The organism is Rhizobium anhuiense, from assembly GCF_003985145.1.
In the GTDB taxonomy this organism is placed as follows: domain Bacteria; phylum Pseudomonadota; class Alphaproteobacteria; order Rhizobiales; family Rhizobiaceae; genus Rhizobium; species Rhizobium anhuiense.
Genome location: NZ_ML133525.1, coordinates 285695 through 343365, shown reverse-complemented (window position 1 = coordinate 343365; position 57671 = coordinate 285695). Strand labels below are relative to the sequence as shown.

The window sequence follows — 57671 nt, the reverse complement described above, 5'->3', positions numbered from 1 at the left end:
GCTGACGGAGTTACAGCAGGCCGGCGTCAACGTTCCCGCCGATGTCAGCGTCACCGGCTTCGACGACCTCATCTGGTCGCCTGTTGTCACGCCGTCGCTGACGACGGTGCGGATGGACATGGATAGGATTGCCGGGATTGCCGTGTCGGCGCTGGTCGCTACGATAAGAGCAAACCGCATCCGGGAGGGCATGCTCGTTACCGCGGAGATCGAACGCGTTGCCATGCAGTTGATCGTCCGCCAATCATCCGGGCCTGCGAAGCCGGCACCAGAAACCTCAGAGCCGAAAACCTGAGAGATGGGGAACGTGTAAGATGAAAAAAGCTCCCATTGCCTCGGCAGTACTCCTGCTTGATACCATGCCCGGCCCAATCGAGACCGAGATCGATGTAGGCCTGCCGCCACACGGCGCGCTCGCCTGCGATCTACCAGTTGCCGACACGGCAAGTCTCAAACGGTTCGGATGAAATCATGGGCGTCTGGATCGACACGGACATGGGCTTCGACGACATCGCCGCCATTCTGGTGGTGGGACAGTCGGAATTCGAGATCGACGGCCTATCGCTGGTCTTCGGCAATACGCCGCTGCCGCAGGTAAGAATGAATGCCGCCGGCGCCGCCAGCGCCTTCGGCTGGAACTTCCCCATCCACACCGGTCGCGCCATGCCCGTTCTCGGCAAGCTTGAGACCGCTCAGGCGATCCTTGGGGAAACCGGCATCCCGACATCAGGCAAGAGCCTGCCGCAGGCACCCGCCCTTGCCGAAAGCGATGCCTTCACAGGGCTCTGCCGCTGGCTGGAACGCCAGGGCCAGCACCGCATCCTGGCGCTCGGCCCGCTCACCAACATCGCTGCCGTGGCGCTCGCCCGGCCTGATCTTGCCGCCCGCATCACCGAACTCGTCTGGATGGGCGGCGGCGTCACATCAGGCAACCATACGGCCTCCGCCGAGTTCAACGCACTTGCCGACCCGGAAGCGCTTTCGATCGTCATTGCCCACGGCCTGCCGCTGCGCATGGTCGATCTCGATCTCTGCCGCAAGGTGCTGGCAAGGCCCGAGGATGCCGAGCCGGTGCGCAATGCCGGCGGCGCCAATGCCGAGCTGATCGCGGATATGTTCTCAGGCTATATCCGCATCGCCACCAGCCGCGGCCGCCCCGCCATGGCGATCTACGATCCCTCCGCCGCCGTCGCCTTTGTCGCCCCCGATATCGTCAGCTTCCGTCCCGCGCGCATCGACGTCGAGCTGCAGGGCGCCCTCACCCGTGGCCGCACCGTTGTCGAGACCCGCGCCACACATGCGAGTTTCAATGCCCAATTCGCCGCCGACATCGATGCTGACATGGCCCGTGTCATCATTCTCGCTGCCCTGGTCAACGAGGCCCGCAAATGAACGCCAGCCCTCGCCAGGAACCCGCCGACCTCAATGATCCCGCTTTGCGCGCCCGCGCCGTTACTGCTGCGCGCGGCGATGCCCCCTTCGACGTGCTGATCACCGGCGGCCGGTTGCTCGATGCGGTGACGGGCCTGATCCGCGAGGCCGATATCGGCCTTGTCGGTGCGCTGATCGCCAGTGTCCATGCGCCGGCAAACCGAACGGATGCCGCCGAGATCATCGATGCGACGGGCAGCATCCTGACGCCCGGCCTGATCGACACGCACATGCATGTCGAAAGTTCGATGGTGACACCGGCCGAATATGCTAGCGCCGTTTTGGCGCGCGGCGTCACATCAATCGTCTGGGATCCGCATGAATTCGGCAACGTCCATGGTCTCGACGGCGTGCGCTGGGCGATCGAGGCCGCGCGTTCCCTGCCGCTGCGCATGATCCTGCTCGCCCCCTCCTGCGTGCCGTCTGCGCCGGGCCTGGAACTTGCCGGCGCCGATTTCGATGCCACCGTCGTCGCCGAAATGCTGCGCTCCTCGACAGTCGGCGGCGTCGCCGAGGTCATGAATATGCGCGGCGTCATCGACGGCGATCCACGCATGACTGATATCGTCAATGCCGGCCTTGCCGCCGGCAAGCTCATCTGCGGCCACGCACGCGGCCTCGAAGGCGCCGATCTCAATGCCTTCATGGCATCAGGTATCACCTCCGACCATGAACTCACCTCCGGTGCCGATTTCCTCGCCAAGCTTTCCGCCGGCCTGACAATCGAGCTGCGCGGCTCTCACGATCATCTGTTGCGGGAATTCGTCGAGGTTCTGAACGGTCTCGGCCACCTGCCCCCGACCGTGACGCTCTGCACCGACGACGTTTTTCCCGATGAGCTTCAGGAAGGCGGCGGCCTCGACGACGTCGTCAGGCGCCTGGTGCGCTACGGCATGAAGCCGGACTGGGCGATCCGGGCCGCGACCTTCAACGCCGCACAGCGTCTGAAGCGTCCCGATCTCGGCCTTGTCGCCGCGGGCCGCCGGGCCGACATCGTGCTCTTCGAGGACCTTACGGATTTCCGGGCGCGGCTGGTCGTATCAGGCGGCCGCGTCGTCGCTCACAACGGCCGCATGCAGCGTGCCGTCCAGCAGATTGATACGGCGCCGCTCGTCAATTCGGTGAAGCTGCCGCCGCTGACCGAGGATGATTTCCGCATTCCGGCGACGGGCGAGCGTGTCCGTGTCGCCACCATCGACCGGCCACGCTTCACGCAATGGGGCGAGGTCGAAACCGAGGTGCGGGATGGTTTCGTCGTGCCGCCGGCCGGCAGCGCCATGATCGCCGTCGCCCATCGTCACGGCAAGGCCGACGGCACCCCACGCGTCGGTTTCCTCACCGGCTGGGGCGAATGGCGCGGCGCCTTCTGCACCACCGTCTCGCATGACAGCCACAACCTCACCGTCTTCGGCGGCAATGCGCGCGACATGATGCTCGCCGCCAACGCCGTCATATCAGCCGGCGGCGGCATGGCGGTCGCCAAAGACGGCCGGATCGAAGCGCTCCTGCCGCTGCCACTCTCCGGCCTGGTGACGGATGCAGCGCTTGAGGACACAGCCCTGGCCTTTACCGATATCCGCAAGGCCATGGACAAGATCGTCGACTGGAAACCGCCCTATCGGGTCTTCAAGGCCTGCTTCGGCGCCACTCTCGCCTGCAATGCCGGCCCGCACCAGACGGACCGCGGGATTGCCGATGTGGTGACGGGGAAAGTGATGGAGAGTCCGGTGCTGGAAGATTGGTAAGTCAAGACGCACAGATCATAATGTGAAGGAGTGCTGCTGTAGCCCAAACACCAGTTATGCCTTCAACTCCCGCTCCACCAGCGCCACCCAATAAGCCGCCCCGTATCCAAGCGCCCCATCGTTGAAATCATAAGCCGTATTGTGATGCAACGCCCCGTCCACCGCCGGCCCATTGCCGAGCCAGACGTAACAACCCGGCGCATTCTGCGCGAAGAAAGCGAAATCGTCGCCCGCCGTCGACGGCGGAAAGCTTGTCAGCACCTTTCCGCCGAACGCCGATCGGGCCGCTGCGAGCGCCCGCGCGGTCGCATCCGGATCATTGATGACAGGCGGAATCCGCCGCTCGAATGCATAGTCGACTGATATGCCGTACATAGAAGCAGTGCCATGCGCCAATCGGCCGATCTCGGTCTCCAATTGATCGCGCACCTCGGGCGAATAAGCTCGCGCCGTTCCACCGATCTCGACCATATCCGGAATGACGTTCAGCGCCTTCGGGTCACCTGCCTGCAAGGAGCAGGCGCTGACGACGGCCGGCTGCAGCGGATCGACCACCCGTCCGACGATCGTCTGCAGCGACGACAGGAAAGTGCCGGCGGCCGTGATCGAATCGCGGCCGAGATGTGGCTTGGCGCCGTGTGTGCCGGTCCCACGAAAGGTCGTGCGCCAGCTATCGGAGGAGGCAAGCTGCGGCCCCTCGACCACGGCGATCTCATCGACCGCAAGTCCTGGCATATTGTGCAATCCATAAACGGCATCGCAAGGAAAAAGCCGAAACAGCCCCTCCTCGACCATGCGCCTGGCTCCGCCCCGCCCCTCTTCGGCGGGTTGGAAGATGAAATGCACCGTGCCGGAAAAATTCCGAGTCACCGCCAGATGCCGCGCGGCGCCAAGAAGCATCGCCGTATGTCCATCGTGCCCACAGGCGTGCATCTTGCCGGGTATGGTCGATTTATAAGGCCGCTCCACCAGCTCGGGCATGGCGAGCGCATCCATATCGGCGCGTAGCCCGATCCTGCGCGCGCCCCTCCCGACCTGCAACGTACCGACCACGCCGGTGCCGCCGAGGCCGCGATGCACGGTGATACCGGCATCATCGAGAAGCCTCGCGACGATGCCGGCGGTGCGCTCTTCCTCGAAACCAAGTTCGGGATGGGCGTGCAGGTCGCGGCGCAAGGCCATGAGAAACGGCAGATCGTCCTCGATCCGGGCGGGAATGCTCATCGGGCGATGCTCCTGGGGCCTGGATATCCTGTCATGCGAAACGGGCGCCCAACCGGCGCCCGCCTCAGATCATCCGTTGTTCATCAAACAAGGCGCGAGTTCAACCCTTACGCCTCTTCGACGAACACCTCCTCGCGCTTCTTCTTGACGCTCGGCAGGAAGACGACGATGAGGACGGCAACCGCAATGGCCAGAAGAATGGCGCTGATCGGCCGCGTGACGAAAGTCGTCGGATCGCCGCGCGAGAGGATCATGGCCCGCCGCAGGTTCTCCTCGAGCAGCGGCCCGAGCACGAAGCCGAGCAGAAGCGGCGCCGGCTCGCAGCGAAGCTTGGCCAGCACATAGCCGATGAGCCCGAAGAAGGCGACGGCATAGAGGTCGTAGACGTTGGCATTAACGCTGTAGACCCCGATCGAGCAGAAAGCCATGATGACCGGGAAGAGCACGTAGTAAGGCACGGTCAACAATTTCACCCAGAGCCCGATCAGCGGCAGGTTGAGGATGACCAGCATCAGGTTGCCGATCCACATCGAGGCGATGATGCCCCAGAACAGCGCCGGCTGCTCGGTGGCGACATTCGGACCCGGCACGATGCCCTGAATGATCATCGCGCCGATCATCAGCGCCATGACGGGATTGGCAGGAATGCCGAGCGTGAGCAGCGGAATGAACGAGGTCTGCGCACCGGCATTGTTTGCCGATTCCGGCCCTGCGACGCCGGCAACCGCACCCTTGCCGAATTCCTCCGGCGTCTTCGACATCCGCTTTTCCACCGTATAGGAGGCGAAGGAGGCAAGGATGGCGCCACCGCCCGGCAGGATGCCGAGCGCCGAACCGATCGCCGTGCCGCGAATGACCGGTGCGATCATCTCCTTGAATTCCTGGCGCGACGGCAGCAGGCCGGACACCTTGGCCATCAGCACCGTGCGTGTCGATTCGCCCTCGAGGTTGCGCAGGATTTCCGCCACCCCGAAAACGCCGACGGCGAGCGCCACGAAATTCAGCCCGTCTGCATATTCACGGATGCCGAGCGTGAAGCGCGGCGTGCCGGTATAGATGTCGGTGCCGACAAGGCCGAGCAGCAGCCCGAGCGCCACCATCGCTAAGGCCTTGACAACGGAACCATGCGCCAGTGCGATCGAGGAGACGAGGCCGACGATCATCAGCGAGAAATATTCCGCCGAGCCGAATTGCAGCGCGATTGCGGTGAGCGGCGGCGCGAAGATCGCGACGAGAAAGGTCGACACGGTGCCAGCGAAGAACGAGCCGAGCGCGGCGATCGCAAGCGCTGCGCCGGCCCGGCCTTTGCGCGCCATCTGGTAACCGTCGATCGCGGTGACGGCCGAGGAAGATTCGCCCGGCATGTTGATGAGGATCGCCGTCGTCGAGCCACCATACTGCGCGCCGTAATAGATGCCGGCGAGCATGATGAGCGACGAAACCGGCTCGAGCTGGAAGGTGATCGGCAAGAGCATGGCGATCGTCGCCGTGGCGCCGATGCCGGGCAGCACGCCGATCAGCGTGCCGAGCAGCACGCCGATCAGGCAGAAGAACAGGTTTTCCGGAGTGCCGGCTGTCGCAAAGCCGAGCGCGAGATTGCTGAAAAGATCCATCATCGCCTCCTAGAACCGGACCCAGGGGCCGAAACGCTCGAACGGCAAGCCGAGCCCGTAGCTGAACACCGCGACCGAAAAGATCGTCAGCAGCAACGACAGCACGATCGCAAAGAACAGGTTCATCTTTTGCGATGCGAAACAGGCGATGAAGGCGGTGAGGAACAAGGACGGTGCGAAGCCGAGCCCGCGCACGGTCAGCCCGAAAAAGACTGGCGCCGGCAGGATGAAGAGCATGCCGCGCCAGGCAAACGGGTCGATCGGCTCGCCCTCGACCCGAAGGGCCTGAATGAAGATGATCGCACCGAGAAGCACGAGCACACCGGCAAGCAGCAACGGAAAATAGCCTGGCCCCATACGCACCGTCGTGCCGAGGTCGAGCCCCAGCGACTGGATGGCGAAGAAAGCCCCGGAGGCGACGAAAAGCGCGCCGCAGATCGCATTGGTGGTATCGAAACTGATGGATTTCATGGTGTCTCCTGGGGTTGGAGATGGTTCACGTCACGCCGCGGCAAAGGAGCTAGCCCCTCATCCGCCTGCCGCCACCCTCTCCCCGTAAACGGGGGTCCGGAGGACGGGTCCAGACAAGTGGCTCGACCCCAGTAGGTTAGGATGAGGGGCTCGTCCGGCATGCCCGGACGAGGACAAGCCTTAGTCGGCATATTCGCCAGCGGCCTCGATCACCGTTTTCCAACGGGCGATCTCGCTTTCGAGCTTGGCTTTCAGTGCGGCCGGCGTCGCATCGGCGTCTGAGGATGGTGCGGTGCCGAGCTCGGCAAAGCGGGCGCCGACATTCGGATCCTTCAGCGCCACCTGCAGCGATTTCGACAGACGCTCGTTGATCTCGGCCGGCGTGCCCTTCGGCGTATAGATGCCATGCCAGATGCCGACTTCAAAACCCGGCAGGCCGGCTTCGACGGCCGTCGGAATGTCCTTCATCACGTCGAGGCGCTTGGGCGAGGTTACGGCATAAGCCTTGATCGTGCCGCCCTGGATCTGCTTGGTCGTGTTGGTCGTCTGGTCGCACATGACGTCGACCTGGCCGCCGAGCAGGTCGGTCATGGCAGGGCCGGTACCCTTGTAGGGCACGGTCGTCAGCGGTGTCTGGATGGCGCTCATGAACATCATGCCGCAGAGATGCGAAGCCGCACCGATGCCGGCATTGGCGACCGTCACCTTGTCCTTGTTGGCCTTGATATAGTCGATCAGCCCCTTGAGGTCGGTCGGCTCCATGTCCTTGCGTGCAACGATCGTCATCGGCACTTCGGTGACGAGGCCGACATAATCGAAAGCGCCGAGCGTGTCGTAGGCGAGCTTGCGGTAGAGCGTGGCGCTGGTCGCCATGCCGATATGGTGCAGCAGAATGGTGTAACCGTCGGGATCGGCATTTGCCACGCGGCCGGCGCCGAGCGTGCCGCCGGCGCCGCCGACATTTTCGACGACGATCTGCTGGCCGAGATCCTTCGACATGGATTCTGCGACCAGGCGCGCCACGGTGTCGGTCGGGCCGCCGGCCGCAAACGGCACGACCATGGTAATGGTGCGCTCGGGATAGGTCTGCGCCGAAGCGACGCCGGCGAGAAGAGAGACCGCGGCAGCCGCGGTCAGGCCGAGCATGGCCTTCAGTATTTTCATCGTTTCCTCCCTGATGAAACAAGCAAGCCCGCCGACACATCCTCCGCGCCGGTTGGGATGGCCTATTTGCCGCCGGGAAAAATCGACCTGCAATCATTGCAGCCGCTTTCGAAAGGCGATTTTGCAAAAGTGCAATGCAGCATGGGTCGATTCGGAAACAAACGGCCGGTGCGATGGGTGGAAATCCACCCATCGCACCGGAGGACAATCGACTTGAGATTGGAAAGAGTGCGCGGCCACAGCCGGAATCGTCACTCGGAAAACAGGCATTTTCCGAAAGCAGTCAGCTTTCGATAATCATCATCCGCTTGTCGAGACCGTATTTCTGCATCTTTTCATAGAGGGTCTTGCGGGAAATGCCGAGTGACTCATAGACCGCCTTGAGGCTGCCGCCATGCGCCACCAGCGCGGTTGCAATCACCCCTCGCTCGAATTCAGCGACGCGTTCCGCAAGCCCCGTCGCCTCCTCGGCCTGCCGCCCGCCATTGTCGAGACCGAGGACCAGCCGGTCGGCGGCGTTCCTCAATTCACGCACATTGCCGGGCCAGTCGCGTTGGGCAATGTCGGAGATCACCTCCGGCGGCACGGGCATCTCGTCGCGGCCGTAGCGGGCCGCCGCCTCCCGCACCAGTTGCAGGAAAAGCAGCGGAACGTCCGCCCGCCGCTGCGACAGCGACGGCACGTGCAGCGTCGCAACGTTCAGCCGATAGAAGAGGTCGGCGCGGAAGCGCCCGGCTGCCACCTCCGCCTCCAGATCGACCTTGCTTGTGGCGATGAACCGCACGTCGAGCGCCACCACTTCGTTCGATCCGAGCCGCGAGATCACCCGCTCCTGCAGTACCCGCAGGAACTTGGCCTGCAGGTCGAAGGGCATGGAGCCGATCTCGTCGAGCAGGATCGTGCCGCCGCGCCCGTGTTCGAATTTTCCGTAGCGCGGCCTCACCGCGCCCGGAAAGGCCCCCACCTCATGGCCGAAGAGTTCGCTCTCGATCAGGTTTGCCGGCAGTGCGGCGCAATTGATCGCGATGAACGGCCGGCTTGCCCGGGCGCTGATATCGTGGAGCGCCCGGGCCACCACTTCCTTGCCGGCTCCCGTTTCGCCGACGATAAGCGTATCGGCATCGCTCGCCCCGATCGCCCGGATACGGTAGCGCAAATCCACCATCACCTGCGTGCGCCCCGGCAGCCGCGCCTCGATATCGTCGCGTTTGCCGGCGACCGCTTTCAGCAGCCGGTTTTCGAGCACGAGGCCGCGCCGCTCCATCGCCCGGCGGATGACGCCGGCAAGCATTTCGGGCGTGAACGGCTTCTCGATGAAATCATAGGCGCCTTCGCGCATCGCCTTCACCGCGAGCTGCACGTCGCCGTGGCCGGTGACAAGAATGACCGGTACCTCTGGATCGAGCTCGCGGATCTTCTGCATCAGCGTCATGCCGTCCATGCCGGGCATGCGGATGTCGCTGACGACGACACCGGGAAAGCTGTAGCCGATCAGCTCCAGCACGTGGTCGCCGTTCGAAAAGGTCTCGACGCTGAAGCCGGAGAGCTCCAACGCCTGCGCCGTCGAGCGGCGCAATTCCTCCTCGTCGTCAACCAGCAGGATCTTCGCATCGTTCATTCCGCCGCCTCCGGCATCAGCCCTGCCGCCGACTGCAGCTCGATGCGGAACACCGCGCCCCCTTCGGGATGATTGGCCGCCTCAAGGCTGCCGCCAAAATCCTTGATGATGTTGTAGGAGATCGAAAGCCCGAGGCCGAGCCCCTTGCCGACGCCCTTCGTCGTGAAGAAGGGATCGAAGATACGCTGGGCAATCGCCGCCGGCACGCCCGGCCCGTGATCCCGCACCGTCAGCACCACTTTGCCGGCCTCCTCGAAGGCCGAAACCTCGATACGCCTGTCGTCCAGCCCTTCCACCGCATCGGCCGCATTCGAGATCACGTTCACCAGCACCTGTTGCAGACGCACCGAACCGGCGCGCACGACGGGCGGACGTGGGCCTAGATCGAGCAGGAGTTCGGCATCCGCCGCCTTTAGCCGCCAGGCGATGATCTCGAGCGTGTCATGCATCGCTTCGTCGAGAGAAACCGAGCCGAGCTTCTCGTTCGGTTTGCGGGCGAAGTTGCGCAGGTGCCGGCTGATCGCCGCCATGCGGTCGATGAGCCCGCCGATACGCCGGATATTGTCCCGCGCCTCCTCCGTCCGGCCCCGATCGATGAGCACGGAGGCGCTGTCCGTATAGGTCTTCGCCGCGGCGAGCGGCTGGTTGAACTCGTGCGAAAGAGCGGCCGACATCTGTCCGAGGCCGGCGAGCTTTCCGGCCTGGATCAGATCGGCCTGTGTCTGGCGGAGCTGTTGCTCGGTCAGGCGCCGCTCGGCGATCTCTTCTTCAATGCGGCTGTTGACGCGGGCAAGATCGGCTGTGCGTTCCTCGACGCGCCGCTCCAGCTCGTTGCGGGCGTCGGCCTGCATCTGCATGCGCTCGGCAAGCCGCGCCCGCCGCTGGCGAATGACCGCGACTGCGAGCCCGGCAATGCAGAGGATGAGAAAGACCGCCGCAAGCGCGGTGCGCGCCTGGGCGCGGATGGAACTCGTCTCCATCAGCACGTTCACGGTCCAGTCCTCGGCCGGCATGTAATGCGAGAGCACCAGATATTCGCTCGAGCCGCGCTCGCCGGCGAGCGTCATCAACTCATGCGGCTCTAAGCGCTGACGCGTCACCGGCAACGCCGTCAGCCTGGCATTGGCATACCGCCGCGACGCTTCGGTGCGTGCGATGCGATCGGCCGTCAGCGGCAGGATGGCGCCATAGAGCCATTCGGGGCTGCCGGACATGAAGATGATGCCCTCCGGATCGGAGACGAAGATCTTGTATTCGCCGCCGCCCCAGGAGGATTCGATCATGTCGATATCGACTTTGAAAACGATGACGCCCCGAATATCCGCGCCGGTCCGGATCGGCGCGGCAAAATAATAGCCGCGCTTCAGCGAGGTGGTGCCGAGCGCGTAGAACCTTGCCTGCCGGCCTGCGATCGCATCCTGAAAATAGGGCCGGTAGCTGAAATTCTGTCCGACGAAGCTTCCCGGTCCGTCGTAATTGCTCGCCGCGATCGTCTCGCCATCCGGTTTGACCACATAGATGTCGGAGGATTTCAGCAGCCCGTTGATCTCCTTGAGATAGAGATTGGCGGCATCGCGTAGCGCCGCATCCTCAGGCGCGCTCACCAGTTCCTTGATGTCGTCGTGATCGGCAATCAGCGCCGGCAGCGCCTCGTAGCGGTTGAGGTGGCCGCTGAGCGCCGACACGGCAAGGCGCAGCGCCGTTCCTGCCTGCGCCGAGGCTTCCCCCATATAAGCGCGTGTCGCAATCGCGCTTCCATAGGTGAAGAAGGCGAAGATGATCAGCGGCACCATGAGCAACGCCGCTATCGCACGATATCTCGAAGACAGATCCGGCTCCTCCCCTTTCTGCCTCCACTCCCCAGCAAGGCATACCCAACAACGCCAAGTCTAGCGCATCGGCCCGAAAATCGGAATCGATTTTCAGAAAGCACGACGCGTAGATTCAAAATGCTAGAGCGTCCTTTGTGCGTCCGAAAGGACGTACAAAGGACGCTCTAATAACCCCGGCAAGGTTTTCCAAGGGCCTGCCGAAACTTGACACTTAACGAGCGCGGATATCCTATTGCTGCATCGCAAGGAAGCCCATCATGAGCGACGATCAGACCCCCGCCGACAGCAAGCTCACCACATCCAAGCGTCGCTGGGCGGCCGAGGGCAAGTTCCTGACCGGCCGCATCAGCCGACCTGAAACCGAGCGTTTGCCGCCCGGCCAGCACCTCGTCAAAAACTGGCCGGTGCTCGATCTCGGCCAGCAGCCTGTTGTCTCCACAGAGACTTGGCGGCTCGACGTGCGCGGCCTCGTCGAAACACCGCTCACCCTCACCTGGGCCGCCTTCCAGGCGATCGAGCAGAGCACCAGGATGAGCGATATTCACTGCGTCACCACATGGTCGCGCTACGACAACAAATGGAAGGGCGTTTCGACGCGCGATCTTCTCGACCTCGCCATGCCGAAACCCGAAGCTGGTTACGTCATGCTGACGAGTTATGACGGCTATACCACCAACCTGCCGCTCGCCGATTTCGCCGCCGAGGATGCGATCCTTGCCACCGCCTGGGAAGGCCTGCCGCTGACGCCGGAACACGGCGGCCCGATGCGCCTGGTCGTGCCGCATCTCTATTTCTGGAAGAGCGCCAAATGGCTGCGCCGCATCGAGCTGATGCCCGACGACGAAGCCGGCTTCTGGGAAAAGAACGGCTACCATATCTACGGCGATCCATGGCGCGAGCAGCGCTATTCCGACGATTGAGCCTTCGGCCGCAGGAAGTGGCGAAGCCCAAAAAAACCAAGGCCGAACAATGCAGCGAGCCCGGTCAGCGACGCCATGCTGGCTGGATGAAGTGGCATCTTGCCCCAGTGTGGCTTGATGACATCGGCGGTGTTGAAGGCCTCGCCGCTGAACCGGCAGGTGACGAGCGCAAGGCCGCGCCGCGTCATGTCGGCGTCGACGGCGGAAATGATTTCATTCGCGGCAGCCCTCTCTTGCGGCATCTCGCGCATCGACAGCAAGACCGCCTTGGCCGCCGCGAGATAGGCATGGGCGCATTCGTTGAACGGGCTTTCCTCGTCCGTCACGCTGCCCGGCACCCGGCCCCAGAGACAATAGGAATACTGGATCTCGGCATAGTTCAGGACGCGGCGGAACGGCTCGTTGGTATCGACTGCACGGGAAGCAAGATCGATGATCCCACTGCGATAGTCTGCAATCACCGCCATCTCGCCATGGGAAATTTCCGGAATATCCAGTCCGGTATGGCTGCCGCCGCCGCTAGGGCTATGGGCAAGAGCGCTTCCAGCAACCACACAAAAAAAGACGGCGGTGGCTAACGCCGTCGACACGAGTGGTATGGTTCTGCTGCTTGTCATGGCCGCCCGAAAAGTTCAGGGCGCCGGCAAGCGGCGCCCTTCGATGCGTTCAGTGAAATGCCGTTGCCGGCCGGCCGCGTTGACCGTCCTTAACGGCAAGCCGCTTTTCCGCCAGCACTCCGAAGGTAAGGCCCAAGGTTGTCCAGAGGATCACATGCATGCCGAGCGAAGTCGTGCGGAACCGCCAGAGGACCATCGCCGAGAAGTTCTCCGGCAGCTCGTTGATCGGCGGCAGCAGATAGAGCACGACGCCGATGAAGACGAGATAAGCGATGCCGGCGATGATCGCGCCATTCCAGAGACCGAAACGCTCCGCGAGGCGGCGCGACAGCGCCACCGCGGCAATCAGCGCGGCGAGCGAGACGACGATCATCAGGAAGAACAGTTCGGTCCTGACGCCGATCGTATCGGGATTGCCGACCGCCGGCGGGTTGGCCGGATACTTGATACCGGGAACGAGGACGATCGCCACGAAGGCGGCAATGGCGATGACGGCCGAGGTGCCGCGCGCCGAAAGGCTGCTGAAACGGCCGTGCACGAAAGCGAAGGCGAGAGCGAAGAGCCCGCCAACGGCAACGCTGTAGGCCATGACGCCGGTGAAAAGGCCGAGACCGGCCTGCGTGGCGCGGCTGACGATTTCAGGTTCGGCAGCTTCACCGGCCGCCTGGGCACTCGCCTCCTCGAAGGCGATCGCCGCATCGACCAGCGGCTCGCCGAAGATATGCGCAAAAGCGAAAACGAGGATGCCAGCAATCAGGCCCGCGAGCATGCCGCGAAGCAGAAGATTTCCAACCATGTCAGGAACTCCCCTAAAGCATGTCGCGCAAAAGTGTGCAGCGATTTTGCGATAACGACATGCGAAAACAAAGACCTAAAGTGAGGCGCGAATCTGAAAGATCGCGACGCGCTTTAGTGGCAGGGAAAGCCGAGGAGATGACGGCCGTCATGCACGAATTCGTGCACATACATCCCGTTGAACAGCGCCATCGCGCCTTCCTCGGTGCCGACAAAATAGAGAACGATGAGCATCAGCAGGCCACCGAAGATCGCCCATGGCAGGATCTCTCCCAGGGGGATCGGCGCCGGTGCCGCGACGGGCGCAAAAGTGGTGTCAGACATGTATTCCTCCGGGAATGACGCGTTCAGTCGAAAGAGTGCTTGTGCAGTAGGGTCTGACTTCCAGCGCGAAGAGCTTTCGACACGCTGGTCACAGTGGCGCGACCGCGCCGGATTTCCACCGGCTTCCAAACCCGCAACAGCACGGTTATATCTGCACGCCGAAGAGACTGTCAACGAAACTTCACAAGCCGGCCAAGGGCCGTCCTGCGCCGCTACAGCCGCACTCCGGGAGATCAGAACGACCGTGAATACGCGCCTCACCTGGATCTGCCACGGCGCGACGATGGCGAGCCGCAAGGCCCTGTTCCCGCTCGACGAACCGCTGGAAGGCAAGGCGGCGGAAGAAGCCGACAGGATGGCCGCCCTGCCCCGCGCCGATCGCGTTGCCACGAGCCCCGCTTTGCGCGCCCGCCAGACTGTTGACGCGCTCCGCCTCCAAGCCCGGATCGATCCGGCGCTTCGCGACTGCGACCATGGCCGCTGGGCCGGCAGATCGATCGCCGCGATAGAGGCGGAAGAGCCTGAGAACCTCATGGCCTGGATGAGCGATCCGGAAGCGGCCCCGCATGGCGGCGAGAGCCTTCTTGATTTGAGAACACGCGTCGCCGACTGGATGGAGAGCGAATCCGCCCTCGGCGGCCATGTGATCGCCGTCAGTCACGCAGCCGTCATCCGGGCGGCGGTCGCCCATGTGCTTCAGGCGCCGCTCTCCTCTTTCTGGCTGAGCGACATCGAGCCGCTCGCCGTCATTCGCATGACCAGCAAGGGACGACGCTGGTCTCTGCGCTTCCAGCATTAGAGCGCCGTGCGTCCTTTCGGACGCACAAGGACGCTCGGACACTTTCAATCCTCGCATCGCGCTGTCCGAAAATCGATTCCGATTTTCGGACCGATGCTTTAGCGAGTCCTGATCATATCCAGCCTTACACAAGCAAATCGCGTCATCTCTGTTGAACCCGGTTTCGCGGGGACTACTTCCTTATCCCAAGGAGATGGAAGAATGACATATGATTGGAGTGGGGAGCGCACGCGGCGCCTGCGTTTGATGCGTGTCGCCACAGTCACAGTTCTGGTCGGTCTCATCGTCAGCGTCCCGCTGCTGATCGTCACCGCCTGAAGCACGAAAAAGGGCGAGCGATGCCATGGCACGCTCGCCTTCGTTTTTTCCGCACCTGCCATTCTGCCAACCACGAAGAGGGCTCGCTCGGCGTTTTCCTCTGGCGCCAACGGTCTCTCGACGGCACATCAGGAGGCTGCCGCCTCCGATAATTCGCCTTCTGGTTTCAACGAACATTTCAGACTTTCGTGCTACTTCCGCGAAGGGTGGAGATGGAGAAGGCGCAGTGCCGGTATTTTTCCAGAGCAGGGCCGGAAGGCAATGTGTTTCGATCGTCGGGTTCGGGATTACTCTCTGGCTCCTCTGCACCCTGTTGCAGCTTGACGACAGCCTTGTCTACTTCATGACCGGTTTCGGCGAGTACGGCGCCGACAAGCTCGTTCTGGCGCTCGGCATCGCCGGCGCCATGAGCTTCATCTATTCGGTGCTGCGCATAGCCGACCTGCGCAAGGAAACGGAACTGCGCGCCACCGCCCAGGCAAAGGCCGATTGGACCGCAACCCACGACCATCTCACCAAACTGCCGAACCGCTACGCCTTCGAGCGCAAGATCCTCTCGCGGCCGATCAAGGACGATGAGGCCGAGATCGAGGAGTGGGATCGCAACGTCACTCTCTTCTCCGTCGACCTCGACGGTTTCAAGAAAGTCAACGATCTCGTGGGCCACAAGGGCGGCGACGTCCTGTTGATCGAGGTTGCCAGACGCATCTGTGCACTCGGCAATGCCGATTGCGTCTATCGCTTCGGCGGCGACGAATTCATCGTCGTCGCCTTCGCCCTGACGGCGCAGCGCGAGGAGCGTTTTGCCAAGCTGCTGATCCAGGCGGTCACCCGGCCGATCCATATCGATGGCTTTGCCGTCGAGGTCGGCGCCAGCGTCGGCTACGACCGCTGGGCCGAGGGAGCCGAACCACTGGAAGACGCCGCCCACCGTGCCGACCTCGCCATGTATGAGGCGAAATCACGCGGACCGAACCACTATTTCGTCTTCGAACCTTCGATGCAGGACAAGGTGACCGAACGCGCCGCACTGGAAACCAGGCTGCGCGCCGCGATCTCCAACAAGGCGATCAAACCCTTCTACCAGCCGCTGATCGATCTGAAGACCGGCCAGCTCTGCGGCTTCGAGGCGCTGGCGCGCTGGATCGGCGACGATGGCGTCAACATCCCGCCGCCTGTTTTCATCGGCATCGCCGAGGAAACCGGCATGATCACTGCATTGTTCGAGGATCTTCTCGCCCAGGCCTGCAGCGACGCACTCACCTGGCCGGAGCATGTGATGTTGTCTTTCAACGTCTCGCCGGTGCAGATGGAAGACAGGCTGCTGACCTCCCGCATCCTCAAGGTGCTTTCGGCAAGCCGGTTGCCGCCGCAGCGCCTGGAAGTGGAGATCACCGAAAACGCGCTGATCCAGGATCCCGCCATCGCCGCCGTCATTCTCGACGAACTGCATGCGGCCGGCATCCAGATCGCGCTCGACGATTTCGGCACCGGCTATTCGAGCCTCGCCCAGCTCGCCCGCTATCGTTTCGACAAGATCAAGATCGACAAAAGCTTCATCGCCACCTATCGCGACGACGAACGCCAGGAAAAGATCGTCCGCGCCATGCTCGGCCTCGGCCGGAGCCTCAACATCAAGACGACCGCGGAAGGCGTCGAGGAGCATGGGCAGCTCGCCTTCCTGCTGCAGCTCGGCTGCGACATCGGCCAGGGCTATCTCTTCGGCAAGGCGATGCCCGCCGCCGAGGCGGGCATCTTCATCAGCGATCGCAATGCCAGTCTGGCCTCGACGGCCTGACGGGACGTCTTAAAACACCTGGCGCAGGATCACGAAGGGCACGAAGGGCACGAAGGCGATCGCAATCGAGGCCGGCAGCGTCAGCACCCAGGCCATCAGCATGTCGCGCACGGTCGACCATTGCAGGCCGGAACCGTTCGCCGCCATGGTGCCGGCGACGCCTGACGACAGCACACGCGTGGTCGAGACCGGCAGGCCGAGATGATCGGCCGAAGCGATGGTGACCATCGCACGACTTCGGCTGCCGCGCGGCGGCAAAAACACGTGGAGGCCCGAATATTCCCTTTCCGTCAGGAGGCCCGACGCTAAGTTCAGCTATCGTCACGCCCGCGCGGAGTCTGAGAATGTCATCGACCGACCTCCTCCTGACCTTCAATGCCGGTTCCTCGACCGTCAAGATCGGCATTTTTACGATGGAGGGTGATGCGGCGCGACGCCTCGGCAAGGGCGTGATCGATTTCCGCGCCGAACCGCTCTCGCTCGGCCTGACCAGGGGATCGCAGACATTCGAGATGCCATTGAAGGCCGAAATGACGGAAGACCTGCACGGCGTTATCGACGAGACCTTGGCGCATCTCGCCGACCATTTCGACACGACCGCCACACGCGCCGCCGGCCACCGCGTCGTCCATGGCGGCGATCGCTTCACGAAGGTGATCGCCCTCGACGACGCAGCAATCGATGCGATCGATGCGCTGACCCCGCTTGCGCCCCTGCACCAGCCGCAGGCGCTGCGTTTCATCCGCGCGCTCCGGCATCTGAAGCCGCATCTCACCCAGACGGCCTCCTTCGACACCGCCTTCCATGCCACGCAGGACGATCTCGTTCGCCGCTTCGCCATTCCCCGTGCGCTGCATGACGAGGGCGTCAAGCGCTACGGCTTCCACGGCCTCTCCTATAAATTCATCGCCGGCGAGCTTGCCCGCAAGGCGCCACGCGCGGCAAAGACCGTCGTCGCCCATCTCGGCAGCGGCGCCAGCCTCTGCGCGCTGGACGGCGGCGTCAGCCGCGATTGCAGCATGGGCTTTTCGACGCTCGACGGCATCCCGATGGCGACACGCCCAGGCCCGCTCGATCCCGGCGTTATCCTGCATCTGGCCGGAGAGAGAAAACAGTCCTTCGAGGCGATCGAAGACCTGCTCTATCACCGCTCCGGCCTGCTCGGCGTCTCCGGCATCAGCGCCGATACGCGCGATCTGCTGAAGGATGGACGGCCGGAGGCGCGTCAGGCGATCGACCTCTTTACGTTGCGCATCGCCGGCGAGATCGGCCGCATGGCGGCGACACTCGGCGGCCTTGACGCCATCGTCTTCACCGCCGGTATCGGCGAACATCAACCGGCGATCCGCGCCGGCGTTGCCAAGCGGCTGTCCTGGCTTGGCCTTGCGATCGACGAAAAGGCCAATGCCGCCAATGATTTCACGATCAGCACTGGGGAAAGCCGCATCGCCGCTCATGTCATCGCCACCGATGAGGAGCAGGTCATCGCCGACGAGGCGCTGACCCTTCTTCGTGGTGGATGATCCAGATCAATAACAGGCTGACGCCGGCCGATAGAATTGACGTTGAACACGTTTTCGAACGGGAGAAATCCATGGAAAAGCATGTCTCGACCGCCCTGGCCGATGCCGAACTCACCCTGATCGACCGCTATTGGCGCGCCGCCAACTATCTCTCGGTCGGTCAGATTTATCTGCTCGCCAATCCGCTGCTGCGCGAGCCGCTGAAACCGGAGCACATCAAACCCCGCTTGCTCGGCCATTGGGGCACGACACCCGGCCTCAACTTCATCTATGCGCATCTGAACCGTCTCATCCGCGCTCGCGACCTCGATATCATCTACATGTGTGGCCCCGGCCATGGCGGACCGGGCATGGTCGCCAACACCTATCTCGAAGGCATCTACAGCGAAATCTATCCCGATATTTCCGAGGATACGGAGGGCATGCGCAGGCTCTTCCGGCAATTCTCCTTTCCTGGCGGCATTCCGAGCCACGCGGCACCCGAAACACCGGGCTCGATCCACGAGGGCGGCGAGCTCGGCTACGCCCTCGTCCATGCCTATGGCGCCGCCTTCGACAATCCCGATCTGATCGTCGCCTGCGTCGTCGGCGACGGCGAGGCCGAAACCGGGCCGCTGGCGGCGAGCTGGCATTCCAACAAGTTTCTGAACCCTGCCCGCGATGGCGCCGTGCTGCCGATCCTGCATCTGAACGGCTACAAGATCGCCAATCCGACCATTCTTGGCCGCGCCAGTCACGAGGATTTGCATAGCCTCTTTGAAGGCTATGGCTACGAGCCCTTCTTCGTCGAGGGTCACGAGCCGCGCGACATGCACCAGCAGATGGCCGCAACCTTCGACAGGGTCTTCGATCGCATTCGCGAAATCCAGGAGGAAGCACGCAATGGCAAGGCGCCCGATATCTGCCCGCGCTGGCCGATGATCGTGCTGCGCAGCCCGAAGGGCTGGACAGGACCGAAGGAGGTCGACGGCAAGAAGGTCAAAGGCTTCTGGCGCTCCCACCAGGTGCCGGTCTCCAACTGCCGCGAGAATGACGGCCATCGCAAGATCCTCGAGGACTGGATGCGCAGCTATGATCCGAAAGACCTGTTCGGCGCCGACGGCCGGCTGAAACCGGAACTGCGGGCGCTGGCACCGGCCGGCGAACGCCGCATGGGCGCCAATCCGCACGCCAATGGCGGATTGCTGCGCAAGGAGCTCGATGTTCCCGATATCAGCGCCTATGCGGTCGAGATCGGCAAGCGCGGCAGCGCCATGGTGCAGTCGACGGAAATCCTCGGCCATTATCTGCGCGACACGATGAAGCGCAATGCGGAGGCCGCCAACTTCCGTATTTTCGGTCCTGACGAAACGGAATCAAACCGTCTCGGCAGCGTCTTCGAAGTCACCGACCGTGTCTGGATGGAGGATATCGAACCCTACGACATCCACCTCTCCCGCGACGGCCGTGTCATGGAGGTGCTGAGCGAACATCTCTGCCAGGGCTGGCTTGAAGGCTATCTGCTGACCGGCCGGCACGGCCTGTTCTCGTGCTACGAAGCCTTCATCCACATTATCGATTCCATGTTCAACCAGCACGCCAAATGGCTGAAGGTGACGCGCGAACTCGAATGGAGAAAGCCGATCTCGTCGCTCAACTACCTGCTGACCTCCCATGTCTGGCGCCAGGACCACAACGGCTTCAGCCACCAGGATCCCGGCTTCGTCGACCTCGTCGCCAACAAAAAGGCCGATATCGTCCGCATCTATCTGCCGCCGGATGCCAATACCCTGCTCTGGGTCGGCGACCATTGCCTGCGCACCTATGACCGCATCAACGTCATCGTCGCCGGCAAGCAGCCGGAGCCGCAATGGCTGTCGATGGACGAGGCGGTGAAACATTGCGAGGCCGGCATCGGCATCTGGCACTGGGCGAGCAACGAGGACGACACGATCCTGCCCGATCTCGTCATGGCCTGCGCCGGCGACGTGCCGACCATGGAGACGCTGGCTGCCGTCGATCTTCTGCGCAAGGCCATTCCGGAGCTGAAGATCCGCACCGTCAACGTCGTCGACCTCCTGGCGCTGCAATCCAGCGATCAACATCCGCACGGCCTGACCGACGGGGCCTTCGACGCGATCTTCACATCAGACAAGCCTGTCATTTTCGCCTATCACGGCTATCCCTATCTCATTCACCGCCTGACCTATAAGCGCACCAACCACCGCAACATCCATGTCCGCGGCTTCATCGAGGAGGGCACGACGACGACGCCCTTCGATATGACCGTCCTCAACGAACTCGACCGCTTCCATCTCGCCATCGAAGCGATCGAGCGTGTACCCGGCCTGAAAGAAAAGGCAGGCGAAGCGCTCGCCGCCTTCCGCGGCAAACTTGCGGAGCATCACGCCTATGTCCGCGAACATGGCGAGGACATGCCGGAGGTGCGGAACTGGACGTGGCCAGCGGCGTGAAGCGAAAACCAAACAGGACCGCAGCGAACCGGCCCGCAGAGATCATCCGTCGGGCGCGACACGTCACGCGCCTTCAAGCCGACCCTTTTCCTTGATGCGCCAGACCCGCGGCGTTTCGCCGGTATATTTGAGAAAAAAACGCGAGAAATAGGCCGGATCGGCAAAGCCGAGCCGAAACCCGATCTCCTGGACGCTGCCAAGTGTGAAAACGAGCTGGCGTTTCGCCTCTTCGATGAGTTTGCCGGCGAGCAATTCATGGGGGGTGTTGCCGGTCATCGACCGGACGATACGGGTAAGATGCGTCGGCGAAACTCCAAGCTCCCTGGCGTAGAAGGACGCGGGCTTGTGCGATCGGAAATGGCGTTGAATGAGCTCGTTCAGCATTTCCAGCCGCCGCTCGTTCTCGTCGGGCGGGAGCTCGTGCATGTTTCCTTGATGGGAAATCCTCGCAGTCAGCCTGAGCACCAAGCCGACATAGGCCGCCAACACCTCGTTGCGGCCGCTGCGCCGGTTTTCGAATTCGTCGCCCAGCCGCCTCAACGTCTGCATCACATAGGCTGCCTCGGCATCCTCAGGATCGAGTAGCGTCAGATGCGGTGTCGCCAGCCATTCGCCGAGCTGGCTTCGCTCGCCAAGCGGATGGCTGAGATGGGATCTCAATAGGGTGATCACCAAGCCGTCGATGTCGCGTGAAAAACGAAAGCCGTGATTGAGCCCAGGCGGGACCGTGATGACTGCCGGCGGCCGGATGGCATGGCTCTTTTCGCCGAAGATCGCATCGCCGGAACCGCCTTCGATGTACAATATCTGAAAGAAGCTTTCGTGGCGGTGCGGGCGAATTTCCCATTGATGCAGGCTGCTGCGGGAGCGAATTGTTTCGCAATGCAACCAAAAATCCGGCCCTCGCCCGGTATTTTCGCCGTAAAGTTCGTAGGTCGGAACATGTTTGCTCATGGGGCTCCTCCCGCACCAATGTTCGATTAGTGCAATTTTTAGGCGGAGATGTCCATTGCTGCGGCGAGAGCGGCACGGCAGAATCTGGCAAAACGCAAAAGTGCAGGGAGGAAGCATTTGCGAACCCAGGTCACCATCATCGGTTCGGGACCGTCCGGCCTGCTGCTCGGTCAGCTTCTCGCGGAAGCCGGTATCGACAATGTCGTTCTCGATCGTGTGAACAAGGAATACATCCTTGGGCGGGTTCGCGCCGGTGTTCTGGAGGAAGGCACCGTCGGGCTGCTGGACCAGGCCAAAGCGGGTGCGCGGCTGCATGCCGAGGGCCTGCCGCATGACGGTTTCTCACTGGCCTTCGACGGACGTGACCATCGTATCGACCTGCACGAATTGACCGGCGGCAGGCGTGTCACCGTTTACGGACAGACCGAAGTGACGCGCGATCTCATGGAGCGGCGCGAAGCGAGCGGCTCCCTATCGATCTACGATGCCGTCAATGTCACGCCGCATGACTTCGACGGCCATTCTCCTTTCGTCACCTACACCAAGGACGGCGCAACACAACGCATCGATTGCGATTTCATCGCCGGCTGCGACGGCTTTCACGGCGTCAGCCGCAAGGCCATCCCAGAAAAGGCGATCAGGAGTTTCGAGAAGGTCTACCCTTTCGGCTGGCTGGGCGTCCTGGCCGATGTGGCGCCGGTGAGCCATGAACTGATCTACGCCAACCATCCCACGGGCTTTGCGCTCTGTTCGATGCGCTCGGCCACGCGCAGCCGCTACTATATCCAATGCGCGCTCGACGAGAAGATCGAGGACTGGAGCGACGATCGCTTCTGGGACGAGTTGCGAAGACGACTGCCGACCCATCACGCCGAGGCACTGGTGACCGCGCCGTCCTTCGAGAAATCCATCGCCCCATTGCGCTCCTTCGTCGCCGAACCGATGCGCTTCGGCCGGCTTTTCCTCGTCGGCGACGCCGCCCATATCGTACCGCCGACCGGCGCCAAGGGGTTGAACCTTGCCGCCAGCGACGTCCACTACCTTTTCTCCGGGCTGATCGAGCATTACCGCGAACGCTCGAATAGCGGCATCGACGCGTATTCGCAGAAGGCGCTCGCCCGGGTGTGGAAGGCCGTACGGTTTTCCTGGTGGATGACGACGATGATGCACCGTTTTCCCGATACCGGTGATTTCGAACAGAAGATCCAGGAGGCGGAGCTCGACTATCTCACCCATTCCCGCGCCGCCTCGACGGTGCTCGCGGAAAACTATGTGGGATTGCCATTCTGACGGGGAGATTGGCGATGGATGCAAGCCACGTTGAACACGGAGCTGGCCGTCCATTGTTTCCGCTCCCGTTCATAACCGTGTGAACATGAATTCCGGGATTTATTTCATTTTACATCACCATTTCGCATGACAAGCTAACGCTCAATTTTGAGAGGTTGGCGGATACGGCGCGGGAGTGCGCCCAAAAGGGAGAGAGAGAATGAAGAAGCTGTTTCTGGCCGCCGTTGCGGCCATCGCCATAGGCACGAGCGCCTATGCCGAGACCATCAAGGTCGGCGTCATCGGCCCGTTCTCCGGTCCGTTCGCGCTGCAGGGCAAGAACTTCAAGGCCGGCATCGACGCCTATATGGCGGTCAACGGCAACAAGGTCGGCAGCGACACGGTCGAAATCGTCTATCGCGACGTACCGCAGGCCGATCCCGCCCAATCCAAGGCGCTGGCGCAGGAACTGATCGTCAAGGAGAAGGTCCAATATCTCACAGGCTTCTATTTCACGCCCGATGCCATGGCAGTGACGCCGATCCTGAAGCAGGGCAACGTGCCGATGGTCATCATGAACGCCGCCACCTCGGCGATCGTCACCAAGAGCCCGCTCGTCGTCCGCACCTCCTTCACCACCTGGCAGACCTCGACGCCGATCGCCAAGGTCGCCTTCGACGCCGGCGTCAAAAAGGTGATTTCGGTCGTCAGCGATTACGGCCCCGGTATCGACGCCGAGAATGCCTTCAAGGCGGGGTTCGAAAAGGCCGGCGGTCAGGTGGTCGAGGCAATCCGCATGCCGCTTGCGACCAACGACTTCAGCCCGATCATGCAGCGCATCAAGGATTCCGGCGCGCAGGGCGTCTTCGCCTTCCTGCCATCGGGGCCGACGACACTCGGCTTCGTCAAGGCGTACAACGACAATGGCCTGAAGGCCGCCGGCATCAAGTTCTTCGCGCCGGGCGATCTGACGCAGGAATCCGACTTGCCGGCGCTGGGCGATGCCGCGCTCGGCATTCAGACGACCTTCCACTACGCGGTGTCGCACGACTCTCCTGAGAACAAGGCTTTCGTCGAGGCGGCTGCCAAAGCGATCGGCAACAAGGCCGAACTCTCCTTCCCCGCGGTCAGCGCCTATGACGGCATGTATGTGATCTACAAGATGATCGAGGCGACGGGCGGCAAGCAGGATGCCGAGAAGGCCGTCGATGCGGTCAAGGGTCTTGCCTGGGTAAGCCCACGCGGCCCGGTTTCGATCGATCCGGAAAGCCGTCACATCACGCAGAACATCTATCTGCGCGAAGTCGTCAAAGCCGATGACGGGACCTATATCAACAAGGAAGTCCAGACCTTCGAGAAACAGGGCGATCCAGGCCTGGCGGCGGCCAAGTAACCGACGCCATCCTGATTTGCGACGGGTTTGGCGATTGCCGGGCAGGCTTCCGATCTCCGGAACGGTCAAGGCGCGCCAAGCCCGTCGCATCGAAGCAAGGTAGTTCCATGCAGACAGTCTTCAGCATAGCCGTCGATGCCTTTGCCTACGGCATGGTGCTCTTCGTGATATCGATTGGCCTTTCCGTCACCATGGGGCTGATGCGTGTCGTCAACCTCGCTCACGGCGCCTTCGCGATGATCGGGGGCTATATCGCCTCCTATGTCGCCCGCGACCTCGGCCTTGGTTATGCCGTGGCGGTCCTCGCCGCCGTTGTGATCACCATCATCGTCGCAATCCCGGTCGAGCGTTTCCTCTACCGCCGGATCTATGGCGCGCCCGAGCTGACCCAGGTGCTGATGACGATCGGCCTCACTTTCTGCATCATCGGCATCGCAAACTACCTGATGGGGCCGACGCTGAAGACCATACCGCTGCCCGCTGCGTTGCAAGGATCGGCCGATCTCGGCTTCCGCACCATTCCCGTTCAACGGCTCTTTGTCATCCTCTGTGGCCTGGCCGTTGCACTCGCCCTCTGGTTTGCGATCGACAGGACGAGCTTCGGCGTCAAGCTGCGCGCCTCCGTCGATGATGCGGCGATGGCTGCAGCACTCGGCGTGCGCACCGAGATCATCTATGCGGTGAGCTTTGCCGTTGCCGTCGGGCTTGCCGCGTTCGGCGGCGTGGTCGGCGCCGAACTCCTGCCGGTCGAACCCTATTACGCGCTGCGCTACATGGTCACCTTCCTGGTCGTCGTCTCCGTCGGCGGCGCGGGTTCCATTCCGGGCGCGCTGATCGCCTGCCTGTTGCTCGGCGCGATCGATACGACCGGGCGGTATCTGATGCCTGAATTCGGCGAATTCTTCTTCTATCTCGCCGTGATCGCGATCATCTGCGTCTTCCCGCGCGGCCTTGCCGGAAGGGCGAAATGAGATGGCACTTGTGATCAACAACGAAAACGGACGTCTCCAGCATCGGCGCGGCACCATGGGCCGGGATCTCGCCGGAATAGCGGTCATGGCAGTCTTTGCCGCGATCGGCTATTTCGCCTTCCCCGATAATCTCGCCCTTCTGACCCGGATGATCACGATCGCGCTGCTCGTCCTGTCGCTCGATCTCGTGACCGGTTATTGCGGCGTCGCAACGCTCGGCCATGCAGCACTTTTCGGCTCCGGCGCCTATGCCGCCGGGATCCTGTCGGCACATTACGGCATCAATGATCCACTGCTGATGATGTTGGCCGGCATAACAGGCGGCGCGGTTGCCGGGCTCTTCTGCGGCGCAATCATCCTGCGTGCGCATGGCTTGCCGCAGCTCGTGCTGTCAATTGCGCTCATCAACCTCTTCCATGAATTCGCCAACAAGGCGTCGTCATGGACAGGCGGCAGCGATGGGCTTTCCGGCATCGCGCCGGATCCGGTCTTCGGCCTCTTCGAATTCGACCTCTACGGACATACCGCCTTCTTCTTCGGAATGGCGCTGCTGCTGATCGTCTTCGTGCTGCTGCGGTTCCTGGTCCGCTCACCCTTCGGCATGCTCTGCCGCGCCATCAAGCAGGACCCGCTGCGCGTTCGCGCCATGGGCGCTTCGCCTAAGGCCGCTCTCATCAGGATGTATGGAATCTCGGGCGCGGTTGCCGGTGTCGGCGGCGCCTTGAATGCGATCTCGACACAGGTCGTCGGCCTGGACAGCCTGTCTTTCACCCAATCTGCCGAAGCGCTTGTCATGCTGGTGCTCGGCGGCACCGGTTCTCTCTTCGGCGCGCTCTCCGGCACTGTCATCTTCATGCTCTTTGAAGATTATGTCTCGGCCGCCAATCCCTTTCATTGGCTGACGATGGTCGGCGCGCTGCTGATCGCCGTCGTGCTCTTTGCGCCGAAAGGCCTCTATGGCACAGCCGCGGCCTTCATTGGACGTCGCACGGAGCAACGCTCATGAGCCCCGTCTTCGAAGTCGCCAATCTCAGGAAAGCCTTCGGCGGCCTTGCCGTCACCAACGATGTATCGCTCGCAATGTCGCCAGGCGATCGCATCGCATTGATCGGCCCGAACGGCGCCGGCAAGACCACCTTCGTCAACCTCGTGACCGGCAATCTGTCGCCCGATTCCGGCGAGGTTCGCCTCGGCGGCGAAAGGGTGACGAAAGTCGATGCGATCGGCAGGGTCAAGCGCGGCCTTGTCCGCTCCTTTCAGGTGACACGGCTTTTCCAGGAGATGACGCCAGCCGAGCATGTGGGGCTTGCCGTCCTCCAACGCGACGGAAAGACCGGCCATATGTTCGGAAATTTCCTGCGAATGCCTGACGTCATGGCGGAAGTCGACGATCTCTTGGGAAAGCTCGGATTGGCTTTGCTGATGCATCGCAAGGTCAGCGAGATCGCCTATGGCCAGCAGCGGCTTCTCGAGATCGCCGTGGCACTGGCGCTGAGACCGAAGGTGCTGCTGCTCGACGAGCCGGCAGCCGGCGTGCCGCAGAGCGATACCGGCCGCATCGAGCAGGCGCTTGCCGATCTGCCCGCCGATCTCGCCGTGCTGATGATTGAACACGACATGGACCTCGTCTTCCGTTTTGCAAAACGCGTCATCGTGCTTGCATCAGGCGCAATCATCTTCGACGGCCTGCCTGAAGACGTCACCAAGGATGCGCGCGTGCGCGAGGCCTATCTCGGGAGCTATGCCAATGCCAGCCATATCGCTTGAGGTCGAAAATCTGTCGGCGGGATATGGGCCGACGAGAGTGCTCGAAGGCATTTCTCTCTCCGTGCCGGCGGGCGCACGGCTGGCCGTGCTCGGCCGCAACGGCATGGGCAAGACCACGTTCTTGGCAACGCTTGCCGGCCAGACCAAGCGCTACGAGGGCAGCATCCGCCTCGGCGGTTCGGATGTCACCACGGCAGCCAGCGCGACACGGGCGCATAAGGGCCTGGGATATGTGCCGCAGACGCGCTGCGTCTTCCCGACGCTGACGGTCGAAGAGAACCTTTTCGTCGGCTTGAAGACGCGGCCGAGGACGGCGCTGGAGGAAGCCTATGCCATGTTCCCGCGTCTGAAGGAGCGCCGCCGCAACCTCGGCAGCCAACTCTCGGGCGGCGAGCAGCAGATGCTCTCGACGGCCCGCACCATTCTCGGCCGCCCCTCCGTCCTGTTGCTCGACGAACCGCTGGAGGGCCTCGCCCCCGTTATCTGCGAGGAATTGATGGCTGCCTTTGCCGAACTCGCCAAGACGGGAGACATGACGATCCTCCTGGTCGAACAGCGTATCCAGAGCGCGCTCGATTTCGCCGATCAGGTCGTCATTCTCGAACGAGGGCGACTGGCCTGGGCGGGAACGCCGGAGCGCCTCACCAGCGATCACGAGGCTGTCGAGAGCCTGCTCGGGGTCGGCGGCCTGCATTGACGCACGGCCGGAGCGGCCGATCAATCCCTCGTCCTGTCTTCACCGTTGCGCCGGACAGACAGAGGAATTCATCCAGTATATCGTCATTATGACGTCATCGTTGGCCTGCCACTATTATACTGCCTGGAACGTCTTGTGCCGGCGAAAATGGTAATCGTCTGAAGAGGCGGGAAATGCTCTGATCGACAAGGCAGCAGCAGCGCGAGACAGGCGTAAAAGCTTGGATCATAGGCAGAATCTGCGTCGATTGTGCCTTTTTTACTTGGAAGCTGGAGCAATAGCCGGTTGATTTATCCGATGCTTCATCGATTTCTGTTGTCAACACACTCGATAAAGTTGCACACTGGAACAGCAGATCAAACGGGGGGATAGAAATGGCAAACCACAAGCCGGTCGCAGGTGACGTGTACCAGCCTATTTTCAACATCGACAACCCGATCGACGGCAACATCCTGGACAACACCAGTTCCACCGATGCCGATGGAGATCGGGTGCGCCTCAACTTCGTGAATGGACAGCGAATTCCGCAACCGGCCGATCCGGATGGACCCGCCACGACGACGACAATCGAGGGAAAATACGGCACGCTGACCGTCTATTCCAACGGCAACTACACGTACGAACTCGATCACTCCAACCCGATCGTGGCCGCGCTCGGCCCAGGAGATCAACTCGCCGACCAGTTCAATTTCAAGATCTCGGATGGCAAAGGCGCCACCGACTTCGGCCTGCTCAATATCGCGGTCGACCTGCCGGAACGCGGCGACGTCTTCGTTAACTTCGAGGATGTCGGCAAACACGACTTCCCTACAGGCTATAAAGGTTTCGATTGGGGCGCCTGGTACGATGGTGACGACGCGACTGTGCGGGAGGAAGCGGATGGCAACCACTATCTGGGAGGAGGCGTGTTCTGGACACCCATCCAAGCCGCCGATGGCGGTGACTTTCAGATCGAGCAATTCAGTGTCGCAAACGGCACATCGGACTATGACAACGTTCTAACGATCGAAGGCAAGTTGAACGGCGATACCGTATTCTTGGTCACGGTCAACGTCACCGCCGACAGCATTCATGACCCGCAAATGATCGATCTCAGCGCCTACGGCCCGATCGACTACCTCATACTCGACACCGAACCCGTGATCACCGAAACGAGCGGCCCGGATTATTATGGTGCGCAATACGACAACTTCCATTTCATCGTTTGACGGATGGGGAAAAAGGCATCGTATCGCCGACATCTTTGCATCTTCGCCAAGCGCTCTCTGCTGTCGTTATTTGATACCAATATCTTGCGATAGCTGACCGAGTTGCGTCTTGCTAGCATAGGATCGTGCGAGGAGGCACGGTTATGCTGGGATGGAGGAATTGATGCAGCCAGTCGGGATCAGGTTAGCGGCGGTCATGTTCTCGCTTGCCGTATGGGCTATTATTATCGCTGTCGCATCCCATTTTTGGGCGACGAAGATGCCTGTATTGCTTTTGACGCTTTACAGATAGGTCTGTCCTCGGCGTTGGCGGCTGCAGACCAGGGGCAACTGGTTTTCCCCTCGCCGCGACATCTGGCGCTGCTACCAACGTGCTACCACGGCCTTCGGAACCGGCTCAAAATCGAGCCGCATAAATCGCTATTTCTGCAATAAGGAGATGGTAGCGGAGGAGGGATTTGAACCCCCGACACAAGGATTATGATTCCTCTGCTCTGACCTACTGAGCTACTCCGCCACTGGTCAACGATACCCGCTCGCGAAGCGATGCCGGTTCGTGGGATGAGCGGCTTATAAGGTGCGCTTCGGCTTTGTGTCAAGCGCATGATCGAGAAAAACGGTGGGCTTTATAGGGCGCCGTTTCCTCTGGCTTTCAGGCGGCGACGGGGCCGGCCAAAAGGGCCTTCAGCGAAGCTTCCGCCGACGGTTCGCGCTCGGAGCGCTCGATGAAGCCGCCGCCGAAGACGCGGGCGTTGTCGCCGGGGGCGGAATAAAGCGCGCAGGCCTGGCCGGGCGCGATGCCTGCCTCGCCGACCGTCAGGTCGACATAGGTGCCGGTCGCATCGACATGCAGCACGGCAGGTGCCGGCGCCCTCGTCGAGCGGACTTTGGCGTAGCAGGCAAAGCCGTCGCCGGAAGCGGCTTCCGCAAGCGTCTCGTCGCCCAGCCAGTTGACATCGCGCAGGTAAACGCGGTGCGTTTCCAGAGCCTCTTTCGGCCCGACGATGACGCGGCGCGAACGGGCGTCGAGAAAGACGACATAGAGCGGCTCGCCGGTGGCGATGCCGATGCCGCGGCGCTGACCGATGGTGAAATGCAGGATACCCTCATGGGTCCCGAGCACCCGGCCATCGAGATGGACGATCTCACCGGCCAGCGCCGCATTCGGCTTCAGCTTGGTGATGATGTCGGAATATTTGCCCTGCGGCACGAAGCAGATGTCCTGGCTGTCGGCCTTCTTGGCGACGACGAGGCCCATTTCTTCGGCAAGCCTGCGGGTCTCGGCCTTCGGCAGGCCGCCCAAGGGAAAGCGCAGATAGTCGATCTGTTCCTGCGTCGTGGCGAAGAGGAAATAGCTCTGATCGCGGTCGGCATCGGCCGGGCGGAACAGCGCGCGGCGGCCGGGATTCTCCGGCGAAGGGTTCGGGCCCGAGCGGATATAGTGGCCGGTCGCCAGCGCATCGGCGCCGAGCTCCTTGGCGGTCGCCAGCAGATCGGCGAATTTGACGGTCTGGTTGCAGGACACGCAGGGGATCGGCGTTTCGCCCGCCACATAGCTTTCGGCGAAGGGATTGATTACCGTCTCGCGAAAACGCTTTTCGTAATCGAGCACATAATGCGGGATGCCGAGCGTTTCGCAGACGCGGCGCGCATCGTCGATATCCTGGCCGGCGCAGCAGGAGCCGGCGCGATGAACGGCGGCGCCATGATCGTAAAGCTGCAGCGTGATGCCGAGCACATCGTAACCCTGCTGTTTGAGAAGGCCGGCGACGACGGATGAATCGACGCCGCCCGACATGGCGACGACGACGCGGGTCTCTTCCGGCTTCTTATCAAAATCCAGTGTGTTCAACGATGATGCCAATTCTGCTTGGGTCACGATCCGCCCTTGCGCTGCAATTGCGGCGGATTTGCTGATCTCCGGCGGGATCGGCCGCCGTCTCTCGATGAGGGACCGATATAGAAAGGATTGTCCCTGGACGCAAGGGGCGGGCCTTCGGACGCCCGATAGTTTCGAATTCGCGTGGAAAAGAAGGCGCAGCCGAAACCGCGCCTCGGAAGCGGGGGGTGCGGCTCAGGTGCCGATCAGCTTGTTGCAGGCGAATGCGATACCCGGATTGACGATGATGGCAGTCACGAGCGCCAGTCCGATCATCGAGAATGAATAGCGTTTCATATACATCCTCCTTCCAGCCCACGAGAATTATGCCGGTTCGGCCGCCGTTCTCAAAATAACGAATGCTTGATGGTCTCAAGCGGCATGCCTGCTCCTCGGACGGCTGAACCCAGCTCCCGCGCAAGCACCGCCGTTTGTCACCCGCGTGAGGAAGCGGCCTTCAGCGCGTGGCCGTGGATCAGCACCTCTGCCTCGTGCTGCGGCATCGGCCGGCCAAGCAGATAGCCCTGCACCTCGCGGAAACCTTCAGCGCGCAGCTTCTGCAACTGCTCTTCGGTCTCGATCCCCTCGGCCAGCGTCGTTGCGTTGAAACCGGAACCGATACCGACGACGGCGCGCACGATGGCAAGATTGCCGGCATCCGTCTCGATGCCTGAAACGAAGCTGCGATCGAGCTTGATCTTGTCGAAGGGGAAAGCCCTGAGATAGCTCAGCGACGAATAACCCGTACCGAAATCGTCGATGGCGATGCGGATCCCAAGCTCCTTCAGTGCCCGCAGCAGCGGCAGGCTTTGGTCGGCATCGGTCAGGAAGACGGATTCGGTGATTTCGATCTCAAGCCGGTCGGCATTCAGCCCCGTTTCGTTGAGCGCCGCGACTACGGTCGAAAGCAGGCTCGCATGCCGGAACTGGCTGACGGAGAGATTGACAGCGATCCTGAGATGGGCGGGCCAGCCGGCGGCGGCACGACAGGCTTCCCGGATCACCCAGTCGCCGATCGGTACGATGAGGCCGGTCTCCTCGGCGAGCGGAATGAAATCCATCGGCGCCACCAGGCCGCGCTTGGGATGGCGCCAGCGGATCAGCGCCTCGAAGCCGGCGATGCCGTCATTGTCTAGCTGCACGATCGGCTGGTAATGCAGCTCGAACTGGCGCTTCTCCAGCGCCTCCCACAGCTCTGCGGTCATCACATGCCGCCGCTCGGCGGCAAGCCGCATCTCCGTCTCGTAAAAGCGATAGGTCGAGCGCCCACTCTCCTTGGCGGCATAGAGCGCCAGATCCGCATGGCGCATCAGCACATCCGCGTCGCCGGCATGATCCGGCGCCAAGGCGATGCCGATGCTGCAGGTGGCATGCTCCCGGGCGCCGTCGAGATCGAAGGCATGGCTAAGCGTCTGCAGCAACCGCTGTGCAAAACGCCCGACCCGCTCAGGCTCGCCGAGTTCGAGCACGATGGCGAACTCATCGCCGCCGAGACGGGCGACGAGATCGCCCTCCTCCGCCAATTGCAGCAGACGCTCCGACACCTGGCAAAGCAGAGCGTCGCCGGCGGCATGCCCCTTGCTGTCGTTGATATGCTTGAAATGATCGATGTCGATATAGAGCAGCGCGATCGGGCTCTCTGTGGTCGCTTCGGCCACGCGCTTATCGATATGTTCAGAAAATGCTGCCCGGTTCGGTAAGCCGGTCAGGGCATCATGCATAGCAAGATGGGCAAGCTTTGCCTCGATGGCACGCTCCTCCGTGACATCCTGCGAAATGCCAAGCAGATAGCGCGGCGCATGGCCCTCCGGCGCCGGCAGGACGCGCTTGACGGTGCGCAGGATGCGTTGCGCTCCGTCGGGACGCAGCATCGTCTCTTCGAAGCTGATCGTCCTCTTGGCTTCGAAGGCCCGGCGATCCTGCTCACGGAAAGCGTCTGTCTGGCCGGCGGCAAACAGCGCCCGGTCGGTTCGGCCGGCCACATCCCGCGCCTTCATGCCAACGATGTCGCCGCAGGCCTCGTTGAAGAGAATGTAAAGCCCGTCCGCTTCCATGTCCTTGACGAAGACCCCGACCGGCAGATTGTCGACAATGCTGTCGAGAAGCGAGCGTGCATCGCTCATCTGGCGCCTGGCGGCGTTGACCTCGGTGCGGTCCTGCACGATTGCCAGGATCGCCGCCCGTCCCTCGAAACGCACTTCACGGCCATAGGTCAGCACCTCGAAGGTCTCGCCGTTCGCCTTGAGATGAAGCCAGCGCTCCGCCTTTTCCATGTCGGTACGGCCGTTGACGGCCTCGATCATCCGTTCCCGCTCATGCTGGGGGCGGATATCCAGAACCGTCATGCGCCGGTATTCGTCCGCGCCATAGCCGTAAAGGGCTACCGCCGCTTCGTTGACGCTGAGAAACCGCAGCGATACCGGATCATAGACCCACATCGGGGATGGGTGCGTTGCAAACAATGACCGGAAGTCATCGTTCAGTGCCTCGATCTGCTCGGTCTTCTGCAAAGGGGCCATGGAAATTCACGCGCGGTTGATGCCGATGCCAGGGTATACTGAGAAAAGTTAAATAAAATCAGAATCATACTCGGCCTAAACTTTAGGCTTCCGCCTGTGAAACGAGCAAACGGCGCTCTGCCTCATCTTCAATAAAATAATTTGGATGCCCCGGAACAATTGCGTCGATCGTGCGTTCGGGGTCATCGATGTCGCATTGCTGAGGAGGGTTTCATGGGCAGGTTCGGCACGACGACGGATTACAGCAGGATTAGGCATTGGATCGAGGCGCGTGGCGGCCATCCCGCCCGTATCAAGAACGCAGCGGATAGCGAAACCGTTCGCGTCGATTTTTCCTCTGAAACGCAGGAAGAGATTTCCTGGGACGAATTCTACGAGGGTCTGGACGGCAGCCGGCTTGCCTTCCTTCACCGCACGAAGGCTGAAGACGATATCGCTCGTTTCGGCAAGATCGTCCGCCGAAAACGCCGGCCGCACTGAGATCCATTCGATTCCGACACAACAAAAACCCGGCGCCGTTTCCCGCGCCGGGTTTTTGTTGTCATTCTTGCCGGATCGAGATCCCGAGGAGGAAACTCAGTCGATGTTGAAAGTGAGCAGCTTTGCCTGGCGGATCGCCTGATGGGCCGTCAGCTGCGCAAGCACGGCGTCGTCAACCTCGCCGTCGACATAGAGCAGCGCAATGGCGTCGCCGCCCTGCTTGTCACGACCGAGCTGGAAGTTGGCGATGTTGACGCCGGCCGCTCCGAGCGTCGTGCCAATGAAGCCGATCATGCCTGGGACGTCGGTATTGGTGATATAGATCATGTGCGAGCCGACATCGGCATCGAGGTTGATACCCTTGATCTGGATGAAGCGCGGCTTGCCATCCGAAAACACCGTGCCGGCGACCGAGCGCGTCATGCTTTCGGTCGTCACCGTCAGCTTGATGTAACCGTCGAATACACCCGTCTTGTCGCGCTTGACCTCGGACAGCACGACACCCTTTTCCTTGACCATGATCGGCGCCGAAACCATGTTGACGTCGGCGACCTGCGGCCGGATGAGGCCGGCGAGCACGGCACTCGTCAGCGCCCGCGTGTTCATGTTGGCGGTGATGCCGTCATAAAGGATTTCGATTTCCTTGATCGGCTCTTCGGTGACCTGGCCGACAAAGGCGCCGAGAACGTCGGCAAGGCGGATGAAGGGCTTCAGGATCGGCGCTTCCTCAGCCGTGATCGACGGCATGTTGATGGCGTTGGAGACCGCACCATTGACGAGGTAATCGGCCATCTGTTCGGCCACCTGCAGAGCGACGTTCTCCTGCGCTTCGGTCGTTGAGGCGCCGAGATGCGGCGTGCAGACGACGTTCGGCAGGCCGAAGAGCGGACTTTCCTTGGCGGGCTCGACCTCGAACACGTCGAAGGCGGCACCCGCGACATGCCCCGACTTGATCGCTTCGGCAAGCGCTGCCTCATCGACCAGGCCGCCGCGGGCGCAGTTGATGATGCGCACGCCGGGCTTGGTCTTTGCCAGTGCTTCCTTGTTGAGGATGCCGCGCGTCTTGTCGGTCATCGGCACATGCAGCGTGATGAAATCGGCGCGGGCGAAAAGCTCTTCCAGCTCGACCTTGGTGACGCCCATCTCCTCGGCGCGCTCCTTGGAAAGGAACGGGTCGTAGGCGACGACGTGCATCTTCAGGCCGATGGCGCGCGCGCAGACGATCGAGCCGATATTGCCGGCGCCGATGACGCCGAGCGTCTTGCCGGTGATCTCGACACCCATGAACTTCGACTTCTCCCACTTGCCGGCCTGCGTCGAGGTATCGGCGGCCGGAAGCTGGCGGGCGACGGCGAACATCAGCGCAATCGCGTGTTCGGCTGTCGTGATCGAGTTGCCGAAGGGCGTGTTCATGACGATGATGCCGCGGCGCGAGGCGGCCGGGATATCGACATTGTCGACGCCGATACCGGCGCGGCCGACCACCTTGAGGTTTTTCGCCCCTTCGATGATCTTTTCCGTCACCTTGGTGGCGGAGCGGATAGCCAGGCCATCATAATTGCCGATGACTTCGAGCAGACGGTCCTTGTCCTTGCCGAGCTGCGGTTCGAAATCGACTTCGACGCCGCGGTCGCGAAAGATCTGGACGGCGGTTTCCGACAATTCGTCGGATACGAGAACGCGAGGTGCCATGAGGGCCTCCTTCAAAAGTGTTCAGCGATGAATGAAATCAGAAATGCTGGGCTCCGCCGCCTTGTGGCGGAGCCGGATGCGATCACCTCAGGCGGCGGCCTGAGCGAGCTGTGCCTTCTGGGTTTCGAAGGCCCAGGAAAGCCATGGCATGAGCTTCTGCATGTCGGATGCCTCGATCGTGGCGCCGGCCCAGATGCGCAGGCCGGACGGCGCGTCGCGGTAATGGCCGACATCGAAAGCGACGCCTTCCTTTTCCAGGAGGCCGACCAGACCCTTGGCGAAATTCGCCTGGCCGTCGTCATCGAGGGCTGCGATGTCCTTGTCGACGATCTTCAGGCAGACGGAGGTGTTGGAGGCGGTTTCCGCCTTGACGGCGAGATTGGCGATCCAGTCGTTTGCCGCGACGAAATCGTGGATGACCTTGGCATTGGCATCGGCGCGCGCAATCAGCGCCTTAAGACCGCCGAGCCCCTTGGCCCAGACGAGCGCATCGATATAGTCCTCGACGCAGAGCATCGACGGCGTGTTGATCGTCTCGCCCTGGAAGATGCCTTCCGTCAGCTTGCCGCCCGAGGTCATGCGGAAGATCTTCGGCAGCGGCCAGGCCGGCGTGTAGGTGACGAGGCGCTCGACTGCGCGCGGCGAAAGAATGATGACGCCGTGTGCGCCCTCGCCGCCCAGAACCTTCTGCCAGGAGAAGGTGACGACGTCGAGCTTGGCGAAATCGAGTTCCTGGGCGAAAGCCGCCGAGGTGGCGTCGCAGATCGTCAGGCCCTTGCGGTCGGCAGGAATGAAATCGGCGTTCGGCACGCGCACGCCCGAGGTGGTGCCGTTCCAGGTGAAGACCACGTCGCGGTCGAAATCGACGGTCGCGAGATCGGGAAGCTCGCCGTAACCGGCTTCGAGCTTGCGCACGTCCTTGAGCTTCAACTGCTTGACGACATCGGTGACCCAGCCGGCGCCGAAGCTTTCCCAGGCGAGCATATCGACGCCGCGTTCGCCGAGCAGCGACCAGAGCGCCATTTCGACGGCGCCGGTATCGGAAGCCGGGACGATGCCGATACGATAATCTGCCGGCACTTCGAGAATTTCACGGGTAAGGTCGATGGCCTGCTTCAGCTTGGTCTTGCCGACCTTCGCGCGGTGCGAACGGCCAAGGGCCGCGTCGGAAAGGGCTTCGAGCGACCAACCGGGGCGCTTCGAGCAAGGGCCAGAAGAAAAATGAGTATTGTGCGGACGGATGTCCGGCTTTGCGGTCTTCGCCATGATGCTATCCTCTCAGATAGAAAGCCCTTCGTTGGGGAAGGGTGTCCCGCCGCCGTGTGTATGGATCGGACGCGTCATAGTCAAGATGGAAGTGTCGCAGAGGGAGGATATTTTGACGCAGGAGAGGTGGCAAAATGAAAAAGCCGCCCGGAGCGAGGGCGGCTTTTGATCTGGTGGCTGGACCAGACTTATTTGTAGACCGGCTGCTGCAGCGGAATTTCCGGCGGCGGCTCATAGCTCGCCTGGGCGCATCCGCCGAAGAGATAACGGGCGCCGACGCGGGCTTCATGGGCGCTGAGGCCCTTGTCACGGCCCGGGCCGCCATTGTCCGAATAGCCGAACATGTTGCCGCCGTCGATATGCAGGTAACGGTAACCGACATCGGCCTTGATGTTGCAGGTGACGTCGATCGAGGCGCCGGCCATGAGCGCGTAGGTGAAGCGCCAGTTGCCCTTGCCGCCATGGGTAACCTCGTCGTCGCAGAAGCTGCCGTCATCGGCGCAGGCAACGTTGCGCAGGTTCTTCCACTTGACGTAGGAACCGCCGATACCGGCGCCGACATAAGGCGTGACATAGCCGTAGGTGCCGAGATCAACGTAAGCGTTGGCGAGCAATGTGTAGGCGGTCAGCGAGGAGCGGTCGCTCGAGGTGCAATCCACCAGCGGGAAGCCGCACTGTCCGACCGTCGAACCGTGGAAATCCGCCTGCGTGAGATAGTCGAAGGTCAGGTCGGTGCGCAGATAGCTGTTGATCTGATAACCGACACCACCGCCGACCGTCCATGCGTCGTCCAGGTCGGCACGGTCGAAATCGACCTCCGTCGCATTGCTGCCCTGGAAATAGCGGGCGCCACGCAGATCGGTGAAGGCATAACCGACATCGCCGCGCAAGTACCAGCCCGTCGCTTCGCTGACCGCCACCTCGGGCGGCTGCTCCGGGATCGGCTCGGCAGGGGCGAGGTCCGCGGAATAGGCGTTTGTCGCGATCAACAATGCGGCGAAAATGCCGGACAAGCTTCTTTTCATGGATCCCACTCCAAAATCCCGTTGCGTCGGCAGGCTCAGTCGCTGCCAATCTGATACGCTTCGGATGGATAATGAATGGGAAACGTTAAAAGCTACTTAACCACGATTATTTACTTTGATGCCGAGGCATTACGGCGGCCCGAGCATAGATCAGTTTGGATCGTGGGGAGCGGCTTGCCAGTAACCGGCTCACGATAGCGGGCATGCATAACGAAAAAGCCGGCGCTGACGCACCGGCTTTTTCGTTATTCTTTCCGCATTTTATCAGGCGGCAGTCCGGACGTTCGAGATCGTGCCGATCAGCTCGTTGACGATGCGTTCGATCTGGGCACGGTCGTCGCCCTCGGCCATGACACGGATCAACGGCTCAGTGCCCGAGGGGCGGATGACGAGGCGGCCGTTCCTGGCAAGCTCGGCTTCGGCATCGGCGATCGCCTTCTGCACCTGGATATCCTCCAGCGGCTTGCCGCCGCTGATGCGGACATTGCGCAGGAGCTGCGGCACCGGCTCGAAACGGCGGCAGACTTCACTCACAGTTCGGCCGGTGCGCTTGACCGCGGCTAGGATCTGCAGAGCAGCGACGAGACCGTCACCGGTCGTGCCGTAATCCGACAGCACGATATGACCGGACTGCTCGCCGCCGACATTGTAATTATTCTGGCGCATATGCTCGACGACATAGCGGTCGCCGACTTTCGTGCGGGCAAGCGCCATGCCGCGGTCGTCGAGGAAGCGCTCGAGGCCGAGGTTGGACATCACGGTGGCGACGATGCCATTGCCGCGCAACTGCTGGCTCTCGGCCCAGCTCTCGGCGATGACCGCCATGAGCTGATCGCCGTCGACGATCGAACCGTTTTCGTCGATGATGATGACGCGATCCGCATCGCCGTCGAGGGCGATACCGATATCGGCACGAACCTCGTCCACCTTCTTCTGCAGCGCGACGGGGCTGGTGGAGCCGCAATTGAGATTGATATTGGTGCCGTTCGGCTCGTTGCCGATGGTGACGACGTCAGCACCGAGCTCCCAGAGCACGGCGGGCGCCACCTTATAGGCGGCGCCATTGGCGCAGTCGATCGCAATCCTCAAACCCTGCAGCGTCACATCACGCGGCAAGGTGCGCTTGGCATGTTCGATATAGCGGTCATGCACGCCGTCGACGCGCTTGGCGCGGCCGATATCGTCGGATTTGGCAAGCTGCGCGTTGAGATCCTTTTCGAGCAGATCCTCGATCTCGGCCTCGATATCGTCGGAAAGCTTATAACCATCGGGGCCAAAGAGCTTGATGCCGTTATCCTCGTACGGATTGTGCGAGGCCGAAATCATCACACCGATATCGCAGCGCAGCGAGCGCGTCAGCATGGCGACGGCAGGCGTCGGGATCGGGCCGAGAATAAAGGCATCGAGGCCTGCGGCGGTAAAGCCTGCGACCATGGCATTCTCAAGCATATAGCCGGAAAGGCGCGTATCCTTGCCGATGACGACGCGGTGGCGGTGGTTGCCGCGGCGGAAGATCGTGCCGGCGGCGATGCCGACCCGCATGGCGAGATCCGGCGTCATCGGGAAGACGTTGGATTGGCCGCGAATGCCATCCGTACCGAAATAGCGTCTTTTCATCTGCACTCCTGTGCTCTCGGCGCGCCATTCAAGGCAGCGCATTCTTCCAAGCGAATCCGGCTTCAGTGAGATCTCGTCAATTCAGGAGCGTGATTCATGCTTGCCTCAATTCAGCGGAATGCCACAAAATGCGGCGATCGGCACGTAAATTAGCAAGAAAAATGATTATATCCCGTTACCAATAGAAAAGGCCGGATCTCCCACTTCGGAAATCCGGCCTTGTTCGAGTTGGTCGACGCAGTTAATGCGGCTGCGGTTCGAGACCGCCTTCCGGCTCGTCACCCTTGGTGGCGGGCCGGGCGCCGGCCTTCGGAACGGCCGAGCCGCGGCTTGGCGGCGAATCATCGCCGAGATCGCGGGAAGGCTTCTCGCCGCGGATCAACGCCTTGATCTCTTCGCCGGTCAGGGTCTCGTATTCGAGCAGACCTTCAGCAAGGGCGACGAATTCGTCGTGCTTTTCCGTCAGGATCGTGCGGGCCTGCGTATAGGCTTCGTCGATCAGGCGGCGCACTTCATTGTCGATCTTCTGCGCGGTTGCTTCCGAAACATTCTTCGACTGCGAAACCGAGTGGCCGAGGAAGACTTCCTGCTGGTTCTCGCCATAGGCGACCTGACCGAGCTGATCGGAGAAGCCCCACTGCGTGACCATGGCGCGGGCAAGCTTGGTCGCCTGCTCGATGTCGGAGGAGGCACCCGAAGTGATGTTCTCCTTGCCGAAGGTGAGCTCCTCGGCGACGCGGCCGCCCATCATGATGCAGAGGCGCGAAACCATCCACTTGTAGCTCATCGAGTAGCGATCGCCCTCGGGAAGCTGCATGACCATGCCGAGCGCACGGCCGCGCGGAATGATCGTCGCCTTGTGCAGCGGATCGGCGACGGCGACATTGAGCGCGGTAATGGCGTGTCCAGCCTCATGGTAAGCGGTGAGCTTCTTTTCCGCCTCGGTCATCGCCGAAGAACGGCGCTCGGCGCCCATCATGATCTTGTCCTTGGCGTCTTCGAATTCCTGCATGGTGACGACGCGCTTGTTGCGGCGGGCGGCCATGAGGGCGGCTTCGTTGACGAGGTTCATCAGGTCGGCGCCGGAGAAACCGGGCGTGCCGCGGGCGAGAACCTTGAGATCGACATTCGGCGCCAGCGGAACGTTGCGAGCATGCACCTTGAGGATACGCTCGCGGCCGACGATGTCGGGGTTCGGCACCACGACCTGACGGTCGAAACGGCCGGGACGCAGCAGCGCCGGATCGAGCACGTCGGGACGGTTTGTGGCGGCGATCAGGATCACGCCCTCATTCGCCTCGAAGCCATCCATCTCAACCAGCAACTGGTTCAGCGTCTGCTCGCGTTCATCGTTGCCGCCGCCGAGACCGGCGCCGCGATGGCGGCCGACGGCATCGATTTCGTCGATGAAGATGATGCAGGGAGCATTCTTCTTGGCCTGCTCGAACATATCGCGCACGCGGCTTGCACCGACGCCGACGAACATTTCGACGAAGTCGGAGCCCGAAATGGTGAAGAAGGGCACGTTGGCTTCGCCGGCGACCGAGCGGGCGAGCAGTGTCTTGCCGGTACCCGGAGGGCCGACGAGCAGCACGCCGCGCGGAATCTTGCCGCCGAGACGCTGGAACTTCTGCGGATCACGCAGGAATTCGACGATTTCCTCGAGATCCTGCTTGGCCTCGTCGACACCGGCGACGTCTTCGAAAGTCACGCGGCCATGCGCTTCGGTCAAAAGCTTGGCCTTGGACTTGCCAAAGCCCATCGCGCCGCGCGAGCCGCCCTGCATCTGCCGCATGAAGAACAGCCAGACGCCGAGAATCAGAAGCATCGGCAAAAGCGTGCCGAGATAGCTGAGGAAACCCGAAGAGCCGTCCGTTTCAGGACGGGCGGAAACCAGGACGTTCTTCGACTGCAGGCGATCGAGCAGGCTGTCGTCGATCACAGGCGAATAGGTCTGGAAGGTGGTGCCATTTTCAACATAGCTTCCGGAGACACGGTTGCCCGTGACCACGACTTCCTTCACGCGGCCCGCATCGACCTCACGCAGAAACTGCGAATAAGGGATTTCGCGGGAGCCCGTCTGCGCCGGCGCCGTCTGAAACATACTGAAAAGGGCGATCAGCAGAAGCGCGATGATCGCCCACAAGGCGAAATTACGTAAGTTAGGGTTCATTGAACTCCCCAGCACTGGAACAGCCGCCTCATGGCGACCGTCTTATTCGTTTCTAACATAGGGTTGCGCCGTGCCGTTGCCAAGGCGACGCCCCATGTCAGATGGTTTTTCCGTCAATACTTCTTAAAGGCAGCCTCGCATAGGGCGCCGTCGCGAAAACCGCCGAAAGCCTGTTGGCAAAGATGAAATCAAATCGTGTCAAAAAGCGGTCGAACGGCGCGGAATAAGGCGTGAGGCGCACCCGGCCGGCCAAATCGTCGGAAAAAACAATGCCAGCCATTGGCAAAACGACCGGCAACGCAGCAGTTGCACGCTTCAATGCCGCTTTTGGTAGGGTATCGTCCCTTCTCGCCGCATTGCTGTGCTCGTAGCAGGAACCCGATCGGCGGGACTCTGTGGTTGCGGAACACTCTTCTTCACGCTTTGGTGACCCAGCCGCACCCGGTCCTGCATTCATCCCGGCCGCCTCGATCCTGACGCCGAACGGGGAATTGTTCACAACCTCGAAACGTCCATCCCAGACGCTGCGCTCACCCGGCTGCAATGACAGCGGGAGGATGCCGCGGCTTTCGCGGGCGAGATAGAGCCCGCTACGTCTGAGATCGAACACCACCCTGCCCGCCGTCATCCGCCCTGCCTTGGCCGCTGCGATAAAGGCGAGAATGCCGTCCATCTGCTTGCCGCCCGGTGGAAAATCCCGGCCGCCGAAAACGGCGGCAAGACGGCCAAGCGCGTAATTCAATACAGCTGCTTCGGCCCTCAGGCCGTCGGGAGAGATATGACCAAGCATACCGCCATGCAGCCGGAAATGCAGATCGAGCCAAGCGGCTGCATCTGCCGCGAGCAAAAGACGTTGCCCTTCGGTCTCCGCCCCTGCCTTGGAAGCCACCTCCTCCGCGAGCCGCTGGCGCATGCGCACCCGCTCATAGGTCACATCCTCGTTGCTCGGATCGTCGAGCCAGGAAATGCCACGTGTCTTCAGATAAGCGCGGATATCTGCCCGCCGACTGCCGAGCAGCGGCCGCATGATCCAGATATGACGGTCGAACAGCACCGCATCCGCGATGCCGGTTGAAACTTGTTCGGAGCGCAGACCCCGCATGGCAAACGTTTCGCGCTGGTCGTCGAAGGTATGGCCGGTGACGATGAGATCGGCTTTGAAATTTTGGGCGGCGGCTGCCAGCAGGTCATAACGAGCCTCGCGGGCCGCAGCCATGATGCCGGTTTTGGGCTTGTCGCCCTGCCAGATCAGGATGGTGTGAGGAATGCCGAGCGATGCGCAGAGGTCAGCGACCTCGCGCGCCTCGTCTGCGGAGCCGGCGCGCAACGCATGATCGACGGTCGCGGCGCAAAGGGAAATCTTGAGATCGGGCGCGGCCTTTACGGCTTCATCGAGAAGAAAAAGCAGGCCGGTGGAATCGCTGCCGCCCGAGATCGCGACAAGGATGCGCGCGGGGCTTTGAAGCGAGGTGAGAAACTGGAGGATCGCCTGTTGCGGCGATGAGGCTTCCGGAGACATGCCGGAAGACCTTAGCAGGCGAGGCGCTTCTGTTCGCTCGCAACCTTGCTTATGACCGCACGCGAGGCCTTGGGATAACGCTTCGAGACTTCGCGCAGTGTGGCGCATGCCGTCTCGGTATTGTCGAGGGCGGCGAGCGACATGCCGAGCTTCAACAGCATTTCCGGCGCCTTTTCGGATGTGCCGTATTTCTGGTGCGCATTGAGGAAAGTCTTGGCCGCCTCATTGTACTTGCCCTGCGAATAGAGCGCTTCGCCGAGCCAGAAATTGGCGTCCGCCGCCCGCGCGCTGCTTGGGTAGCGGGTGATGTACTGCGTGAATTCCTGCTCGGCCGTGCTGTAATCGCCCGATAACACGTGGCCATAGGCCGCCTTGTACTGATCGGCCTCGCTGCCGAGCGAGGCGGTCTGCTGCGGCGTCCCGGGATTGGCATCGGGAATCGGGCCGGAGCCGATGGTGGCATTTCCATCCACGCTTCCGCCGATCGGATTGCCGTTCTGATCGAACTCGATCGAGCCGAGCTCCTTCGGTGGCTGGCCGAGGCCGGTATTGGCGGGTACGTTGGTGGAGGGAGCCGTTTCGGCTCCCTGCGGTGCTTGAATCACCCTGGCGATGTCGTCGCCGCCGGAAGCAGCCGGCGCGACATCGGTCTCACTCTTCTTGACCGGAGCCTTGGCGGCACCGCCGCCGCCCGTCTTTTCCAGCTGCTGGAATCGGAATTCATTGTCTTCCTGCTGCTTGCGGATCGTCTCCTGCATCTGCAGAAGCTGAAAGCTCATCTCTTCGATCCGGCCGTTCAGCTGCCGCAGTTGCTCTTCGAGCTGCTGCACACGGACCTCCGCGTCGCCGCTCTGCACCTTGACAACAGGTGGCGCCGCCTGGTTTTCCGCGGATCGGCCGCCAAGATGCAGCCCGAAAAACGAAGCGGAATAGGCCGCTCGTTCGCTCCCGGTCACAGCCGCGAGGCACAGCATGCCTGCCACGACAAGTTTCTTCATATGTATCGTCCTGTCCCAGTGATTCTTCGCACCTCGATGGCACGAACAGGAGATTTTTCCAATTGCTTTCAAAAAGCAACGGAGTCTGGCCAAAGTGTGGTCAAAAAGAAAAGGCGGCCCCTGATGGGACCGCCCGTCGAAAAAGCGAATGTTGCCGGAATTACATACCGGCGCCGCCAAGCACGGTAACCGCGCGGCGGTTCTGCGACCAGCAGGAAATGTCGTCGCAGACGGCGACCGGACGTTCCTTGCCGTAAGAGATCGTCTTCAGGCGCTGCGCCGGGACGCCGCGCGAAGCGAGGTAATCCTTGGCGGCAGCCGCACGGCGGGCGCCGAGCGCGAGGTTGTATTCGCGCGTGCCGCGTTCGTCAGCATGGCCTTCAACGGTGATCTGGTAGTTCGGGTAGCGGGCAAGCCACTGGGCCTGACGGTCGAGCGTCTGCGAAGCATCGGCGCGGATCGACGAGGAGTCGGTGTCGAAGAAGATGCGGTCGCCGACATTGACCGTGAAGTCCTGGGCAGAGCCCGGCGTTGCAGCCCCACCAGCACCGGTGCCGAGGCCGAGGTCGCCGGCGCTGTTCGGCGGCTTCTTGGCGCAGCTTGCGAGCGCGAGGCCGGCGATAAGCGCGATCATGACGGGGTTGCGGGCGAAATTCTGCATGCGGCTCATTGCCGGGGTATGAATTCGGCTCATGGCCGGTCTCCTTGCGATTTCATCAGGGTTTCCGGACAGTAACCGCACTCGGTTAACCGCCCCTCAAAGATTATGGTTAACGATTTACTGATTTGTCCCGTAGTCGCCCGGTTTCCATGACTTTGAGGCGACATGAAGGCAGCACCACATCGCCTACTCCAGAAGCGGCGACCAGGCCGGGTCTGAACCGTAGGTCGGCGTCTTGACCAACTGCTCGTTGTAACCGGTCAGATCGATCGAATAGAGCTGCGGGCCGCCGGACCCCGCCGCCTGGCGGAAGAACATCAAAACGCGGCCGTTTGGCGCCCAGGTCGGGCCCTCATTGTGGAAGCCCGTCGTCAGGATGCGCTCGCCCGAGCCGTCCGGCTTCATCACGCCGATCGAGAACTTGCCGCCGGCCTGCTTGGTGAAGGCGATCAGATCGCCGCGCGGCGACCAGACCGGCGTCGAATAGGAACCATCGCCGAAGGAAATGCGCGTCTGGCCGGAGCCGTCGGCATTCATCACGTAGATCTGCGGCTTCCCGCCGCGGTCGCTTTCGAAGCTGACACGGGCACCGTCGGGCGAATAGGAGGGCGAGGTGTCGATCGCAGCCGTCGAGGTCAACCGCGTCGTCGTGCGCGAGCGCAGGTCCATCGTGTAGATGTTGGAATTGCCTTCCTGCTGCAGGCTCATGATCACCTTCTGGCCATCCGGCGAAAAACGCGGCGAGAAGGTCATGCCGGGGAAATTGCCGACGACCTCGCGCTGCCCGGTCTCGAGCTGCAGCAGATAGACCCGCGGCTGCTGGTTGGCAAAGGACATGTAGGTGACTTCCTGCCGGTTCGGCGAGAAGCGCGGCGTCAGCACGAGATCACTGCCATCGGTCAACATGCGCACGTTGAACCCGTCCTGATCCATGATCGCCAGCTGGCGCTTGCGCTGCTGCTTGGTGCCGGATTCGGAAACGAAGACGACGCGGGTGTCGAAATAACCTTCCTCGCCGGTGATCTGCTTGTAGATCGCATCGGCAATGATATGGGCCACGCGGCGCCAGTTCTCCGGCTGGGTGTAAAACTGCTGCCCGGTCATCTGCTGCCCGGCAAACGTGTCCCAGAGACGGAATTCGGCACGAAGGCGACCATCGGCTTCCTGGGTAACGCGGCCAGTCACCAGCGCCTGGGCATTGATGACCTTCCAGTCTTCGAAGCGCGGCGACGCATCCGGATTGGAGATCTTCTCGATAAAGGCCGTCTTGCTGATCGGTGCAAACAACCCGGAACGCTGAAGATCTGCGGCGATGACCTGCGAGACCTGCGCACCCATGTCGCCCTGAAGGAAGTCAGTCACCGCAATCGGCAGCGGCTGCACATTGCCCTTGTTGATGTTGATTTCGACGAGAGCATTTGCAGGCGAGGCGAACGCCGCAATGGTCATGAGACCAGCAGCGACCGCAATAGCGCGGATGAAGGAAAACTTGTTCATGGAGTAAAGGCCTTTCAGCATTTAAATTCCTAGATCGCTGGGATCGAAGTTGACCACGACTTCGTTCCAGGCATCATATTTGTCTTTCGGAAGCGACGAGAAGGGTGCCGATTTCATGATGGCGCGATAGGCCCCCCCGGCCAGCGCCCGTCGAGTGGATTCATTGTCACCACCGACCGCCTCTACGTCGGGTTCGCCGACGATATTGCCGTCCTGATCAAGCTTCATATGCACCTTAATGCGTACGTCGCTCATGCCTTCCATGCCAGGAATAACCGACCAGTTGCCAGCGATGGCGCTCTTCAGCGCATCCATCTCGCTCAAAGATAGCTTGGAGCCACCATTGCTCTTCTTCGCACCGAGCGATGCCTCCTGCGTCGAGCGCTTGGCGCCACCGGCGGAAGGGTCCGTCTTGTTCAGCAACGCCGCAACCTCGTCGGCATTGAAATCGCTTTTCATCGATGAGGCGGATTTCGCCGTCTCCTGCTTCTGATCCGACTTCTTCTTTTCGGTCGGTATTTCGGCGGCCTTCGGCTGGTCCTGGGTCTTTTCCGGTGGCTTTTCTGCGGGTTTCTGTGGTTCCGGCGGCTTCACCTGCGGCTTGGCAACAGGGGTCGGCACATTGTCCGGCAATGCTTCCGCATCCGGCTTCGGCGGTTCCTCGGGCTTGGCCTGCTCCTCAGGTGGCTTTTCTTCCGGCTTCGGCGGCGTCACTTCGACCGGCTTCGGCGGCGGAATGGAGGCGACCTCCTTCGGCTGCTCGACTTCCGTTTCCTCCTTGACGATGTCCTTGACATCGTTTGGGACAGGATCGGTCTTAGGCATCGGCTTTTCGCTCGAATTCGCTGCCGCAGCCTCGGTGGTGCTCGGCTTGGCATTCGGGACCGGCGGCGTCTTCAGGTCGACATTGTTGTCGCCGGCATTCTCGGCCGGCTGTGCGATCGGTGGCCGCGTCGTCGGCACGGGCGCGGAAGTCTCCTTCTTCGGAGCCTTCTTATCGCCCTGCTGCATCTGGGTGATGGATTCCACCGGCACGAGATCGACCGGCATAGCCTCGAAATCCTCCACCTTGAAGGATTCCGGGGCACTGAGCGACACCATCGCCCAGGTGAGCACCAGGCCATGCAAAACAGCAGATGTGATGACACTGGCCTTCATTTTGAGCGCTATTGGTCCTTCTTCTGCTGCGTCACGAGGCCGATATTCTTGAAGCCTGCGCCCTGAATACGGGCCATGACGTCGGCGATGACGCCATAAGGCGCGGTCGCGTCGCCGCGCACGAAGATACGTTCGTTATAACCGGTGGTGGCGATCGCCTCGAGCTTGGCAGCGATCTCCGCAGCCGGGATCGGCGTTTCCTGCAGGAACACCTCGCCGTCGTTCTTGACGGAGATGGTGATCGGCTGCGTCTCGGAATTCAGCGCCTTGGCCTGCGTTTCCGGCAGGTCGATCGGCACGCCGACGGTCATCATCGGTGCCGCGACCATGAAGATGATTAGAAGCACGAGCATGACGTCGACGAGCGGCGTCACGTTGATTTCGGAGATCACGGCCCTGTTCCGACCGCCGCGACGGCGGCGTCCGCCGCCCCCGCCGCCATTGCCTCCAACAGCCATACCCATGTCAGAATACTCCGTTGGTTACTGAGCGGCAGCGCGCGGCTGCAGCTTCTCGTCGATCTGGCGCGAAAGTATGGCGGAGAATTCATCCGCGAAACCTTCCATGCGGCCCGAAAGCTTGCCGGCATCGGCAGAGAACTTGTTGTAGGCGATAACCGCCGGGATAGCGGCGACGAGGCCGATGGCGGTGGCAAGCAGCGCTTCGGCGATGCCGGGCGCGACGACCGCAAGGTTGGTCGACTTCGAACCGGCAATCGCCTGGAACGAGGTCATGATGCCGACGACCGTGCCGAAGAGACCGATGAACGGACCGGCCGAGCCGATGGTCGCGAGCGATCCGAGGCGGGCGCCGAGATATTCGGTCTCACGGGCGAGCGTCACGTCCATCGCGCGGTCGATACGCATCTGCAGGCCGATCGGCGAGCGGGCGCCGCGTTCGAAGGATTTCTTCCACTCGCGCATGGCCGCCACGAAGATCGCAGCCAGCCCGGTATTGTTGCGCTCCGACAGCGAGCGGTAGAGTTCTTCCAGCGATTGGCCCGACCAGAAGACCTGCTCGAACTTGTCGAACTGGCGCCGTGCGCGGCCATAAGCCAGGTATTTGTCGATGACGATCGCCCACGTCCACACCGAGGCCGCGATGAGCCCGAGCATGACGAGCTTGACGACGATGCCGGCCTGCATGAAAAGCGACCAGAGGCTGACGTCCGCCGTTGCTGCTGCCAATCCTACTTGTTCCATTGATCCAAAATCCCCGAATCCAAACGCCCGGTGCTAGACCGGGCGGCACAAAGTGATCTCGCAAGAAGTGTTCCGGCGGCCGCCGCCCAAAGCCCTGGTCAAACTTCCAAGCTCATCTTCCGCCTTCTTGCCGTCAAATTTGGTCAAAGGAAGGCGTGCACCGCACAAACTCTGACTTTCCCAGTAAGACACTATTATGGTTAATAGATCGTTAGTGCCGGACTGTGACAGTAAGCCTGGTTTTGGAAGATTTTCGTCCATGGATTACTTGACCGGAGCAAGGTCCGGCTGCCGAAAGAGCGCTCATCCTGCGGCGTGGGAATTCCTTCACATAAAGTTCAAGTTTTGACAAGCCTGAAATCTGGGCGATTCGTGGCTATAGCGGCGTGCTGCCTTCCAGGAATTTCGCCGCCAGTGTTTCCGGCAGTCGCCTCGGGCGCCCCCGAGCGTTGATGACGGCGATAATCACCTTGGCGACGATCAGCAGCGTCTCGCCGGAGCGTATTTGCTGATTGAGCACCATCTTGGCGCCGCCGGCCTTTTCCGTGTGCGTCAGGACCGTCAGCACATCATCCATGCGCGCCGGGCTCTTGAAGTCGATCTCCATGCGGTGGACGACGAAGACGAGGCCCTCCTCGTCGGCGCTGACCAGCTCGCGCTGCTCGACGCCGAGGCAGCGCAGATAATCGGTGCGGCCGCGCTCCAGGAAATGCAGGTAACGGGCGTGATAGACCAGGCCGGAGAAGTCCGTATCTTCATAATAGACCCGCTGGACGAGGCGATGTCCGGCCTCCGTCAACTCTCCCGAAATGGAAAAAGGGCGTTCCGTCATAATTTTCTCCAAACTGAGGTGCCCTCTTTGGCGCAACGCTTCAAGACAGGCAAGCATTGAATGCCCGGCCGGCAGGCATTGAATGATTGTCATAATTCCTAACTATTCCCGATAATGAGCGACCGATCAGGAGACGATGTGATGAAGATTGCGGTTATGGGCGGAGACGGTTTCATTGGTTGGCCAACGTCGCTGCATCTCTCCGATGCCGGGCATGACATTCATATCCTCGACAACCTCTCACGCCGCTGGATCGACACCGAACTTGGCGTTCAGTCGCTGACCCCGATGGATTCGATCCAGGAGCGCACCCGCATCTGGCATGCCGAAACCGGACGCCGCATCCACTTCAATCTGATCGATCTCGCCAGGGATTACGAACTTCTGAAGAACTGGCTTTCCGAAAACCGCCCGGACGCCGTCATCCATTTCGCCGAACAGCGGGCCGCGCCCTACTCGATGAAAAGCGACCGCCACAAGAACTACACCGTCAACAACAATGTCAGCGCCACGCACAACCTGCTGAACGCGCTGACGGAACTTAACCTGGACGCCCATCTCATCCATCTCGGCACCATGGGCGTCTACGGCTATTCGACGGTCGGCGCGGCGATCCCCGAAGGTTACCTGCCGGTGGGCATCGAAACCACAGGCGGCGAGACGGCCAGCCAGGAGATACTCTATCCCTCCAATCCCGGCTCGATCTATCACATGACCAAGTGCCTGGATCAGCTTCTCTTCCAGTTCTACGCCAAGAACGACGGTCTCAGGATCACCGATCTGCACCAGGGCATCGTCTGGGGCACACATACCGAGCAGACGCGCCGCCACGCGCAGCTCATCAATCGTTTCGACTATGACGGTGATTACGGCACGGTGCTGAACCGCTTCCTCATCCAGGCGGCGATCGGCTATCCGCTGACGGTGCACGGCACCGGCGGCCAGACCCGCGCCTTCATCCATATCCAGGATTCGGTGCGCTGCATCGAACTGGCGCTCGAGAACCCGCCGGCGCGCGGCGCGCGTGTCGAGATCTTCAACCAGATGACGGAAACCCACCGGGTACGCGACCTCGCCGAGATGATCGCCAGGATGAGCGGCGCCCAGATTGCCTGGTTGCCAAACCCGCGCAAGGAAGCCGCTGAAAACGATCTGATCGTCCGGAACGAAAAATTCCGCAATCTCGGCCTCGAACCGATCACGCTGGAAGCGGGTCTGCTCGGCGAGATCGTCGACGTGGCGAAGAAATTCGCCTATCGCGTCGACCGCTCGCGCGTTCCGGCCGTCTCCGCCTGGACCAAGGACATCGCCGCGACGATCAATCACGATCCGGAAGGCAAGCGACTGAAGTCGGTTTCATGAGCGGTATCTTATGTTGAAGCCCCTGCAGCGATGACTCTTACCTCAAACCTCGCCTACGTCACCCTCGTCACCAATGCCGACTACGCCATGGGCGCCACCGCCCTGGCAAATTCGCTTCGTCGCACGGGCACAAGCGCCGACATCGTCGTCCTCCACACCGGCGGCGTCGATGCAGGCGCCCTCGCCCCCCTGAAAGCGCTCGACTGTCGCCTGATCGAGGTCCAGCACCTGCCGCTCTCCGACGCCTTCAACGAACGCCATGCGCATCGCCAGCTCCATTCCGCAGCCCCCTTTACCAAGGGCCGCAAGCCGGATTTCCATTCGCCGCTCGACAATTTCTGCAAGCTCAGGCTGTGGCAGCTCGTCGAATACGAGCGTTGCGTCTTCATCGACGCCGACGCCCTCGTGCTGAAGAATGTCGACAGGCTCTTCCTCTATCCGGAATTTTCCGCCGCCCCCAATGTCTATGAAAGACTCGCCGACTTCCGCCGCATGAATTCCGGCGTCTTCGTCGCCACGCCCTCGCATGACACATTCCGGCACATGCTCGAAAGGCTCGACAGGCCGGACGCTTTCTGGCGGCGCACCGATCAGACGTTTCTTGAGACGTTCTTCCCGGATTGGCACGGCCTGCCGGTTTATTTCAACATGCTGCAATATGTATGGTTCACCATGCCGGAGCTTTGGGACTGGAAGAGCATTTCGATCCTGCATTACCAGTATGAAAAACCGTGGGAAAGGGATCATCCCAAGGCAGCGCGACTACAACCTTTGATCGATCTGTGGCACCGTTTCCACGATGACGATGATGTGCCTGAGATCACGGCGCTGAACAATCCGGAAGGGGCAGCATGAAGGTATTGGTATCTGGCGGAACGGGTCTCGTCGGCCGGTATGTCGTCGAGGAACTGCTGGCCGCCGGATATCAGGTGATCGTTGGCGGGCGCCGCGCGCCGCCGCCCCGCCTCTTCTCCCGCCCGGTCGAGTTCGCAGCGCTTTCGCTCGATCCCGACAAGGATCAGATCGACGCTTTCGACGATGCCTATTTCTTCGTCCATGCCGCCTTAAGCCATGTTCCGGGCAAATATCGCGGCGGAGAGGGTGACGACCCCAAGACCTTCCACAGGTTGAACCTTGACGGCACCGTCCGGCTTTTCGAAGCCGCCAAACGCGCCGGCACGCGCCGCTGCATCTTCCTGTCCAGCCGCGCCGCCTATGGCGAACATCCCGGGGGAACCGAACTGGCGGAGACGATGCTGGCCAAGCCTGAAACACTCTACGGCCAGGTCAAGCTCGATGCCGAACGCGCACTCGCCCACCTCGCAGCACCCGGTTTTGCCGGCGTCAGCCTGAGGGCGACCGGCGTCTATGGCGATCTCTCGCCGAACAAATGGGACGGACTCATCGCCGACTACCTCGCCGGCCAACCGGTTGTCGCCCGCATGGGAACGGAGGTTCACGGCCGCGACCTCGGGCGGGCGGTACGGCTGATGCTGGAGACGGAAAGCACCCGCATCTCCGGCGAGGTCTTCAACGTCTCGGACATCGCGATCGACACGCACGATATCCTTTCCGCTATTCGCCGCGAGACGAGCTGTCGACACGCGCCGCCGGCTCCTGCCGACAGGGCGGCGCTCAACCCCATGAGCACAGCGAAAATCCGCGCCCTCGGCTGGATGCCCGGGGGAACCTCTCTGTTCGAAGAGACGATGCAGCGGCTGGCCGCTGTATTGCCGACGTCCCGCAGACACAGGTCCACACAAGCCTGACGTTGCAGAATGCGCCGAATTGCAATCGGGAGCCCGAATTGAAAATCGGGGGATTGTCCATGCAGGTCGCAACCATGTCTGCCTCCATCATCTTGCGCGGCGCGTCTTCGACGGCAGCCACATCGGTCGCCGGAAGCGAGGCCGGTCAGGGTGTGCTCAAGCTGCAGCGCACCACTCAGGCGCTGCAGCAGATGCGCCAGACCCTGGCGAACTCGGGGGATGAAGCCAAGGCGAAGGCGCAACGCAAGCTCGAAGAGGCACAGCAGCAGTTGCAGATGCTGCGCAGTTCCAACATGCCGCCTGAGGTGGTCACCCGGCTGGCCGTCGAACTGGCGCGCAAGGTCGGCACCGCCGCCTCCGAATTCGCATCATCAGTCGCGACCGGCAGTCCGGCAACGGCGGTTCCGGTGGATACAGCGGCGGTCGCAACCAGCGGGACCGATGCCGCGCTGACGGATATCTCAGGAGACACTCGGACCGGCGAGACCGGCTCGCAGGAACCGGACGCCGCAGCCAACGCCCGCAAGGCCTATGAAAGCGTTGCCGAGGATGCCCCGAAATTCTCCAACATCTCGGCTGGTGATCGCGAAACGATGGAAGCGTTCAAGGCGGTTGTGCGCGAACTCAAACAACTGCTCGAAAAGGCGATGCGCGATCTGCAGCAGAACCGGCAGGCCGGGGTCAATGCCATTCCCGACATCGCTGGCTTCTCCATCGCCGCCGCGACGATACCGACAAGCATCGTCGTCTGACGATCCGCAGCCGCCGGCGGGCGAGGCGTGAAACCGGCGTGATGCTGTCGCATCCCGCATTTGCATCGGAGATCCAGCCGTCTATGCTCGGCCAAATCTCTCAGAACCGGCAGATCGAATGACCGCGAAAGAATTGAAAGCGCAGCTGCGCAACGAACGGCTGTCCGCACGCGACGCCATCCCCGCCGAAAAACGTGCCGCCAAAAGTCTCGCAATGGCCGATCATGCCGGCGAGGCCGTTGGTTTTGCGCTGGGTACGATCATCTCCGGCTTCCTGCCGATCCGTTCGGAGGCCGATCTCAGGCCGCTGATGGCACGCTTTGCCGTGCGCGGTGCGCGGCTCTGCGTACCGGCGATCCTCGACCGGCAGACCATCGTCTTTCGCGAGCTGGCCGAAGATGCGCCGCTTGTCGATACCGGTTTCGGCACGGTCGGCCCCGGCGCCGATGCCGCCATTCTCGATCCCGAAATCATGCTGGTGCCGCTTTCGGCCTTTGATGTCCGCGGCCACCGTATCGGCTATGGCGCCGGCCACTACGACCGCGCCATCAGCCGGCTAAGGCAAAAAGGCCTGCATCCGAAGCTGATCGGCATTGCATTCGACTGCCAGGAAGTGGCACATGTGCCCGCTGAGCCGCACGACATTAGCCTGGATGCCATCCTGACAGAAAGCGGCCTTCGCTTTTTTGCCTCTTGGATTGGATAGGGAATGCGGCTGCTTTTTCTGGGTGACATGGTCGGCAAGACGGGACGCACGGCGGTCTGGGACCGCCTCCCCGGCCTGATCTCCGACCTCAAGCTCGATTTCGTCGTCGTCAACGGCGAGAACGCCGCCGGCGGCTTCGGTATCACCGAGGACATTTTTCTGGAGACGATCAATGCCGGCGCCGATGTGGTGACGACAGGCAATCACGTCTGGGACCAAAAGGAAGCCGTTGCTTTTGCCGGGCGGCACGATCAATTCCTGCGGCCGGCCAACTATCCGCAAGGCACGCCCGGCCGCGGCTCCGGCCTTTTCTATGCCCGGAACGGCGCGCGTGTGCTCGTCGCCAACGTCATGGGCCGGGTCTTCATGCACCCGGAACTCGACGATCCCTTCAAATCGGCGGAGGCGATCCTCGACGCCTGCCCGCTGAAGGAGCAGGCCGATGCGATCATCTTCGATTTCCATGCGGAAGCGACCAGCGAGAAGCAGTGCTTCGGCCATTTCGTCGACGGCCGCGCCAGCTTCGTCGTCGGCACCCACACGCATGTGCCGACGGCCGATGCGCAGATCCTGAACGGCGGCACGGCCTATATGTCGGATGCCGGCATGTGCGGCGATTACGACTCCTCCCTCGGCATGGACAAGGAGGAGCCGCTCAACCGCTTCATCTCCAAGATGCCGAAGGGCCGCATGGAAGCAGCCAACGGCCCCGCGACGATCTGCGGCGTCGGCGTCGAGATTTCCGACAGCACCGGACTGGCCGAAAAGATCGGGCCGCTCCGGCTCGGACCGCGGTTGGCCGAGACGGTGCCGGAGTTCTGGCGGTAATTCATCCCGCGACCAACACGCAATTGTGAGCATCCCCAGTCTAGACCCCTGCGACCACTTGCCGCATTCTCCGGCCGCCAATTCAAAGTGATCGAGCGTCGTTAGCGCGCCCTTCGGACGTGCGGCGCTCTCTGTGAAAGCGCCGGAGGGGTGGCATGAAGCCGCAATATCTTGTCCTCGCTATCGCATGCCTTGCAGCCTTCGCCGCGCCGGGTCCTGCCAGGGCACAGGAGCAGCGAACGCCCGTCAGCCAATGCCAGGCGATCGCGCAGACTATCCCCAAGGCGACCTTTGCAAGCTTTTCCGGCGCCCCGCCGCCGATACCTGCTGTCTCCGAGGGCGAAGACGTCAAATTCACCTTCCTCGGCCATTCCACCTTCGAAATCGACACGCCCGGCGGCATCATCATCGCCACAGACTATAACGGCTGGTACAGGCCGGCGACGTTGCCCGATGTGGTGACCATGAACAAGGCGCACACCACCCACTTCACCTTGACTCCCGATCCCGGCATCAAACATGTTCTGCATGGGTGGAGCGACGTTCCCGGCGAAAAGGCCGACATCGATCTCGTCGTCGGCGATGCCTATATCCGCAATGTTCCGACGGATATCCGCTTCAGCTACGGCCTCGGCGGCTCGCAGGAGAACGGCAATTCCATCTTCATTTTCGAGATCGCCGGCCTCTGCATCGGCCATCTCGGCCACCTGCATTACGAACTGACGGATACCCATTATATCGAGATCGGCCGCCTCGATGTCGTCATGGTGCCGGTCGATGGCGGCCTGACCATGGGCGCCGACAGCATGAGCCGCGTCATCAAGCGGCTGCGCTCGTCGCTGATCCTGCCGATGCACCGCCGCGGCCCGCCGGTCGATGCCTTCGTTTCGATGTTCGGCAAGGATTTCGACGTCGCCTATGCGCCCGACGACAGCATCACCGTCTCGATGCGCACGCTGCCGAAAAAACCGCTGATCTATGTGCTGAAGGGCGTGCGGTAAAAGGCCCGGCGGTTTCCCTCCTGCAGCGCCGCGCGTCTTTTAGACGCGCAAAGGACGCTGTAGCACTGTGAATTGCTGCAATTTTATCCTTAAATCGGTTCCGATTTAAGAATTATGCAGGAGCCTTGCGCGTCAGGCGAATTGCAGATGACGCTTGATGCCGACATCCGGCATCTTGTCGTCGTCTAGATTGGCCTTGGCGATTTCCCAGCCGAATTTCAGCTTGTTGCCTGTCGAAACCCAGATCTCGGCATCGTCGACGTGGAGGGAAAGCATGGTGAGCTTGGGGTCCTTCTTGCCGCCGTCGTACCAGGCGGCAATGATCGAACTCCAGTACTCCTCGATCTTGGAAGGGTCGGGGCGCACTTCGATCACGCCGGCAAGGCAGGCGTGATAATCGTGATCCTTGCCGATGACACAGAAATGTGCGCGGCTGCCGGGCTTGATGGCGCGCACGATGTCGGCATCGGTCTTGGTATAGAACCAGATGGTATTGGTGGTGGGATCGGCATGCGGCGCCATCGGCTGCATGTGCATGTCCAGCCCCGAAATTCCGAGCATGCCGGCATGAACATCGTTGACCTGATCCCAGAGCTGACGTGCTGGATGTTCCTGCGCCTCGCTGAGACTTGCCATGACCGTTCCTTTCGTTGGGTGGAGTTCGATTGAAACGTCATCCCCTCGCCTTTGTTCCGAACTGCTTTTTCCTTGAACGGGTGCCGTTTCGCTCTTATAAGGCGGCCCATTCCGAACAATGAGACGTGAACAGGGGTGCCATGGCTGGCCATTCACAGTTTAAAAACATCATGCACCGCAAGGGCCGTCAGGACGCCGTGCGGTCGAAAATGTTCTCCAAGCTCGCACGCGAAATCACCGTTGCCGCCAAGGCCGGCCTGCCCGACCCAACGATGAACGCCCGCCTCCGCCTGGCGATCCAGAACGCCAAGGCCCAGTCCATGCCGAAGGACAATATCGACCGCGCCATCAAGAAGGCAGCCGGCGCCGACGGCGAAAACTACGATGAAGTCCGTTACGAGGGCTATGGCCCGGGCGGCACGGCGATCATCGTCGAGGCGCTCACCGACAACCGCAACCGCACCGCCTCCAACGTCCGCTCGATCTTCACCAAGGCCGGCGGCGCTCTCGGCGAAACCGGTTCCGTTTCCTTCTCCTTCGACCATGTCGGCGAAATCACCTACAAGCTTTCCGTCGGCGATGCCGACAAGGTGATGGAAGCCGCGATCGAAGCCGGCGCCGACGACGTCGAGACCGACGAAGACGGCCACTACATCACTTGTGGCTTCGAAGCCCTCGGCGAAGTGGCGAAGGCGCTGGAATCGAGCCTCGGCGAAGCCGAAACCGTCAAGGCCATCTGGCGTGCTCAGAACAACGTGCCGGTGGACGAGGAAAAAGCCCAGTCGCTGATGAAGCTCATCGACTCGCTCGAAGACGATGACGACGTGCAAAACGTCTATTCCAACTTCGAAGTCTCGGAAGAAGTGCTGGCGAAGCTCTCCGCCTGAGTTTCCTCAGACAGGCGTTAAATAAAACCCGGCCGCAACGCCGGGTTTTTTCTTGCGGGCAAGATCCTTGTGTAGATCCTAAGCGGCGGCTCGCATGAAGCTCCCCAGCCCCGCGAAGAGCTCCACCGATTTCAGCCGCGCCTCGATGTCATGGATCGGCATCGAGATGATCACCTCGTCGGCCTCTGTTTCCCGCAGAAACTCCGTCAGTTTCGCTTCGGCCGTCTTTGGCGAGCCAACGACGGCATAACGCAGCGTGTGTTCGACATTCATCTTCTCCATCGGCGACCAGAAGTCCTCCATATCGG

51 protein-coding genes, 1 tRNA gene, 1 pseudogene and 1 riboswitch (2 of these 54 running past the window's edge) are annotated in these 57671 nt (G+C 61.8%); of the genes and pseudogenes, 24 read left to right on the top strand and 29 right to left on the bottom strand.

The window, feature by feature from the left end:
* The 3 genes from EEQ99_RS16870 to EEQ99_RS16860 form a co-directional block, all read left to right on the top strand.
* Positions 1-295, top strand: partial view of a LacI family DNA-binding transcriptional regulator gene (locus tag EEQ99_RS16870; RefSeq protein WP_029733029.1) — the 3' portion only. It extends 746 nt beyond the left edge of the window; 295 of the gene's 1041 nt are visible here — the last part of the coding sequence; its start codon lies off the left edge, out of view; the stop codon is at positions 293-295.
* Between the two features lie 176 nt (positions 296-471).
* Entirely contained in the window at positions 472-1392 is a 921-nt protein-coding gene (locus EEQ99_RS16865) for a nucleoside hydrolase (protein ID WP_025570667.1), read from the top strand.
* Positions 1389-3176: an adenine deaminase gene (locus EEQ99_RS16860; RefSeq protein WP_127430771.1), complete on the top strand. Its 1788-nt coding sequence runs from the start codon at positions 1389-1391 to the stop codon at positions 3174-3176. Before EEQ99_RS16865 ends, EEQ99_RS16860 begins: the two co-directional genes overlap by 4 nt.
* Positions 3177-3230: 54 nt before the next feature.
* On the opposite strand, the gene EEQ99_RS16855 is transcribed toward EEQ99_RS16860, so the two are convergent.
* From EEQ99_RS16855 to EEQ99_RS16830, 6 genes are all read right to left on the bottom strand, one after another.
* Entirely contained in the window at positions 3231-4400 is a 1170-nt protein-coding gene (locus EEQ99_RS16855; RefSeq protein ID WP_097545466.1) for a M20 aminoacylase family protein, read from the bottom strand.
* Between the two features lie 107 nt (positions 4401-4507).
* Positions 4508-6013: a tripartite tricarboxylate transporter permease gene (locus EEQ99_RS16850; protein ID WP_018243405.1), complete on the bottom strand. Its 1506-nt coding sequence runs from the start codon at positions 6011-6013 to the stop codon at positions 4508-4510.
* Between the two features lie 9 nt (positions 6014-6022).
* Positions 6023-6484 carry a tripartite tricarboxylate transporter TctB family protein gene (locus EEQ99_RS16845; RefSeq protein ID WP_029868283.1) on the bottom strand — a complete coding sequence of 154 codons (462 nt, stop codon included), beginning with the start codon at positions 6482-6484 and terminating at the stop codon, positions 6023-6025.
* A gap of 180 nt (positions 6485-6664) precedes the next feature.
* Positions 6665-7648 (bottom strand): tripartite tricarboxylate transporter substrate-binding protein, encoded by a 984-nt coding sequence (locus tag EEQ99_RS16840; RefSeq protein ID WP_029868282.1) that lies wholly within the window; start codon positions 7646-7648, stop codon positions 6665-6667.
* A gap of 283 nt (positions 7649-7931) precedes the next feature.
* On the bottom strand, positions 7932-9266 hold the full coding sequence (locus EEQ99_RS16835) for a sigma-54-dependent transcriptional regulator (RefSeq protein ID WP_029868281.1): 1335 nt from the start codon (positions 9264-9266) through the stop codon (positions 7932-7934).
* The gene (locus tag EEQ99_RS16830; RefSeq protein WP_254959512.1) at positions 9263-11059 is read right to left on the bottom strand and encodes a sensor histidine kinase; all 1797 of its coding nucleotides are present in this window, start codon (positions 11057-11059) and stop codon (positions 9263-9265) included. Before EEQ99_RS16830 ends, EEQ99_RS16835 begins: the two co-directional genes overlap by 4 nt.
* A gap of 296 nt (positions 11060-11355) precedes the next feature.
* Between EEQ99_RS16830 and EEQ99_RS16825 the strand changes: the two genes are divergently transcribed.
* On the top strand, positions 11356-12018 hold the full coding sequence (locus EEQ99_RS16825) for a sulfite oxidase-like oxidoreductase (protein WP_127430769.1): 663 nt from the start codon (positions 11356-11358) through the stop codon (positions 12016-12018).
* Here the strand turns inward: EEQ99_RS16825 and EEQ99_RS16820 are convergent.
* The 3 genes from EEQ99_RS16820 to EEQ99_RS16810 all read right to left on the bottom strand — a co-directional run bounded on the left by EEQ99_RS16820 (position 12003) and on the right by EEQ99_RS16810 (position 13754).
* A complete protein-coding gene (locus EEQ99_RS16820; RefSeq protein ID WP_127430768.1) occupies positions 12003-12635 on the bottom strand; it encodes a hypothetical protein in 633 nt (210 codons plus the stop codon). The two genes, EEQ99_RS16825 and EEQ99_RS16820, sit on opposite strands and share 16 nt — an antisense overlap.
* A 49-nt stretch (positions 12636-12684) precedes the next feature.
* Entirely contained in the window at positions 12685-13431 is a 747-nt protein-coding gene (locus EEQ99_RS16815) for a CbtA family protein (RefSeq protein WP_097543134.1), read from the bottom strand.
* A gap of 113 nt (positions 13432-13544) precedes the next feature.
* Positions 13545-13754 (bottom strand): CbtB domain-containing protein, encoded by a 210-nt coding sequence (locus EEQ99_RS16810; protein WP_047616573.1) that lies wholly within the window; start codon positions 13752-13754, stop codon positions 13545-13547.
* Positions 13755-13767: 13 nt separating this feature from the next.
* Positions 13768-13910: riboswitch (adenosylcobalamin (AdoCbl) riboswitch) on the bottom strand.
* A gap of 88 nt (positions 13911-13998) precedes the next feature.
* On the opposite strand from EEQ99_RS16810, the gene EEQ99_RS16805 reads away from it, so the two are divergent.
* Together EEQ99_RS16805 and EEQ99_RS16800 are read left to right on the top strand one after the other, a co-directional pair.
* Entirely contained in the window at positions 13999-14553 is a 555-nt protein-coding gene (locus EEQ99_RS16805; protein WP_127430767.1) for a histidine phosphatase family protein, read from the top strand.
* 544 nt (positions 14554-15097) lie between these two features.
* Positions 15098-16669, top strand: coding sequence for a putative bifunctional diguanylate cyclase/phosphodiesterase (locus tag EEQ99_RS16800; RefSeq protein ID WP_047616569.1), 1572 nt, complete (start codon positions 15098-15100; stop codon positions 16667-16669).
* Positions 16670-16678: 9 nt separating this feature from the next.
* Here the strand turns inward: EEQ99_RS16800 and EEQ99_RS16795 are convergent.
* Positions 16679-16900 (bottom strand): annotated as a pseudogene (locus tag EEQ99_RS16795) (inorganic phosphate transporter); the annotation flags it as partial.
* Positions 16901-17013: 113 nt separating this feature from the next.
* Here EEQ99_RS16795 and EEQ99_RS16790 point away from each other — a divergent pair.
* Positions 17014-18192, top strand: coding sequence for an acetate/propionate family kinase (locus EEQ99_RS16790; RefSeq protein ID WP_063475372.1), 1179 nt, complete (start codon positions 17014-17016; stop codon positions 18190-18192).
* Positions 18193-18263: 71 nt separating this feature from the next.
* Positions 18264-20645 (top strand): phosphoketolase family protein, encoded by a 2382-nt coding sequence (locus EEQ99_RS16785; RefSeq protein ID WP_127430766.1) that lies wholly within the window; start codon positions 18264-18266, stop codon positions 20643-20645.
* 63 nt (positions 20646-20708) lie between these two features.
* Here the strand turns inward: EEQ99_RS16785 and EEQ99_RS16780 are convergent, their stop codons facing one another.
* The gene (locus tag EEQ99_RS16780) at positions 20709-21599 is read right to left on the bottom strand and encodes a helix-turn-helix domain-containing protein (RefSeq protein WP_127430765.1); all 891 of its coding nucleotides are present in this window, start codon (positions 21597-21599) and stop codon (positions 20709-20711) included.
* Positions 21600-21716: 117 nt separating this feature from the next.
* On the opposite strand from EEQ99_RS16780, the gene pobA reads away from it, so the two are divergent.
* From pobA to EEQ99_RS16745, 7 genes are all read left to right on the top strand, one after another.
* Entirely contained in the window at positions 21717-22889 is a 1173-nt protein-coding gene (gene pobA / locus EEQ99_RS16775) for a 4-hydroxybenzoate 3-monooxygenase (RefSeq protein WP_063475370.1), read from the top strand.
* Between the two features lie 199 nt (positions 22890-23088).
* Positions 23089-24261 (top strand): ABC transporter substrate-binding protein, encoded by a 1173-nt coding sequence (locus tag EEQ99_RS16770; RefSeq protein WP_063475369.1) that lies wholly within the window; start codon positions 23089-23091, stop codon positions 24259-24261.
* Positions 24262-24368: 107 nt separating this feature from the next.
* Positions 24369-25232, top strand: coding sequence for a branched-chain amino acid ABC transporter permease (locus tag EEQ99_RS16765; RefSeq protein WP_127430764.1), 864 nt, complete (start codon positions 24369-24371; stop codon positions 25230-25232).
* Between the two features lies 1 nt (position 25233).
* Entirely contained in the window at positions 25234-26238 is a 1005-nt protein-coding gene (locus EEQ99_RS16760) for a branched-chain amino acid ABC transporter permease (protein WP_127430763.1), read from the top strand.
* On the top strand, positions 26235-26999 hold the full coding sequence (locus tag EEQ99_RS16755) for an ABC transporter ATP-binding protein (protein WP_047616555.1): 765 nt from the start codon (positions 26235-26237) through the stop codon (positions 26997-26999). The genes EEQ99_RS16760 and EEQ99_RS16755 overlap by 4 nt, the downstream gene beginning before the upstream one ends.
* Positions 26980-27696, top strand: coding sequence for an ABC transporter ATP-binding protein (locus tag EEQ99_RS16750; RefSeq protein WP_097595158.1), 717 nt, complete (start codon positions 26980-26982; stop codon positions 27694-27696). Before EEQ99_RS16755 ends, EEQ99_RS16750 begins: the two co-directional genes overlap by 20 nt.
* A gap of 374 nt (positions 27697-28070) precedes the next feature.
* Complete coding sequence (locus EEQ99_RS16745; RefSeq protein ID WP_047616551.1) at positions 28071-28904, top strand: VCBS domain-containing protein; 834 nt, start codon at positions 28071-28073, stop codon at positions 28902-28904.
* A 440-nt stretch (positions 28905-29344) separates the two neighbouring features.
* Here EEQ99_RS16745 and EEQ99_RS16740 read toward each other — a convergent pair.
* The 3 genes from EEQ99_RS16740 to EEQ99_RS16730 form a co-directional block, all read right to left on the bottom strand.
* A tRNA-Met gene (locus EEQ99_RS16740) sits at positions 29345-29421 on the bottom strand.
* A gap of 135 nt (positions 29422-29556) precedes the next feature.
* On the bottom strand, positions 29557-30756 hold the full coding sequence (gene mnmA / locus EEQ99_RS16735; protein ID WP_063475365.1) for a tRNA 2-thiouridine(34) synthase MnmA: 1200 nt from the start codon (positions 30754-30756) through the stop codon (positions 29557-29559).
* 461 nt (positions 30757-31217) lie between these two features.
* Entirely contained in the window at positions 31218-33302 is a 2085-nt protein-coding gene (locus EEQ99_RS16730; RefSeq protein ID WP_127430762.1) for a putative bifunctional diguanylate cyclase/phosphodiesterase, read from the bottom strand.
* Positions 33303-33515: 213 nt separating this feature from the next.
* Between EEQ99_RS16730 and EEQ99_RS16725 the strand changes: the two genes are divergently transcribed.
* A complete protein-coding gene (locus EEQ99_RS16725; RefSeq protein ID WP_047616545.1) occupies positions 33516-33782 on the top strand; it encodes a hypothetical protein in 267 nt (88 codons plus the stop codon).
* A gap of 96 nt (positions 33783-33878) precedes the next feature.
* On the opposite strand, the gene serA is transcribed toward EEQ99_RS16725, so the two are convergent.
* The 13 genes from serA to ybgC form a co-directional block, all read right to left on the bottom strand.
* On the bottom strand, positions 33879-35474 hold the full coding sequence (gene serA, locus EEQ99_RS16720) for a phosphoglycerate dehydrogenase (RefSeq protein WP_047616543.1): 1596 nt from the start codon (positions 35472-35474) through the stop codon (positions 33879-33881).
* Between the two features lie 87 nt (positions 35475-35561).
* Entirely contained in the window at positions 35562-36740 is a 1179-nt protein-coding gene (locus EEQ99_RS16715) for a phosphoserine transaminase (protein ID WP_063475363.1), read from the bottom strand.
* Positions 36741-36928: 188 nt separating this feature from the next.
* Positions 36929-37765, bottom strand: coding sequence for an outer membrane protein (locus EEQ99_RS16705; protein WP_047616539.1), 837 nt, complete (start codon positions 37763-37765; stop codon positions 36929-36931).
* Between the two features lie 264 nt (positions 37766-38029).
* Positions 38030-39382 carry a phosphoglucosamine mutase gene (gene glmM / locus EEQ99_RS16700; RefSeq protein WP_047616623.1) on the bottom strand — a complete coding sequence of 451 codons (1353 nt, stop codon included), beginning with the start codon at positions 39380-39382 and terminating at the stop codon, positions 38030-38032.
* A gap of 241 nt (positions 39383-39623) precedes the next feature.
* Positions 39624-41555: an ATP-dependent zinc metalloprotease FtsH gene (gene ftsH / locus EEQ99_RS16695; RefSeq protein ID WP_047616537.1), complete on the bottom strand. Its 1932-nt coding sequence runs from the start codon at positions 41553-41555 to the stop codon at positions 39624-39626.
* A gap of 97 nt (positions 41556-41652) precedes the next feature.
* Positions 41653-43074, bottom strand: a complete 1422-nt coding sequence (gene tilS, locus EEQ99_RS16690; protein WP_097543122.1) for a tRNA lysidine(34) synthetase TilS — start codon at positions 43072-43074, stop codon at positions 41653-41655.
* An 11-nt stretch (positions 43075-43085) separates the two neighbouring features.
* A complete protein-coding gene (gene ybgF, locus EEQ99_RS16685) occupies positions 43086-44072 on the bottom strand; it encodes a tol-pal system protein YbgF (RefSeq protein ID WP_097543121.1) in 987 nt (328 codons plus the stop codon).
* 160 nt (positions 44073-44232) lie between these two features.
* Positions 44233-44766, bottom strand: a complete 534-nt coding sequence (gene pal, locus EEQ99_RS16680; protein ID WP_018243435.1) for a peptidoglycan-associated lipoprotein Pal — start codon at positions 44764-44766, stop codon at positions 44233-44235.
* A 153-nt stretch (positions 44767-44919) separates the two neighbouring features.
* Positions 44920-46230 (bottom strand): Tol-Pal system beta propeller repeat protein TolB, encoded by a 1311-nt coding sequence (tolB, locus tag EEQ99_RS16675; RefSeq protein ID WP_063475381.1) that lies wholly within the window; start codon positions 46228-46230, stop codon positions 44920-44922.
* A gap of 21 nt (positions 46231-46251) precedes the next feature.
* Entirely contained in the window at positions 46252-47388 is a 1137-nt protein-coding gene (locus EEQ99_RS16670) for a cell envelope integrity TolA family protein (protein ID WP_097543120.1), read from the bottom strand.
* A gap of 8 nt (positions 47389-47396) precedes the next feature.
* Positions 47397-47852 (bottom strand): protein TolR, encoded by a 456-nt coding sequence (gene tolR / locus EEQ99_RS16665; RefSeq protein ID WP_003542730.1) that lies wholly within the window; start codon positions 47850-47852, stop codon positions 47397-47399.
* An 18-nt stretch (positions 47853-47870) separates the two neighbouring features.
* On the bottom strand, positions 47871-48590 hold the full coding sequence (tolQ, locus tag EEQ99_RS16660) for a protein TolQ (RefSeq protein ID WP_047616526.1): 720 nt from the start codon (positions 48588-48590) through the stop codon (positions 47871-47873).
* A 376-nt stretch (positions 48591-48966) separates the two neighbouring features.
* Positions 48967-49422, bottom strand: a complete 456-nt coding sequence (ybgC, locus tag EEQ99_RS16655) for a tol-pal system-associated acyl-CoA thioesterase (protein ID WP_097543119.1) — start codon at positions 49420-49422, stop codon at positions 48967-48969.
* A gap of 141 nt (positions 49423-49563) precedes the next feature.
* Here ybgC and EEQ99_RS16650 point away from each other — a divergent pair, with 141 nt between their 5' ends.
* The 7 genes from EEQ99_RS16650 to EEQ99_RS16620 all read left to right on the top strand — a co-directional run bounded on the left by EEQ99_RS16650 (position 49564) and on the right by EEQ99_RS16620 (position 55840).
* The gene (locus tag EEQ99_RS16650) at positions 49564-50784 is read left to right on the top strand and encodes an NAD-dependent epimerase/dehydratase family protein (RefSeq protein ID WP_047616745.1); all 1221 of its coding nucleotides are present in this window, start codon (positions 49564-49566) and stop codon (positions 50782-50784) included.
* Positions 50785-50814: 30 nt separating this feature from the next.
* Entirely contained in the window at positions 50815-51639 is an 825-nt protein-coding gene (locus tag EEQ99_RS16645; RefSeq protein WP_097543118.1) for a glycosyltransferase, read from the top strand.
* Complete coding sequence (locus EEQ99_RS16640; RefSeq protein WP_097543117.1) at positions 51636-52553, top strand: NAD-dependent epimerase/dehydratase family protein; 918 nt, start codon at positions 51636-51638, stop codon at positions 52551-52553. The genes EEQ99_RS16645 and EEQ99_RS16640 overlap by 4 nt, the downstream gene beginning before the upstream one ends.
* Before the next feature lie 59 nt (positions 52554-52612).
* Complete coding sequence (locus EEQ99_RS16635) at positions 52613-53305, top strand: hypothetical protein (RefSeq protein WP_097543116.1); 693 nt, start codon at positions 52613-52615, stop codon at positions 53303-53305.
* Between the two features lie 118 nt (positions 53306-53423).
* Positions 53424-54011 (top strand): 5-formyltetrahydrofolate cyclo-ligase, encoded by a 588-nt coding sequence (locus tag EEQ99_RS16630; protein WP_063475356.1) that lies wholly within the window; start codon positions 53424-53426, stop codon positions 54009-54011.
* 3 nt (positions 54012-54014) lie between these two features.
* Positions 54015-54839 (top strand): TIGR00282 family metallophosphoesterase, encoded by an 825-nt coding sequence (locus EEQ99_RS16625; RefSeq protein ID WP_047616736.1) that lies wholly within the window; start codon positions 54015-54017, stop codon positions 54837-54839.
* A 155-nt stretch (positions 54840-54994) separates the two neighbouring features.
* Positions 54995-55840 carry an MBL fold metallo-hydrolase gene (locus tag EEQ99_RS16620; RefSeq protein WP_028756320.1) on the top strand — a complete coding sequence of 282 codons (846 nt, stop codon included), beginning with the start codon at positions 54995-54997 and terminating at the stop codon, positions 55838-55840.
* Positions 55841-55972: 132 nt separating this feature from the next.
* Here EEQ99_RS16620 and EEQ99_RS16615 read toward each other — a convergent pair whose 3' ends face one another.
* Entirely contained in the window at positions 55973-56476 is a 504-nt protein-coding gene (locus tag EEQ99_RS16615) for a pyridoxamine 5'-phosphate oxidase family protein (RefSeq protein ID WP_028756321.1), read from the bottom strand.
* Between the two features lie 140 nt (positions 56477-56616).
* On the opposite strand from EEQ99_RS16615, the gene EEQ99_RS16610 reads away from it, so the two are divergent.
* Entirely contained in the window at positions 56617-57363 is a 747-nt protein-coding gene (locus tag EEQ99_RS16610; protein WP_047616509.1) for a YebC/PmpR family DNA-binding transcriptional regulator, read from the top strand.
* Positions 57364-57441: 78 nt separating this feature from the next.
* On the opposite strand, the gene EEQ99_RS16605 is transcribed toward EEQ99_RS16610, so the two are convergent.
* A protein-coding gene (locus EEQ99_RS16605) for an LLM class flavin-dependent oxidoreductase (RefSeq protein ID WP_097543115.1) crosses the window boundary here: on the bottom strand, positions 57442-57671 show its end. It continues 772 nt past the right edge of the window; the window shows 230 of its 1002 coding nt (coding positions 773-1002); its start codon lies off the right edge, out of view; its stop codon occupies positions 57442-57444.

Bases quoted from the DNA above. Each gene is read 5' to 3' on its own strand.
- EEQ99_RS16725 (WP_047616545.1), top strand. From the start codon at position 33,516: ATGGGCAGGTTCGGCACGACGACGGATTACAGCAGGATTAGGCATTGG.
- EEQ99_RS16620 (WP_028756320.1), top strand. From the start codon at position 54,995: ATGAAGCCGCAATATCTTGTCCTCGCTATCGCATGCCTTGCAGCCTTC.
- EEQ99_RS16645 (WP_097543118.1), top strand. From the start codon at position 50,815: ATGACTCTTACCTCAAACCTCGCCTACGTCACCCTCGTCACCAATGCC.
- EEQ99_RS16750 (WP_097595158.1), top strand. From the start codon at position 26,980: ATGCCAGCCATATCGCTTGAGGTCGAAAATCTGTCGGCGGGATATGGG.
- EEQ99_RS16840 (WP_029868282.1), bottom strand. From the start codon at position 7,648: ATGAAAATACTGAAGGCCATGCTCGGCCTGACCGCGGCTGCCGCGGTC.
- EEQ99_RS16630 (WP_063475356.1), top strand. From the start codon at position 53,424: ATGACCGCGAAAGAATTGAAAGCGCAGCTGCGCAACGAACGGCTGTCC.
- EEQ99_RS16650 (WP_047616745.1), top strand. From the start codon at position 49,564: ATGAAGATTGCGGTTATGGGCGGAGACGGTTTCATTGGTTGGCCAACG.
- EEQ99_RS16860 (WP_127430771.1), top strand. From the start codon at position 1,389: ATGAACGCCAGCCCTCGCCAGGAACCCGCCGACCTCAATGATCCCGCT.
- EEQ99_RS16615 (WP_028756321.1), bottom strand. From the start codon at position 56,476: ATGGCAAGTCTCAGCGAGGCGCAGGAACATCCAGCACGTCAGCTCTGG.
- ftsH (WP_047616537.1), bottom strand. From the start codon at position 41,555: ATGAACCCTAACTTACGTAATTTCGCCTTGTGGGCGATCATCGCGCTT.
- EEQ99_RS16780 (WP_127430765.1), bottom strand. From the start codon at position 21,599: ATGAGCAAACATGTTCCGACCTACGAACTTTACGGCGAAAATACCGGG.
- EEQ99_RS16855 (WP_097545466.1), bottom strand. From the start codon at position 4,400: ATGAGCATTCCCGCCCGGATCGAGGACGATCTGCCGTTTCTCATGGCC.
- ybgF (WP_097543121.1), bottom strand. From the start codon at position 44,072: ATGAAGAAACTTGTCGTGGCAGGCATGCTGTGCCTCGCGGCTGTGACC.
- EEQ99_RS16730 (WP_127430762.1), bottom strand. From the start codon at position 33,302: ATGGCCCCTTTGCAGAAGACCGAGCAGATCGAGGCACTGAACGATGAC.
- EEQ99_RS16845 (WP_029868283.1), bottom strand. From the start codon at position 6,484: ATGAAATCCATCAGTTTCGATACCACCAATGCGATCTGCGGCGCGCTT.
- EEQ99_RS16745 (WP_047616551.1), top strand. From the start codon at position 28,071: ATGGCAAACCACAAGCCGGTCGCAGGTGACGTGTACCAGCCTATTTTC.
- EEQ99_RS16790 (WP_063475372.1), top strand. From the start codon at position 17,014: ATGTCATCGACCGACCTCCTCCTGACCTTCAATGCCGGTTCCTCGACC.
- tilS (WP_097543122.1), bottom strand. From the start codon at position 43,074: ATGTCTCCGGAAGCCTCATCGCCGCAACAGGCGATCCTCCAGTTTCTC.
- EEQ99_RS16835 (WP_029868281.1), bottom strand. From the start codon at position 9,266: ATGAACGATGCGAAGATCCTGCTGGTTGACGACGAGGAGGAATTGCGC.
- glmM (WP_047616623.1), bottom strand. From the start codon at position 39,382: ATGAAAAGACGCTATTTCGGTACGGATGGCATTCGCGGCCAATCCAAC.
- EEQ99_RS16825 (WP_127430769.1), top strand. From the start codon at position 11,356: ATGAGCGACGATCAGACCCCCGCCGACAGCAAGCTCACCACATCCAAG.
- pal (WP_018243435.1), bottom strand. From the start codon at position 44,766: ATGAGCCGAATTCATACCCCGGCAATGAGCCGCATGCAGAATTTCGCC.
- EEQ99_RS16755 (WP_047616555.1), top strand. From the start codon at position 26,235: ATGAGCCCCGTCTTCGAAGTCGCCAATCTCAGGAAAGCCTTCGGCGGC.
- EEQ99_RS16715 (WP_063475363.1), bottom strand. From the start codon at position 36,740: ATGGCGAAGACCGCAAAGCCGGACATCCGTCCGCACAATACTCATTTT.
- EEQ99_RS16785 (WP_127430766.1), top strand. From the start codon at position 18,264: ATGGAAAAGCATGTCTCGACCGCCCTGGCCGATGCCGAACTCACCCTG.
- EEQ99_RS16770 (WP_063475369.1), top strand. From the start codon at position 23,089: ATGAAGAAGCTGTTTCTGGCCGCCGTTGCGGCCATCGCCATAGGCACG.
- EEQ99_RS16820 (WP_127430768.1), bottom strand. From the start codon at position 12,635: ATGACAAGCAGCAGAACCATACCACTCGTGTCGACGGCGTTAGCCACC.
- EEQ99_RS16765 (WP_127430764.1), top strand. From the start codon at position 24,369: ATGCAGACAGTCTTCAGCATAGCCGTCGATGCCTTTGCCTACGGCATG.
- EEQ99_RS16705 (WP_047616539.1), bottom strand. From the start codon at position 37,765: ATGAAAAGAAGCTTGTCCGGCATTTTCGCCGCATTGTTGATCGCGACA.
- tolB (WP_063475381.1), bottom strand. From the start codon at position 46,230: ATGAACAAGTTTTCCTTCATCCGCGCTATTGCGGTCGCTGCTGGTCTC.
- EEQ99_RS16760 (WP_127430763.1), top strand. From the start codon at position 25,234: ATGGCACTTGTGATCAACAACGAAAACGGACGTCTCCAGCATCGGCGC.
- EEQ99_RS16830 (WP_254959512.1), bottom strand. From the start codon at position 11,059: ATGGTGCCGCTGATCATCTTCGCCTTCTTCACCTATGGAAGCGCGATT.
- EEQ99_RS16635 (WP_097543116.1), top strand. From the start codon at position 52,613: ATGCAGGTCGCAACCATGTCTGCCTCCATCATCTTGCGCGGCGCGTCT.
- serA (WP_047616543.1), bottom strand. From the start codon at position 35,474: ATGGCACCTCGCGTTCTCGTATCCGACGAATTGTCGGAAACCGCCGTC.
- ybgC (WP_097543119.1), bottom strand. From the start codon at position 49,422: ATGACGGAACGCCCTTTTTCCATTTCGGGAGAGTTGACGGAGGCCGGA.
- tolQ (WP_047616526.1), bottom strand. From the start codon at position 48,590: ATGGAACAAGTAGGATTGGCAGCAGCAACGGCGGACGTCAGCCTCTGG.
- EEQ99_RS16865 (WP_025570667.1), top strand. From the start codon at position 472: ATGGGCGTCTGGATCGACACGGACATGGGCTTCGACGACATCGCCGCC.
- EEQ99_RS16610 (WP_047616509.1), top strand. From the start codon at position 56,617: ATGGCTGGCCATTCACAGTTTAAAAACATCATGCACCGCAAGGGCCGT.
- EEQ99_RS16815 (WP_097543134.1), bottom strand. From the start codon at position 13,431: ATGGTTGGAAATCTTCTGCTTCGCGGCATGCTCGCGGGCCTGATTGCT.
- tolR (WP_003542730.1), bottom strand. From the start codon at position 47,852: ATGGGTATGGCTGTTGGAGGCAATGGCGGCGGGGGCGGCGGACGCCGC.
- EEQ99_RS16850 (WP_018243405.1), bottom strand. From the start codon at position 6,013: ATGGATCTTTTCAGCAATCTCGCGCTCGGCTTTGCGACAGCCGGCACT.
- EEQ99_RS16625 (WP_047616736.1), top strand. From the start codon at position 54,015: ATGCGGCTGCTTTTTCTGGGTGACATGGTCGGCAAGACGGGACGCACG.
- EEQ99_RS16810 (WP_047616573.1), bottom strand. From the start codon at position 13,754: ATGTCTGACACCACTTTTGCGCCCGTCGCGGCACCGGCGCCGATCCCC.
- EEQ99_RS16640 (WP_097543117.1), top strand. From the start codon at position 51,636: ATGAAGGTATTGGTATCTGGCGGAACGGGTCTCGTCGGCCGGTATGTC.
- EEQ99_RS16670 (WP_097543120.1), bottom strand. From the start codon at position 47,388: ATGAAGGCCAGTGTCATCACATCTGCTGTTTTGCATGGCCTGGTGCTC.